Source organism: Bacillus sp. AFS018417, from assembly GCF_002560985.1.
Taxonomy (GTDB): domain Bacteria; phylum Bacillota; class Bacilli; order Bacillales; family Bacillaceae_G; genus Bacillus_A; species Bacillus_A rhizoplanae.
Window position 1 is genome coordinate 1 of the sequence record NZ_NTTM01000025.1, and the last position, 57,671, is coordinate 57,671.

At 35.9% G+C, this 57,671-nt stretch carries 48 protein-coding genes, 4 pseudogenes, 4 riboswitches and 1 other annotated feature (1 of these 57 running past the window's edge); of the genes and pseudogenes, 12 read left to right on the forward strand and 40 right to left on the reverse strand.

Translation table 11 applies throughout. The features are described 5' to 3' along the window. From CN326_RS11170 to CN326_RS11180, 3 genes are all read right to left on the reverse strand, one after another. Positions 1–905, reverse strand: a 905-nt coding sequence (locus CN326_RS11170) for an SH3 domain-containing protein (RefSeq protein ID WP_255258126.1), incomplete at its 3' end; no start/stop codon positions are given. A 605-nt stretch (positions 906–1,510) separates the two neighbouring features. After that, positions 1,511–2,941 carry a proline--tRNA ligase gene (gene proS / locus CN326_RS11175; protein WP_098309105.1) on the reverse strand — a complete coding sequence of 477 codons (1,431 nt, stop codon included), beginning with the start codon at positions 2,939–2,941 and terminating at the stop codon, positions 1,511–1,513. Positions 2,942–2,986: 45 nt separating this feature from the next. Next, positions 2,987–3,190 (reverse strand) — a binding site (T-box leader). Between the two features lie 104 nt (positions 3,191–3,294). Further along, complete coding sequence (locus tag CN326_RS11180; RefSeq protein WP_098309211.1) at positions 3,295–3,570, reverse strand: YesK-like family protein; 276 nt, start codon at positions 3,568–3,570, stop codon at positions 3,295–3,297. Positions 3,571–3,718: 148 nt separating this feature from the next. Here CN326_RS11180 and CN326_RS11185 point away from each other — a divergent pair, with 148 nt between their 5' ends. Both CN326_RS11185 and CN326_RS11190 read left to right on the forward strand, forming a co-directional pair. Then, the gene (locus tag CN326_RS11185) at positions 3,719–5,032 is read left to right on the forward strand and encodes an alkaline phosphatase family protein (RefSeq protein WP_098309106.1); all 1,314 of its coding nucleotides are present in this window, start codon (positions 3,719–3,721) and stop codon (positions 5,030–5,032) included. A 96-nt stretch (positions 5,033–5,128) separates the two neighbouring features. Next, entirely contained in the window at positions 5,129–6,415 is a 1,287-nt protein-coding gene (locus CN326_RS11190) for an MFS transporter (RefSeq protein ID WP_098309107.1), read from the forward strand. A 193-nt stretch (positions 6,416–6,608) separates the two neighbouring features. Here CN326_RS11190 and CN326_RS11195 read toward each other — a convergent pair. Beyond that, a pseudogene (locus CN326_RS11195) lies at positions 6,609–7,022 on the reverse strand (MFS transporter); the annotation flags it as partial. A gap of 895 nt (positions 7,023–7,917) precedes the next feature. On the opposite strand from CN326_RS11195, the gene CN326_RS11200 reads away from it, so the two are divergent. Beyond that, on the forward strand, positions 7,918–9,237 hold the full coding sequence (locus CN326_RS11200; protein WP_098309109.1) for an amino acid permease: 1,320 nt from the start codon (positions 7,918–7,920) through the stop codon (positions 9,235–9,237). 75 nt (positions 9,238–9,312) lie between these two features. On the opposite strand, the pseudogene CN326_RS11205 reads toward CN326_RS11200, so the two are convergent. The 13 genes and pseudogenes from CN326_RS11205 to CN326_RS11265 all read right to left on the reverse strand — a co-directional run. Next, positions 9,313–9,467 (reverse strand): annotated as a pseudogene (locus CN326_RS11205) (IS6 family transposase); the annotation flags it as partial. Positions 9,468–9,626: 159 nt separating this feature from the next. Continuing rightward, positions 9,627–9,770, reverse strand: a complete 144-nt coding sequence (locus CN326_RS11210; protein ID WP_098309110.1) for a histidine kinase — start codon at positions 9,768–9,770, stop codon at positions 9,627–9,629. A 171-nt stretch (positions 9,771–9,941) separates the two neighbouring features. Continuing rightward, a complete protein-coding gene (locus CN326_RS11215; protein ID WP_098309111.1) occupies positions 9,942–10,202 on the reverse strand; it encodes a hypothetical protein in 261 nt (86 codons plus the stop codon). 17 nt (positions 10,203–10,219) lie between these two features. Next, positions 10,220–10,531 carry a thioredoxin family protein gene (locus CN326_RS11220; RefSeq protein WP_098309112.1) on the reverse strand — a complete coding sequence of 104 codons (312 nt, stop codon included), beginning with the start codon at positions 10,529–10,531 and terminating at the stop codon, positions 10,220–10,222. 15 nt (positions 10,532–10,546) lie between these two features. Further along, a pseudogene (locus CN326_RS11225) lies at positions 10,547–10,847 on the reverse strand (DnaJ family domain-containing protein); the annotation flags it as partial. Between the two features lie 336 nt (positions 10,848–11,183). After that, on the reverse strand, positions 11,184–11,852 hold the full coding sequence (locus tag CN326_RS11230; protein WP_098309113.1) for a methionine ABC transporter permease: 669 nt from the start codon (positions 11,850–11,852) through the stop codon (positions 11,184–11,186). Continuing rightward, entirely contained in the window at positions 11,827–12,867 is a 1,041-nt protein-coding gene (locus CN326_RS11235) for a methionine ABC transporter ATP-binding protein (RefSeq protein ID WP_098309114.1), read from the reverse strand. Before CN326_RS11235 ends, CN326_RS11230 begins: the two co-directional genes overlap by 26 nt. A gap of 12 nt (positions 12,868–12,879) precedes the next feature. Further along, positions 12,880–13,692 carry a MetQ/NlpA family ABC transporter substrate-binding protein gene (locus tag CN326_RS11240; RefSeq protein WP_098309115.1) on the reverse strand — a complete coding sequence of 271 codons (813 nt, stop codon included), beginning with the start codon at positions 13,690–13,692 and terminating at the stop codon, positions 12,880–12,882. 91 nt (positions 13,693–13,783) lie between these two features. Further along, a riboswitch (SAM riboswitch) is annotated at positions 13,784–13,898 on the reverse strand. Positions 13,899–14,178: 280 nt separating this feature from the next. Further along, positions 14,179–15,723, reverse strand: coding sequence for an ABC-F family ATP-binding cassette domain-containing protein (locus CN326_RS11245; RefSeq protein ID WP_098309116.1), 1,545 nt, complete (start codon positions 15,721–15,723; stop codon positions 14,179–14,181). 392 nt (positions 15,724–16,115) lie between these two features. Further along, positions 16,116–16,865, reverse strand: a complete 750-nt coding sequence (locus tag CN326_RS11250) for an ABC transporter ATP-binding protein (RefSeq protein ID WP_098309117.1) — start codon at positions 16,863–16,865, stop codon at positions 16,116–16,118. Beyond that, the gene (locus CN326_RS11255) at positions 16,862–17,854 is read right to left on the reverse strand and encodes an ABC transporter substrate-binding protein (protein WP_098309118.1); all 993 of its coding nucleotides are present in this window, start codon (positions 17,852–17,854) and stop codon (positions 16,862–16,864) included. The genes CN326_RS11250 and CN326_RS11255 overlap by 4 nt, the downstream gene beginning before the upstream one ends. Continuing rightward, positions 17,851–18,651 (reverse strand): ABC transporter permease, encoded by an 801-nt coding sequence (locus CN326_RS11260; RefSeq protein WP_098309119.1) that lies wholly within the window; start codon positions 18,649–18,651, stop codon positions 17,851–17,853. Before CN326_RS11260 ends, CN326_RS11255 begins: the two co-directional genes overlap by 4 nt. Beyond that, positions 18,599–18,919 (reverse strand): MTH1187 family thiamine-binding protein, encoded by a 321-nt coding sequence (locus CN326_RS11265; RefSeq protein WP_098309120.1) that lies wholly within the window; start codon positions 18,917–18,919, stop codon positions 18,599–18,601. Before CN326_RS11265 ends, CN326_RS11260 begins: the two co-directional genes overlap by 53 nt. A gap of 107 nt (positions 18,920–19,026) precedes the next feature. Beyond that, positions 19,027–19,129, reverse strand: a riboswitch (TPP riboswitch). Positions 19,130–19,260: 131 nt separating this feature from the next. On the opposite strand from CN326_RS11265, the gene CN326_RS11270 reads away from it, so the two are divergent. The 3 genes from CN326_RS11270 to CN326_RS11280 all read left to right on the forward strand — a co-directional run bounded on the left by CN326_RS11270 (position 19,261) and on the right by CN326_RS11280 (position 22,477). Further along, positions 19,261–19,632, forward strand: a complete 372-nt coding sequence (locus CN326_RS11270) for a cytochrome-c oxidase (RefSeq protein WP_098309121.1) — start codon at positions 19,261–19,263, stop codon at positions 19,630–19,632. 609 nt (positions 19,633–20,241) lie between these two features. Continuing rightward, complete coding sequence (locus CN326_RS11275; RefSeq protein WP_098309122.1) at positions 20,242–20,511, forward strand: DUF1292 domain-containing protein; 270 nt, start codon at positions 20,242–20,244, stop codon at positions 20,509–20,511. 272 nt (positions 20,512–20,783) lie between these two features. Further along, positions 20,784–20,870: riboswitch (cyclic di-GMP riboswitch) on the reverse strand. Positions 20,871–21,163: 293 nt separating this feature from the next. Further along, positions 21,164–22,477, forward strand: a complete 1,314-nt coding sequence (locus CN326_RS11280; protein WP_098309123.1) for an anaerobic C4-dicarboxylate transporter family protein — start codon at positions 21,164–21,166, stop codon at positions 22,475–22,477. A 110-nt stretch (positions 22,478–22,587) separates the two neighbouring features. Here CN326_RS11280 and ilvA read toward each other — a convergent pair whose 3' ends face one another. The 4 genes from ilvA to thiM form a co-directional block, all read right to left on the reverse strand. Then, positions 22,588–23,796, reverse strand: coding sequence for a threonine ammonia-lyase (gene ilvA, locus CN326_RS11285; RefSeq protein ID WP_098309124.1), 1,209 nt, complete (start codon positions 23,794–23,796; stop codon positions 22,588–22,590). A gap of 422 nt (positions 23,797–24,218) precedes the next feature. Next, a complete protein-coding gene (locus CN326_RS11290) occupies positions 24,219–24,608 on the reverse strand; it encodes a cupredoxin domain-containing protein (RefSeq protein ID WP_098309125.1) in 390 nt (129 codons plus the stop codon). A 419-nt stretch (positions 24,609–25,027) separates the two neighbouring features. Further along, positions 25,028–25,690 (reverse strand): thiamine phosphate synthase, encoded by a 663-nt coding sequence (gene thiE / locus CN326_RS11295; RefSeq protein WP_098309126.1) that lies wholly within the window; start codon positions 25,688–25,690, stop codon positions 25,028–25,030. Between the two features lie 6 nt (positions 25,691–25,696). Beyond that, entirely contained in the window at positions 25,697–26,506 is an 810-nt protein-coding gene (gene thiM, locus CN326_RS11300) for a hydroxyethylthiazole kinase (protein ID WP_098309127.1), read from the reverse strand. Positions 26,507–26,579: 73 nt separating this feature from the next. Further along, positions 26,580–26,689, reverse strand: a riboswitch (TPP riboswitch). Between the two features lie 200 nt (positions 26,690–26,889). On the opposite strand from thiM, the gene CN326_RS11305 reads away from it, so the two are divergent. Beyond that, positions 26,890–29,079: a DNA topoisomerase III gene (locus tag CN326_RS11305; protein ID WP_098309128.1), complete on the forward strand. Its 2,190-nt coding sequence runs from the start codon at positions 26,890–26,892 to the stop codon at positions 29,077–29,079. A 141-nt stretch (positions 29,080–29,220) separates the two neighbouring features. Here the strand turns inward: CN326_RS11305 and CN326_RS11310 are convergent, their stop codons facing one another. The 10 genes from CN326_RS11310 to argR all read right to left on the reverse strand — a co-directional run bounded on the left by CN326_RS11310 (position 29,221) and on the right by argR (position 43,556). Next, a complete protein-coding gene (locus CN326_RS11310; protein ID WP_098309129.1) occupies positions 29,221–31,860 on the reverse strand; it encodes a YhgE/Pip domain-containing protein in 2,640 nt (879 codons plus the stop codon). Positions 31,861–32,228: 368 nt separating this feature from the next. Continuing rightward, on the reverse strand, positions 32,229–33,020 hold the full coding sequence (locus tag CN326_RS11315) for an endonuclease/exonuclease/phosphatase family protein (protein WP_098309130.1): 792 nt from the start codon (positions 33,018–33,020) through the stop codon (positions 32,229–32,231). Positions 33,021–33,023: 3 nt separating this feature from the next. Next, complete coding sequence (locus tag CN326_RS11320; protein ID WP_098309131.1) at positions 33,024–34,664, reverse strand: PTS transporter subunit IIBC; 1,641 nt, start codon at positions 34,662–34,664, stop codon at positions 33,024–33,026. A gap of 195 nt (positions 34,665–34,859) precedes the next feature. Then, positions 34,860–36,524: a glycoside hydrolase family 13 protein gene (locus CN326_RS11325; protein ID WP_098309132.1), complete on the reverse strand. Its 1,665-nt coding sequence runs from the start codon at positions 36,522–36,524 to the stop codon at positions 34,860–34,862. Between the two features lie 386 nt (positions 36,525–36,910). Beyond that, the gene (locus CN326_RS11330; protein ID WP_098309133.1) at positions 36,911–37,600 is read right to left on the reverse strand and encodes a Crp/Fnr family transcriptional regulator; all 690 of its coding nucleotides are present in this window, start codon (positions 37,598–37,600) and stop codon (positions 36,911–36,913) included. 270 nt (positions 37,601–37,870) lie between these two features. Then, positions 37,871–38,812: a carbamate kinase gene (arcC, locus tag CN326_RS11335; protein WP_098309134.1), complete on the reverse strand. Its 942-nt coding sequence runs from the start codon at positions 38,810–38,812 to the stop codon at positions 37,871–37,873. A gap of 34 nt (positions 38,813–38,846) precedes the next feature. Beyond that, positions 38,847–40,262 carry an arginine-ornithine antiporter gene (gene arcD / locus CN326_RS11340; protein WP_098309135.1) on the reverse strand — a complete coding sequence of 472 codons (1,416 nt, stop codon included), beginning with the start codon at positions 40,260–40,262 and terminating at the stop codon, positions 38,847–38,849. A gap of 164 nt (positions 40,263–40,426) precedes the next feature. Beyond that, a complete protein-coding gene (gene argF / locus CN326_RS11345; RefSeq protein ID WP_098309212.1) occupies positions 40,427–41,425 on the reverse strand; it encodes an ornithine carbamoyltransferase in 999 nt (332 codons plus the stop codon). A 30-nt stretch (positions 41,426–41,455) separates the two neighbouring features. Beyond that, a complete protein-coding gene (gene arcA, locus CN326_RS11350; protein WP_098309136.1) occupies positions 41,456–42,688 on the reverse strand; it encodes an arginine deiminase in 1,233 nt (410 codons plus the stop codon). Between the two features lie 418 nt (positions 42,689–43,106). Further along, entirely contained in the window at positions 43,107–43,556 is a 450-nt protein-coding gene (gene argR / locus CN326_RS11355) for an arginine repressor (RefSeq protein WP_098309137.1), read from the reverse strand. 389 nt (positions 43,557–43,945) lie between these two features. Between argR and CN326_RS25410 the strand changes: the two are divergent. The 4 genes and pseudogenes from CN326_RS25410 to CN326_RS11370 all read left to right on the forward strand — a co-directional run. Next, positions 43,946–44,011: pseudogene (locus CN326_RS25410) on the forward strand (BBE domain-containing protein); the annotation flags it as partial. Between the two features lie 256 nt (positions 44,012–44,267). Further along, on the forward strand, positions 44,268–44,990 hold the full coding sequence (locus tag CN326_RS11360) for an amino acid ABC transporter ATP-binding protein (RefSeq protein WP_098309138.1): 723 nt from the start codon (positions 44,268–44,270) through the stop codon (positions 44,988–44,990). A gap of 17 nt (positions 44,991–45,007) precedes the next feature. Then, complete coding sequence (locus tag CN326_RS11365; protein ID WP_098309139.1) at positions 45,008–45,793, forward strand: ABC transporter substrate-binding protein; 786 nt, start codon at positions 45,008–45,010, stop codon at positions 45,791–45,793. A 95-nt stretch (positions 45,794–45,888) separates the two neighbouring features. Beyond that, positions 45,889–46,575: an amino acid ABC transporter permease gene (locus CN326_RS11370; protein WP_098309140.1), complete on the forward strand. Its 687-nt coding sequence runs from the start codon at positions 45,889–45,891 to the stop codon at positions 46,573–46,575. 77 nt (positions 46,576–46,652) lie between these two features. Here CN326_RS11370 and desB read toward each other — a convergent pair whose 3' ends face one another. Continuing rightward, complete coding sequence (gene desB / locus CN326_RS11375) at positions 46,653–47,741, reverse strand: Delta(10) desaturase DesB (protein WP_098309141.1); 1,089 nt, start codon at positions 47,739–47,741, stop codon at positions 46,653–46,655. Between the two features lie 534 nt (positions 47,742–48,275). Here desB and CN326_RS11380 point away from each other — a divergent pair. Further along, positions 48,276–49,802 (forward strand): FAD-dependent oxidoreductase, encoded by a 1,527-nt coding sequence (locus tag CN326_RS11380; RefSeq protein ID WP_098309142.1) that lies wholly within the window; start codon positions 48,276–48,278, stop codon positions 49,800–49,802. Between the two features lie 41 nt (positions 49,803–49,843). On the opposite strand, the gene CN326_RS11385 is transcribed toward CN326_RS11380, so the two are convergent. The 8 genes from CN326_RS11385 to mtnA all read right to left on the reverse strand — a co-directional run. Beyond that, on the reverse strand, positions 49,844–50,620 hold the full coding sequence (locus CN326_RS11385) for a nucleotidyltransferase domain-containing protein (protein WP_098309143.1): 777 nt from the start codon (positions 50,618–50,620) through the stop codon (positions 49,844–49,846). Between the two features lie 266 nt (positions 50,621–50,886). Then, positions 50,887–51,999: a PRK06851 family protein gene (locus CN326_RS11390; RefSeq protein WP_098309144.1), complete on the reverse strand. Its 1,113-nt coding sequence runs from the start codon at positions 51,997–51,999 to the stop codon at positions 50,887–50,889. A gap of 477 nt (positions 52,000–52,476) precedes the next feature. After that, positions 52,477–52,839 carry a hypothetical protein gene (locus tag CN326_RS11395; protein WP_369680114.1) on the reverse strand — a complete coding sequence of 121 codons (363 nt, stop codon included), beginning with the start codon at positions 52,837–52,839 and terminating at the stop codon, positions 52,477–52,479. Positions 52,840–53,139: 300 nt separating this feature from the next. Further along, positions 53,140–54,375, reverse strand: a complete 1,236-nt coding sequence (locus CN326_RS11400) for an ATP-binding protein (RefSeq protein WP_098309146.1) — start codon at positions 54,373–54,375, stop codon at positions 53,140–53,142. A 724-nt stretch (positions 54,376–55,099) separates the two neighbouring features. Next, positions 55,100–55,339: a helix-turn-helix domain-containing protein gene (locus tag CN326_RS11405; protein WP_098309147.1), complete on the reverse strand. Its 240-nt coding sequence runs from the start codon at positions 55,337–55,339 to the stop codon at positions 55,100–55,102. 238 nt (positions 55,340–55,577) lie between these two features. Further along, positions 55,578–56,219 carry an L-fuculose-phosphate aldolase gene (locus CN326_RS11410; protein WP_098309148.1) on the reverse strand — a complete coding sequence of 214 codons (642 nt, stop codon included), beginning with the start codon at positions 56,217–56,219 and terminating at the stop codon, positions 55,578–55,580. Between the two features lie 32 nt (positions 56,220–56,251). Further along, the gene (locus CN326_RS11415; protein ID WP_098309149.1) at positions 56,252–57,037 is read right to left on the reverse strand and encodes a DeoR/GlpR family DNA-binding transcription regulator; all 786 of its coding nucleotides are present in this window, start codon (positions 57,035–57,037) and stop codon (positions 56,252–56,254) included. Positions 57,038–57,090: 53 nt separating this feature from the next. Then, on the reverse strand, positions 57,091–57,671 hold the 3' portion of the coding sequence (mtnA, locus tag CN326_RS11420) for an S-methyl-5-thioribose-1-phosphate isomerase (protein WP_141525033.1). Its footprint extends 466 nt past the window's final position; the window shows 581 of its 1,047 coding nt (coding positions 467–1,047); the start codon falls outside the window, past its right edge — the gene reads right to left on this strand; the stop codon is at positions 57,091–57,093.

Consider the following 57,671-nt stretch of genomic DNA (forward strand, 5'->3'; position numbering starts at 1 on the left):
ATCGTTACTTTCTCGCCTTGCTTTAAGTTTCCGAGAATGGTACTGCTTGTATTTGCTGCGCTTCTTACTCGTAGGCTTGTTGCCGTTACTGTTCCTGCCTCTTGAGTACCCGTTACGATATTTTCTGGCGGTTTTTCTGCTGGCTTCTCTGCTGATTTTCCTTCTAATTTCACAAATTCTAGTGAAACATAACCTTCTTTTCCGTTGTACGCAATCTTCGCCCAGCCGTTTTCTTTTCCTAATACTGTTATCTTTTCACCTTGTTTTAAGTTTCCAAGAACGGTACTGTTTGTGTTTGCTGCACTTCTTACTCGTAGGCTTGTTGCCGTTATCATTCCTGCTTCACTTTTTCCATTATCAATTACTGGTTGTTGTGGTGTTGCCGGTTGCTTTGATACGGGATTTTCTGCTTGCTCTCCTACTTTTATAAATTCTAAAGAAACATAGCCTTCTTTACCTTTATATTCAATTTTCGCCCAACCATTTGCTTTCCCTAAAATTGTTACATTCTCTCCTTTTTGAACACTTCCAAGAAGAGTACTACCTAAAACAGGACTATTACGAACATTTAAACGAGTTGCTGTTACAACACCAGTTTCGCGTTGTCCATTATTAATACTCGGTTGTTGCTTAGATTCTATTGTAGGCTTTGTTCCTGCCATCTTTAAAAACTGCAGTGAAACATAACCTTCCTTACCATTGTAAGAAATTTTTGCCCAATCTTTTTCCACTCCTAGTACCTTCACAGTTGTTCCTTGTTTTACTTGCCCAACAATTGGACTTTGCGTTGTTGGTTGTTGACGTATATTTAAATTCGTTGCATTTACTGTCGCAGTGCTTTCTTCTTGTGCAAAAGCATGTGTGGAAATAAGAGAGGCTGCTGTTGCTATAAGTGTACCCGCCATTATTTGTTTTTCTATTCTTTTCATAATTTATTAGAATATAAGGATTGTTATATTCTCAGTTCACTCCCTTTCCATATTTTCTTATCTTATCTAACATTTTAACATAAATACTGCCATCCCCTATGTTTGAAAAATGTTAAAAATCTATGAAACCATATATAAAAGTGAAACTTTAAACGGTGGGGGTTTTCTTCATCCCCCACTGTTTATCAGCCCTCACCAATCGGGCTTTTACGGGCAATTTATCTTCCACCTATCTTCTTTAAAAAAGCGGAAGCGATTCTAGCCGCTAGAGCTGGACAATACTTTCACCAAATTTTGAGGTGGGGGTATTACTGCCTGCGAAGAGCGGGATAAATTCACACCAAAAATACACCATACAATATTGAAAAAGGCTAGCATTTTGCTAACCTTTTTCACTTTATTAAAAGTGAAACTTCCATCAGTGGGAGCTTTTTCATCCCCCACTGATGGTTAGTTGAACCAATCGGGCTTTTACGGACAGTTATCCCCCACCTATCTTCTTCGCTTGTCTCTGAATCTTGAGGTGGGAGCTTACTGCCCGCGAATAGCAGGATAGACTCACTAATCAATATACTTACTCTTTAATACGCTTTGCCCCAATACACCATACGCTTCGCATCTTTCTCACAGCACACACATTGTTTAGCTAATTCCTCTTGTTCAAATGGCATACAACGTGATGTAACACCTACTTCTTCTTTCAACTTTTCTTCACAAGCAAGGCTTCCGCACCACATCGCTTTAATAAACCCTTGTTTTTCTTCTGCTACTTGTTTCATTTCTTCAAAAGTAGTAGCTATATATGTTTTTTCTTCACGAAATACTTTTGCTTTTTCAAAAAGAGACTGCTGAATGTCATCAAGTAATGTTGTAATACGTTCTTCTAATTCGTTTATAGATACAAATTCTTTCTCTTTTGTATCACGGCGTACAAGGACAACTTGATTTTTTTCAATATCTTTCGGCCCTACTTCTAAGCGAATTGGTACTCCCTTCATCTCATATTCATTAAACTTCCAGCCTGGTGTTTTGTTGCTTGCATCCATTTTCACACGCGCAACTTTCTGAATACGAGTTTGAAGCTCAGTTGCTTTTTCTAACACGCCTTCTTTGTGCTGGGCAATTGGTACAATCATCACTTGCGTTGGCGCAATCTTTGGTGGTAACACAAGTCCATTATTATCGCTGTGCACCATAATAAGTGCACCAATCATTCTCGTTGTTACACCCCAAGATGTTTGATGTGCATACTGCCATTTTCCATTTCGATCTAAAAATTTAATATCAAACGCCTCGGTGAAGTTAGTGCCAAAGTTATGTGACGTGCCCGTCTGTAGTGCCTTACCATCATGCATTAAACTTTCAATTGTATAAGTTGCTTTAGCACCTGCAAACTTTTCTTTTTCCGTCTTCTGCCCTTTTATAACTGGAATAGCTAAATACTCTTCACAAAACGACGCATATATATCTAAAATATTAAGCGTTTCTTGCTGTGATTCTTCCGCTGTTTCATGAATTGTATGACCTTCTTGCCATAAAAATTCAGTTGTGCGTAAGAACGGACGCGTTGTTTTTTCCCAACGTACAACTGAACACCATTGGTTATATAACTTTGGTAAATCATTATACGACTGAACAATTTTCGAGAAGTACTCACAGAATAACGTTTCTGATGTTGGGCGAACACAAAGACGCTCTGCTAATTCTTCACTTCCTCCATGTGTAACCCACGCTACTTCTGGTGCAAAACCTTCCACATGATCTTTCTCTTTTTGAAGTAAACTTTCTGGAATAAACATTGGCATATACACATTTTCATGCCCTGTTTCTTTTAATTTTCCGTCCATCACTTTTTGAATATTTTCCCAGATCCCATAACCATATGGACGTAAAATCATACATCCTTTTACACTTGAATAATCAACAAGCTCAGCTTTCTTTACAATATCGGTATACCACTGTGCGAAATCTTCTTCCATTTTTGTAATGGCTTGTACTTGTTCTTTTACCATCTACTTTTCCTCCTTCAAAAAAATAAAAAAAGCCCGTGTCCCTATAATAGGGACCGAGCTTTTGCCGGCGTTACCACCCTGATTCATATACAACATGTATATGCTCTCTTGTTTGATAACGGGAATTTCCCGCTGCATATGCAGAACTCAAAGGTAGGTTCCATATTATCTTTTAAGAATCTCTCAGCCACTGGATTCTCTCTCTGCAAAAAGATTGAACATGTACTAATCCTTTTTCATCGTCATAACGATATAAATTTGTTGATTATCATAATACACACTTTGTTGTAAAGCAATATAAAATTTTCTGATTCTTGTATATTCTTTTCATTTTATTTTGTTTTATACTTGTATTATATATATTTATCTCGAAAAAATTTTACGACTTGGTGAAGTAACATCCCAGTAATTGTTCCGATTAGGATAAAGAAACATAGAAAACCATATGCCATGCCTTCCCATCCACCAATGAAAAACAATGTGAATAAAAAACAAACGAAACAAATTATAATCACAATAAGTCCAAAGGCAATGTCAAACGAACGATTCGGAAAGCTTTTCCGTAACATAAACGAAATTAAAAAAACAACAACCGTTGTGATAATACTGATTATCCAAAAGATCTCCACCTTTTCCACCCCCTTCTCCTCCTAAATATATTATATGTTATAAAGTCTGAAAATTTTAAAAATACTTTTTTAAAAGATAAGTTTTTATCACAAAGTACTAATAGTAATATATATAAATAGGATATAGAAACTTGTGGAGGTATTTTCTATGAACAAACCTGCAACAAAACATGTTATTGTTTTATCTTTTGATTGTTTATCGGCTTTAGATTTTCCTATATTACAAACACTTCCTCACTTTCGTTCTTTACTAAAACATGGTGCGTACGCTGAAAAAGTCGAGAGTATTTATCCATCTGTTACATATCCAAGTCATGCAACGATTGTGACAGGAAATTATCCTGCAAAACATGGTGTTGTAAACAATACACTACTGCAACCTGGAAAAGAATCACCCGACTGGCACTGGTACCGCCGTTCTATTAAAGGAACAACCCTTTATGATGAAGCGCGAAAGGCAAACTTAAAAACAGCAGCACTTCTATGGCCTGTCACAGGAAGAGCAAAAATTGATTACAACATGCCAGAAATTTTCCCAAATCGGCCATGGCAAAATCAAGTACTCGTCTCCCTATTCAGTGGAAGTCCATTGTATCAACTAGAATTAAATCAGCGCTTTGGTCATATTCGGAACGGTTTGTCACAACCAGAGCTAGATAATTTTGTTCTCGCTTCTGCGGTACACACAATTCAAACGAAAAAGCCAAACCTTATGTTTGTTCACTTTACCGATTTAGATACACAGCGCCATTACCATGGATTTTCTTCTGAAGAAACAGTAGCAGCTATTCATCGCCACGACAAACGTCTAGGTGCAATTGTTGAGGCGTTAAAAGAAAGCGGCATTTATGAAGAAACAACTATCATTGCACTTGGGGATCATAGCGCATTAGATGAGCATAAGGCTATTCAATTAAATGTCTTATTGCGTGAAAAAGGATTCCTTACTGTGAACAAAAAAGGAGAAGTAACAAATTGGAAAGCTTATTGCCAAAGCTGTGATGGTTCAGCATATGTATACGTAAAAGATAAAAATGATACAGACACAATTGGAAGTTTGCACCGTTTACTGCAAGAAATCATGCAAGATGACCAAAACGGAATTGAGTTTCTATTAACAGATGAAGAAGCAAAAGATCGCGGAGCTGATGGAAATTGCCTCTTTATGCTTGAGGCTCGAGAAGGGTATTACTTTTTAGAAAATCATACTGGAGACCTGATAAGAGAGATTACAAGAGAAGATGTGACCTCTAGTAAAAAATATACGTTTGGTACTCATGGCTATTCTCCATCAAAACCAAATTACGAAACAATTTTCATGGCAGCTGGTAAGGGTATTCGTCAAGGAGCAATTATTCCACGTATGCGACTTATTGATGAAGGTCCTACGATTGCAAGATTGCTTGGATTACATCTTGGTGAAACAGATGGCACTGTAATAGAAGAGTTATTGCAATTGTAAAGTTGTGTAAAAAATATGTAAACATTCAGTTAGTTTCTCTTTTTTATAAACGCCTTTTTGTACAATAACATTAGATTAGTTGAGGGAGGAACATATATGAAAAAAATGTCCAGGCAGGAAAAAAGCTGGATATTATATGACTGGGCAAACTCAGTGTATTCACTTGTTATTACAACTGCTGTATTTCCAATCTACTTTAAAGCAGCCGCTAAAGAAGCTGGACTTGCAGGTACAACATCAACTGCATATTGGGGATATGCAAATTCCTTTGCGACACTTATGGTGTCTATACTTGCTCCAATTCTTGGTACAATTGCTGATTATAAAGGATTTAAGAAACGTTTCTTCACATTCTTTTTCCTATTAGGCATTATTTTTACAAGTATGTTGGCAGTAGTACCAACTTCGCAGTGGATTCTCTTACTTGGCTGTTATATGCTCGCTTTAATTGGATTTGCAGGAGCAAATATTTTTTACGATGCGTTTTTAATAGATGTGACGACAGAGGACCGAATGAACCGTATTTCAACACGCGGCTTTGCTCTTGGCTATATCGGGAGCACAATTCCATTTATCGGCTGCATGGCCCTTATTATTCTTTCACAAAAAAGTATCATCCCATTATCAGTCGGCGTGGCAAGCCAAATTTCATTCGCAATTACAGCACTTTGGTGGGGACTCTTTACCATCCCTATGTTAAAAAATGTTGAACAACGTTATTTTATCGAACGTGATCCAAATCCTGTTGTGACAAGCTTTAAACGCCTTGCTTATACATTTAAAAATATCCGTCAATACCGAACTGTTTTTTTCTTCCTCCTTGCCTATTTCTTCTATATTGATGGAGTCGACACAATCATTACAATGTCAACAGCATATGGAACAGACCTTGGGATTAGTGCAACAAATTTATTAATTATTTTATTCGTTACGCAAATCGTCGCCTGCCCATTTGCATTGTTATATGGCAAGTTATCTGAAACATTTACCGGAAAGAAAATGCTATATGTCGGTATTATTATTTATATTATTATTTGTACGTACGCCTATTTCCTAAAAACAACGCTGGATTTCTGGATTTTAGCGATGCTCGTTGCTACTTCACAAGGCGGTATTCAAGCGTTAAGCCGCTCCTATTTTGCAAAGCTCATTCCGAAAGAATCAGCAAACGAATTCTTTGGATTTTATAACATATTTGGTAAATTCGCTGCCATTATGGGTCCTGTTCTCGTCGGTGTCACAACGCAATTAACAGGCAAAACAAACGCTGGTGTTTTAAGTATTATCATATTATTTATTATCGGTGGATTTCTGTTAACACGCGTACCAGAGGGCTCTTCTGCTTCTGTAACACCACCTTCTCCAAAATCAGAAACATTATAAAGTGAAACTTCCATCAGTGGGGATTTTTTCATCCCCCACTGATGGTTAGTTGAACCAATCGGGCTTTTATGGGCAGTTCCCCCCCACCTAGCTTCCTCGTTTTTCTCTTCATCTTGAGGTGAGGGGGGCTTACTGCCCATTAAAGCGGGGTAATAAAGAAACTCTCCCAACTTATGCTAGTGGGAGAGTTTTTTTATAATTGATTTACTTTCTGCATTTCTTGTTTTTGTGTCATCTTCATTTTGAGTATCGGCAAGACAGCAATTACGACAAGTACAGCTGCTACACTAAACACTGTAATAAGGGAAGTCGCTTCCTTCAATATCCCCCCTAAAGAAACACCTATTAACATCGTGCTCATAAATAACGGCAATATAGTTCCGTTTACCCGGCCAATCATATTGTCAGCTACAAGCTGAATCATGAAAGTTCCTATTACGATATTTACACACGCTAAACAAATTCCTGTTACAAAACGCATACATACCGTAATCCAAAATGAAGTAGAAAATCCTTCTAAAACAAATGAAACGGCTAAAATGATAATTCCAAAAACAAGCAAATGTTTCTGCTTTACTTTTGCAGCAACCACAGCTGGTACTGGGCCTTATAGCATAAGATACAATTCTGTTAGGGATATATGCATTTTATTCTCTTTTTTACACCAGAACCTAAATAACTGTTCTTTTTCCATACTAATCACACACCTTTTGTAAAGTAATAATATCAGTATGTCCAAGATTTATACAAAAAGAAGTTCCTTTTTTCTGAAAAATGAATATAAATTCAAGATTAATAATAAATATCCTAAGGAGATTTTATATTTCTTTCATTTATTCCTTTACATCTGCATGAATCATTTATTATAACAGTTTTCCCGTCTAAAATAAGATGTTTCAACAAAGGAAAGTATAATTATCTTTGTAATGGTCTTCCAATATAATCGATGTGTTAATCAAAGGAAAACTGTATTATTATTTTCTTTCTACTAACTAATACAGATTCAAACGATGGGCACAACTGCTACATGCCAAGTGTAATTTATTATCTATTCAAGATTCTGTTTATTCAATCTTTCTAAAAATAAAAAAATATTAAAACTCATAAATATGCAAGCTATAATGAGGGCGTCAGGAGATAATCTATTACCTCCAGAGAAAATATCAAACCAAGTTCTGGTGCAAAAATTCTAAACTTCTAAAATTGGACATACTGATACGCTTCCTTTTGTAATCAGAAAGGGAAATTTATTTAACATAAAAGTGGAAGCGTTACCATCCGAATCTTATGTTCTGATTTTTGGAACAAATGTAATTGTAGAAAATAAAAGCCGGAACATATTTTGAATTGGACATTCTAATAACTTAGATTCAACTGCAGTTAAAAACAATACATTATGGGGGCTTAGTTGTTAAATACAAAAGTTGTTTTGATGTGATTGGGCCAATATTCCTAAGCCTTAAAAAGAGACGTAAGAATAGGATACAAGGAGGAATTATTATATGAATGGGAATACTGCAAAAAAAATAGAATTTCAAGCTGAAAATACTGCAGTAAAAAATGAGAAATATCCAGATCCTAAAAAGTGGCATAAACAGGATACTACCTGGGCATTGAGCCTTTTTGGAACAGCAATTGGAGCAGGAGTACTCTTTTTACCTATTAATGCAGGTTCAGGTGGTTTATTATCATTACTGTTAATTACCATACTTGCATTTCCTGTTATGTACTACTCACATAGAGCGCTTGCTAAAATGATATACGCTTCTAATTCTGCTGAAGAGGGGATTACAGGTACAATAAGAGAGTATTTCGGAAATAAGGCAAGTATAATTTTTAATATAGTATATTTCGTCTCAATTTATACTATTGTGCTGATGTATTCGGTTGCACTTACAAATACTGCAAGTAGCTTTATCGTGAATCAATTGCACATGCAGGAGCCTCCAAGGGCCATTTTATCGCTTGTATTAGTACTCGGTCTTATAGCTATATTAAATTTTGGTCAAGATATCACTGTAAAGATAATGAGCATGCTAGTATATCCTTTCATAGCTTCTCTACTTTTTATCGCAATATCTTTGATTCCACAGTGGAATACGTCAATGCTTAGTTTTTCAAGTGTTTCTACTGCTTCAACAGGCACAGGATATTTTGGAACGATATTGATGATACTACCAATCATAGTATTCTCGTTCAATCATTCGCCTATGATTTCATCATTTGTTATGAAACAGAGAGCAACCTATGGAATAGAAGCTACTGATGCCAAATGTGCTCAAATACAAAAAGCTTGTTATATCATGACATTCGCTGTTGTTATGTTCTTTGTTTGGAGCAGTACATTGAGTTTGACTCCAGCTGATCTTATAAAAGCAAAAGAAGAGAACTTATCAATTCTATCATATCTTGCTAATGAGCTTAATTCGCCTGTCATCACTATTGCAGCTCCTATCATTGCTTTTATGGCTATAACAAAGTCCTTCCTTGGCCATTATATAGGAGCATATGAGGTAATGCGTGACATGATTATCAAGGTCGGTAAAAAACGCGGAAAAAATATGGGAGAAAAAACAGTTAAGACAATGATCCTTACTTTTGTTGTATTAACATGCTGGTATGTTGCTTATGCAAATCCAAGTATTCTTGGAATCATTGATGCCCTTAGTGGTCCGTTAGTTGCTGCTATCTTATGTCTATTACCAATGTATGCGATCCGCAAAGTACCAGTACTAGCTAAATACAGAGGGAAAGCGAGCAACGTATTTGTCATTATTATAGGTATACTTACTGTCCTAGCAAGTATTAGATCATTATTCTAATTCACTATTGTTGGTTCTGTTGCAAAAATAGTGGGAAATGAAAAAAGAACGAAAGATTCCTAGCGGAAATGAATTTTATGCTGTTAAACCAAAGAAATTATAGATAAGATATATCTGTTTTGGACAAACTTCTTACCTTGGGGAGTTTGTCCTTTTTTGATTATATGCATAACTTCTATTCCAGCAATCACTTTTTTAGCTGTTTGCAATGATTTTAATCCAAGCATATTGGGGTGCCGCCCCATGTCCATCAAGCTAATATTTTGAAGTATCCCCAAAACGAAAATTTTATATCACTACAACAGTTATTTATGAGAATTCAGTGCATTTTTTGCGTTTTGGGGAACAACCAATTTCTTAAGTTGATGGGTATGTAAGGTGACCCCTATTTAAGAAAACATCTTGTCAATCCAATTATGAATCGCATACAGTTTCCCTATTTTTAACGCGACCTTAAATAAAATAACGCCTACCCCTACTAAAGCAAATGCAATCATCTTCCCTTTATTTTTTACTTTCGGCTTTTTTTCCATTCTATATTCCCTCTTTATATCTTTTTATCTTTATTAATAGATATGAGTTCCCTTATTAATCAAACGTTTGTTTAATACATTTCACAAGGCTTTGCCCCAACTAATCAAACGTTTGTTTAAATTTCAAAACAGTAAGAAATGCGCCTTTTCAGACGCATTTCCATATTAACTTCAATCGCCACCACAACTTCCACCATCTCCGCCATCTCCACCATCTCCACCATCTCCACCATCTCCACCAAAAGAACTATCACAATCTCCTGAACTCTCACTAGGTCCTGCGAAAAAAAATGGTGTAGCAGTATACGTTGTACTACCCGTTGCATCAGACTTATATTGTTTTTGTGCCCGCTTTCTTTCACTAGATACAATTACTTTTACAATAATCCAAAATAGTATAATAAAAAGCACAGCGCCTACTAATATTTCCATTTTAAATCCCCCTTTCACTATTCAATCATTTGTAGAATACGATTTATATTCTCCAAAGAAATGAAACGAGATTCTCGTACTATTTCTTTTCCACCGTGAAATAGTAAAACAGTTGGTGCAGTAAACACTAAATATTGCCCTGAAATTTCCCTCATATCCTCTAATGAAACAACAATTCTTTCCACATTCGAATGATGTTCGAGTAATTGTGTTATTTTTTCGAGCATAACGTCGCATACACCGCAATCTTCAGTTTTAATAAATAGTAGTAATAATGGCTGTTGTTCAATATATGCTGTTAGTTCTTCTATATTTGAGAATTGTTTCATGCAAATCCCTCTTTCTTACATGAATTTTTGAAATATCTTTTTACGATATGTGCCAAATACTGATGTTTCTTTTAATTTACGCCTTTCTAGCATTTGCTGAAGACGAAGCGATTTTGCAGTTAATTCTTCTTATAATTGCCTTCTTTCTGCTTCATCGTGACAGCAAGCAATCAGATCTTCGATTTTTAACATATCTTTTTGTAGCTGCATTTCTTCAGGAATCATGCCAGCATTTTTTAAAATTTTATAACTTATGCGAAGCTTCTGGTATCATTGACAAATCCTTTCATTCAAGAGGCTTTCCTTTGTCATGTATCAGCATTTATATAGATATGTTAAAAACTTCATGTGCCGTGGCTTCATTATCATCATACGGAAATATATGTAATTCCGTCAATAAAACAAGCTATTTTTATATGATTCATACACGCAAAATAGATTTATAAAGTGAAACTTCCATCAAGTAGGATTTCTTCATCCCCACCTATTTTCTTCACTTTCTCTGCATCTTGAGGTTGGGATCTTACTGCCCAAAAGTAGCGAGATAAATATAAAACTGTCGTTTTTCTAATATTTGAAACTCTAATTATCTTAACTGGAACAAAGAAAACGGCGCTCTTGCACAAAAGAGGCACCGTTTTTACATTTTCTATTAATCTTTTTTTAATTTTCTAGCAATCCCATTTCCAAGAGACTGCAATCCTTGTACGAGGATAATTAAAATTAGAACGGTCGCATACATCACTTCTGGTTCATAACGCAAATGCCCAAAGCGATATGCTAAATCACCAAGCCCACCTGCTCCAACAAGTCCCGCCATTGCAGTTGCACCAATTAACCCGATCGTCGCAATCGTTAAACCTAGAACTAAAGATGGCCTTGCTTCCCTAACCATCACATACCAAATTATTTTTCGAGTCGAGATTCCCATCGCTTTATAGGCTTCTAATACTCCTCGATCAACTTCAAGTAATGCTGTTTCCATAAGACGTGCAATATAAGGTGCTGTAAATACGACAAGTGGTACAATTACTCCTTTTACTCCAATTGTTGTCCCAACAATGAATTTTGTAAAAGGTAAAATAAAAAATAGTAGAATAATAAACGGAATAGACCGAATGATATTAATCACTGTATTGAGAATCGGATATATGATTTTATTCTCTAGTTGCCCGCCGGGACGTGTTAACACAAGTGCTACACCAAGCGGAAGCGCAATGATAATTGAAATAAAAAGAGCAATGCTTGTCATTTGAAATGTTTGAATCGTTGCTTCCCATATTACTTCACTCCACTCACCCAAAAAGGACTTGCTGGTCATGTTCTTTTCCGCCCCCTTCTACAATAATTCCCTGTTCTTGTAAAAATGATAATGCCCTATGTACTTCTGTTGTTTCTCCTTTCATATGAACAACTAATTTTCCATACGCCTCATGCTTCAGCTGGGTGATGTTCCCCGATAGAATATTGGGATACACATTAAAGCGCTTTGTCGCAACAGCAAGTGCTGGTTCACCAGATGAATTTCCAATAAACGATAACGTAACGATTTCACCATTCTTTTGTAATTCAACCTGTAATACGTTAGGAATTTTTGAAGCAAATGAACTGTTTACAAACTTTTTAGTTGTGTCATGCTGCGGATTCGTAAATATATCTCTTACCTTACCGCTTTCTACAATACTACCGTTTTCCATTACCGCTACGCGATCACAAATGCGCTGAATAACATTCATTTCATGCGTAATCAGTAAAATCGTAATCCCAATCTTCTCATTAATTTCTAAAAGCAAATCTAAAATAGATTCTGTTGTTTCCGGATCTAATGCACTTGTTGCTTCATCACTTAGTAATACTTCTGGTTCATGAGATAAAGCGCGGGCAATCGCAACCCGTTGTTTTTGTCCCCCTGAAAGCTCATTCGGATACGCATCTTTTTTTTCAAACAATCCAACAATGCGCAAATATTTTTCTGTCCTATGTTGAATCTCAGCTTTTGTAATTCCTGTAAGTCGAAGTGAAAGTGCTATATTTTCATATACAGTTGCTGTTTTTAATAAATTAAATCCTTGAAAAATCATGCCAATTTTTTGCCTTGCCTGTGCAAGCTCATTTGAAGGTAAAGATGTTAAATCTTTTCCATTTATAAGAACATGACCAGTCGTCGGCCTTTCTAATAAATTGACGCAGCGGATTAACGTACTTTTCCCGGCACCGCTATACCCAATAACTCCAAATATTTCTCCTTTTTTCACAGTAAGCGATGTATCTTTAAGTGCTTCTACTTTCCCTTTTTCTGTTTCAAATATTTTAGATACATTCTGTAATTCGATCATACACTTCATCCCCTACCACGATGGCAATACAGCTCCATCAAATTTTTTCTCAATAAATTCTTTCACTTCTGGTGATTGGTAAGCTTTCTTAAACTGCTTTACGACTGCATCATCTTTATTATCTGAGCGAACAACGACCCAGTTTACATATGGCGAATCTTTTCCTTCACGGAAAATAGAATCTTTTGCTGGATGTAGTTTTGCACCCATTGCAAAGTTTGTATTAATGGCAGCTGCTTGTACTTCACTTAACTGTGTTGGCAGCTGGGATGCTTCTAGTTCAACAATTTTTAAGTTTTTAGGATTCTCTACTACATCTTTCGCGGTTGCCTTCTCTTTTGCTTTTGGATCAACTTTTAATACGCCCGCTTTCTCAAATAATTTCAACGCGCGTAATTCATTTGTTGGATCATTCGGTACCGCAATTGCATCCCCTTCTTTTAAATCCTTCACATCTTTCACTTTCTTTGAATAAATCCCCATTGGAAACGTTACTGTTGAAAATACTTCTGTTAACTTCATTTTGCGTTCTTCTTTAAATACATCTAAATATGATTTCGTTTGAAAGCTATTCAGATCAATGTCTTTTTCATCTAACGATACATTGGGCATTACATAATCATTGAACACTTTAATCTCCACTTGTAAATGATCTTTTGCAGCTACTTCTTTTACTTTCTCCAAAATTTGTTCATGCGGCCCGCCGGTTACGCCAACAGTAATTTTCTTCTCATCTAATGCCTTAGCATCTTTTGTTGAATCTAGGCTGCATGCCCCTAGTAACAATACAGCTCCGCTTACAATACTTAATAATAATTTCTTCATCTCAGTTCCTCCTTAGTTTCTATCTTTTTGACAAAATAAAAACACCTCTCTAAAGTTAAGAGAGGTGTCCTATATATATAAGTAGCTTCCTCTCTTATCTTCCAAAACGATAATCGTTTTGCTGGAATTAGCACCTGAACTTACCGTTTCGTAAGTTTGGTTGCCGGGCTTCATCGGGCCAGTCCCTCCGCCTCTCTGGATAAGAGTATCAGTATAAAATTGTCAAAAACTATGTACCTTATACTAAATCTTGTAAGACATTTTGTCAACGAAATTTTCTGAATTTTTTTCATTATCAAGCAATAGAGTAAAACTTTCATCAGTGGGGGTTTTCTTCATCCCCTACTGATGGAAAGCCCGCCCAATCGGGCACATGCCAGCAGTTATCCCCCACCTATCTTCTTCACTTTTCTCTGCATCTTGAGGTGGGGGTCTTACTGCCCAAAAATAGCGGGATAAAGGAGCTATACGCTCCTTTGATATCCCTTATTTTATCTCTTTGCGCCACCCCTGCACATGCCAAACTTGCGTCACCCACTCTTCATAAAAAGCAGGTTCATGAGAAACAAGTAAAACCGTTCCTTCATATTGCATAAGGGCTTCCTTAAGTGCTTCTTTTGCTCGAACATCTAAATGGTTAGTTGGTTCATCTAAAACGAGTATATTACTTTCTGTTAACATCAATTCACATAAACGTACTTTCGTTTGTTCTCCACCACTTAATGAGCAAAGCCGCTGCCCAATATGTTCTTCTGTTAAACCGCACCTTGCTAGGGCCTGCCGAATTTCTTTTTGAGTCATATCAGGTCGCAATGACCATATTTCCTCAATTGGTGTTTGTTCTGAAGCAAATTCTTCTTGTGCAAAATAAGCTGGATTTACTCGCTCTCCTATTTTCACAATACCACTTAAAGGCTGCAAATGTCCCAATAGTGTTTTTAACATTGTTGTTTTCCCAATACCGTTATAGCCGACGATGGCAATTTTTTCACCGCGCTTTACCTGTAAATCAATTGGCGGGAATAAGGGCGCTGTGTAGCCAATTTGCATATCCTTTGCCTCTAAAATCCGGCTCACAGGATCACAGTAAACATGAAACATAAAACGTGGCTGCAGTGCAGAAGTTGGTTTTCCGATTTTGTTTATTTTTTCTAATACTTTTTCGCGGCTTTTTGCCTGTTTTGCTTTACGAATTTTATTCTTTTGAATAAAGTCCTTTAACTTTCCAATTTCTCTTTGCTGCCTATCATATACCACTTGTAATTGCTGTTTATTTTGTTCATAGTTTTTTATAAATGTTTGATAATTACCTATATAACGTTTCATTCCTTTATGTTCTAAATGATAAATTACATTGGTAATTTCATTTAAAAACCTTTCATCATGCGAAACCACAATGTAAGCATGTTCGTAATTTTTCAAATACCCCATAAGCCATTCAATATGAACGTTATCGAGATAGTTTGTTGGTTCATCAAGTAATAAAACATGCGGTTCTTCTAATAATAATTTTCCTAATAATAGTTTTGTTCGTTGGCCGCCGCTTAGTTTTTCCACCTCACGCTCCATACCAAGTGCTAAAATCCCTAATCCCGCAGCAACTTCCTCTATTTTTGCATCAATATGATAAAAATCAGAATGCTCTAGTATACTTTGTAACTCTCCGTATTGTACTAACAATTGTTCAAGGTTATCTCCTGCTGTTGCCATTTTCTCCGCTACTTGCCGCATATTATCCTCGATATCATACAAGTGGCCAAAGGCAGTTTGTAAATATTTCATAATTGTTGTTCCAGCTTGCAGATCAATATGTTGCTGTAAAAAACCAATATTTACATGAGGAAACCATTCAACCTTTCCTGCATCAGGAAGTAACTCTCCTGCTAATATACGCAGTAATGTGGATTTCCCTGCTCCGTTGCTCCCTACAAGGCCAACACGCTCACCTCGAAGTAAGCGAACACAAATATTTTGAAAGATTATTTTATCCCCGTACATATGGGTAACATTTTCAACTGATAACATACTCATTTTACTCTCTCCTTTTCGCTTCAAATACAAAGCCAAACGAGAGAACAGCATGATAAAAACAATATTCAATTAGCTGAACATAAAAATGGGTAAGGCGAACACACCTTACCCATTACAATTTATTATTGTAAGAAAGGAATAAGGTTCTTTATCTACTGTCTTCCGGTCGGCTTTTAATCAAAAATTGGGCATACTTCTCCCTTATCAAGCCAAAACCATTTGAAGAACAGTTGATAAAGTCATCTTATCCTTTCACTCCTTTTGAAATCATTATTTTCTCATAATAATAGTATAAACAAAGCTCTTATATCATATTCTTCCTTTTTCTTTTTGTTCCTGCACTCAAAAGAAAAAACTCTTAACAAATTAGATTTGTTAAGAGTTTTTTTCGTCTATTTCCTCATATAAGGAGCCAATATTTTTAATATCTCTGTTTTATCTTCTTTTAGTTCTTCAGAGGTTAACATGTCCATTGTTCTAGGTCGCGGCAAGTTCACCTTGACTTCTCCAACAATTGTTGATGGTTGCTGTGACATAATGAAGACACGATCTGATAACAAAATAGCTTCATCTAAATCATGTGTGACCATAATAATAGTTTGCTTTCCTTTTTGCCACGATTCTAGCAGCCAGCTATGAACTTCCATTTTTGTAAATGCATCTAATTTCCCAAAGGGCTCATCAAGCAGCATAATTGGTTTATCACATAAATACGTACGTAAAAAACTAACACGTTGCCGCATTCCACCAGATAAAGCATCTGGGTAATGATTTGCATATTCATCAAGTCCAAATTGCCTTAGCGCATCCATACCAGCTTCTAAACGTTTTCTTTTTGGCTGTCCTTCAATTTCTAAAGGTAATACAATATTATGAAGAGCAGAACGCCACGGAAGCAGAAGATCTTGCTGCGGCATATAGCTAACAATCTCCCGATTCATAACGGATTGATTTTCGTAAAGTACATCTCCCTCATTTGCTCCTTCAATTCCAGCAATAATGTTTAATAATGTACTTTTTCCGCAACCACTTGGTCCGACAAAGGAAACAAACTCTCCATCCTGAATTGAGACGTTCATATGCTCTAGCACTGTTTTCCCATCAAATGTTTTCGTAACGTCTTTTACTAGTAATCCGCTCATTTTTCGCTTGGAAGGAATTCGTTTGTAAAGGCCGCTTTCACATCAATTTTCTTTTTAATGACTTTATTGTCATATAAGAAATTCATATAATTGCTCCATACCTCTTCCTTCTGTACTCCCCACGCTTTCGCATCATCTTGATATTTCGTACTTAACCATTTTTGACTTTCTTGTACTAACTCTTTATTGATGTCAGGTACATTTTTAATTAAAATATCCGCTGCTTCTTTCGGTTCCTTAATTGCAAAGTTATAACCATCTGTTGTTGCTTTCATAAATTTCTTTACAAAGTCTTTATCTTGTTTTGCATGTTTTTCACTTGTAATAATAACAGGACTATAATAATCTAATGCCGGATCTAAATCTTTTAACATAATTGTATTCAATTCAATACCTTGTCTCTTTGCTTCAATTCCATCCCAGCCATAATAGATCCACTCAAAATCAGCATCGCGGCCAATAGATTTAAAGAAATCGGTTTGTCCAAGTACAACATTCTGTACTTTACTATAGTCTGCTTGATGCTTATCCATAATTGTTTTTAATGTCGCTTCTTCTGCCGGTGCACCCCAGCCGCCATATCTTTTTCCTTCAAAATCCTTTGGTGATGTTATGTTATCTTTTTTTAGAGACGCAAACGCAGATGTATTATGTTGAATAATTGCACCAATTGATACAACTGGAATGTCTTCTACACGTGCTGTTGTTACGTTTTCTTGATAGCTTACACCAAAATCAGCTTTTCCTGATGCAACCATTTGTTCAACAGAAGTATTATCACCCGGCTGAATAATTTCTACATCCAATCCTTGTTTTTTATAGTAATCTTTCGTCTTTGCTACATATAAACCAGTATGGTTTGTATTTGGAAACCAGTCCAATACCACTGTTACTTTCTTCTCTTTACTCTCTGCTTTCTTGTCTGCTGAGCAACCTGCAAATGAAAATAGTAAAGAAGCTGCTAATAATATTTTTAACCCTTTTTTCATTTTCCCTCATCCTTCCTGTAAATCCATGGTGCTGTTAGTCTTGCCATCAATTCGACAATAAAATACAACAATAACGTCATACCAACAATAACAACGGCTATCGCAAATACACGTGCTGTTAAAAAAGATTTTGTTGCCCTTGTCAGCATAACACCTAGCCCTTCACTTGCACCAAGCCATTCTCCAATAATAGCGCCCATTACGCTATATGTAACTGCAATTTTTAATCCTGAAAAAAAGTATGGCAATACTGCTGGAAATTTCACTTTTTGATATACTTGCCACTTGCTTGCTCGCATCGTTTGAAGTAATTTCAGCATCGGTTTATCTACCGTTTGAAAACCTTCTAAAATGCTAAGCGCAATTGGAAAGAAGCATACAAGAATAACAACCATTACTTTTGGCAGCATTCCATAGCCAAACCAAATAATAAATAAAGGTGCTAGCACGACAATCGGAATCGTTTGTGAAATCACCAATAGTGGATGAATTAAGACACGGAACAACGGAATGACGTCCATAATAATTGCAATGCTCGTTCCAATTACAATCGCAAAAAATAATCCGATTAAAACTTCTTCCAGCGTCTGCACCGTATTTGGGAGTAATAAATCTTTCATTTCTATAAGTTCACTTACAATCGCGGAAGGCTTCGGTAAAATCCACGGTTCAATATGAAATACTGACACAGCCCCTTCCCATATTGCAATGAGAAAAAGAAGCCAAACCATTGTAATCGTTACGTTAGATCGTTTCTGTTTTTTCATGCTCTTCACGATACTTCCACACTTTTTCATCAATCGTTACACCTGTGCTTGGACGATAATGAATTTTAATAGAAGTAATGACTTCTTCAGCTCCATCATCTATACAAGCTTGCTGCGCACGTTTGATAATATCAAGAAGTTCGTCTAATTCCCCTTCCATCGTTGTTTCCATCGCACCAACTTCATAGCGTACACCAGATTGCTGAACAACCTCAATCGCTTTATCTACAACTGAATATACATCTTTCATCTTTGCTTGTGGTACAACTGAAAATGAAATCGTAACTTGCTGTGACATACTAAATTCCTCCTTATATTAAATAAGTTTCACGAAAAAAGAAAAGGCTTTCCTGTCATGAAGCCAGGAAAGCCTTATATTCAAGTTACCATAGAATAACATATGCTACGATTCTTGATACAACTCCCTACGCTGGCATTATCCAGATCAGGTTAAGGGTCGATGCATTGTTACATCCTCTCAGCCGCACGGGCTCCCCTGTTCCAATTCGTTTTCATTGTAGCACGGATTATTTTTGTGAACAAACAAAAATAAATTTTTCCATCTAATGATACTGTCCTCAAGTTCATCTTCATATATTCTATTGTACTCACAAATTAATATGGAAAGGTGGAAATTGTATGGGCATTCGCTTTATAAAGATTTCTTCTATTTATTTTGTCATCGGCGTCTGTATGGGGATGTATATGTCAATGTCTCTTAATTTTGCATTAAGAAGTGTACACGTTCACTTGCTGCTTCTTGGCTGGGCTTCAATGATGGCAGCTGGCATTTTATATCATATCTTTCAAGAAGCTGGTCATTCTAAACTAGGAAAAATTCACTTTTGGCTGCTTAATATTGGGCTGCCAATTATGATGATTGCACTAGCTCTTGAGATTTATGGAAATCACGCAGCTATTCCGTTTGTTGCCGGCGGTAGTATTCTTGTTGTTCTCGCTATTATTATATTTTCTATTAATATTTTTACACATGTAAAAGAAAATTCATAATGAAGTTCTTTATGAATTGAACCTTCCATCATCGGAAATCTTACTGCTCTTTATACAAAATACATGAAAAAAAAGCAGAAGCGGTTAACGCTCCTGCTTTTTTCATGATATTTCAGCCTTTAAATTCTCCAATAAGCTCTCGCAGCTCATAGGCAAGCGTATTTAAACAACCTGCTAATTTCGCTACTTCTTGAACAGACATTTCCTGCTCTTTCATACTTTCTTCCACTGTCTATTCAAAACATATAATGATGAATCGAAATCTTTATTTTTTTGAGATAAGGTAGGGATAGAAGGAAGAATGTAATTACATCAATAAAGCTTAGTCTAATACATTTTTTTAATGGAACAGTGAGAGAAGTCCACAAGGGTAGTCAATAACCAAATATCCACATGCAATCCATTTCTAAAGTTGATGGGCATGTGACGAGAGCTCAAAATGTATTCATTCATATTCACAGATGATATCCTTTTAGTTGGATTTTTACGCTGAAGCAGCAAGAAATTGTTGTTCTTTGAGCATTAATTTGATATTTTATGGAAAGATATACTAGTAAGTATACGATTTGAACGTTCTATTTTTTAGAATATAACAGGAGGAGAATGAATATGTCGGAAATTGAAGTAGGCGAAATTTTTACCCTTAGCGATGAGAGTAATGAGGAGCAGGAAGTTGAAGTGCTCGGAACGATGAATGTCGAAGGAGCAGAATACATTGCTGTTGGCTTTGTAGAAGACATTCAAACGGAAACAGAGGAAGACATTGATATCTTCTTTTTAAAAGTAGAAGAAGATAGTGAATTCTCATACATTGAGAGTGACGAGGAATTTGAAAAAGTATCTGCTGCGTTTGAGAAAATTATGGACGAGCAAGAATAATATTGGTTGGACACAAGAGGGGGATGCATATCTGCCCTCTGTTTTTGTATATAGGGGTACCGCCCCATTGCCATCAAGTCAAGAAATTCATTGTTTCCCAAAACAATAAATAAACTGGATTCCCATAGGCAACTAGGAAGAGAGAAAATTTTCGTTTTGGGGATTCTTCAAAATCTTAGCTTGATAGGTATGCGGCAGGACCCCTTACAGAAAAATAGCAAAAAAAGAGACTAATGTATGAAAAAAGCATTGGTCTAAACCAATCCTATCAGTCCGGTAACTGGCTAGCTTAGTCCATTTCAACCTTAGCCCCTATAGTTTTGCGACCCTATGTTTCCATAAGTTTGCCTTTCTCGATGAACGAGTTGAACGATATGGGAGTTTTATGAGAATTACACAATTCTCTGTCCACAGATTACAACATCTAAATCAAATTATATTTATATTTTTACATACAAATATAAATGTCCCAATGATTCTTTTGTAAAATAATTGTAACAAAAAGGAGTGAATCATGTTTTTGATATGCTATATAATAAAAATGGCTATTTTCAGAGATTTATTTTATTATTCATTATTTAATTTTTGAATCATTAAACAAATTAAGTTATTTGATAATAACGATTGATTATTATCTCGGAGGTACTATACTATGTTCTGGCTACAGTTTATCATCTTATTACTCTGCATTTTCATCGGTGCGCGCCTTGGAGGTATTGGCCTTGGAGTAATGGGAGGTGTTGGTATGACAATCTTTGTCTTCTTCTTCCACTTACAACCAACCTCCCCGCCAATCGATGTTATGCTTATGATTTTAGCAGTTATTACAGCCGCTGGGGCACTACAGGCTGCTGGGGGGATGGACTATCTTGTTCATATTGCAGAAAAAGCGCTCCGCAAAAACCCGAAACGTATTACGTTCTTTGCCCCAATCGTCACTTATTTATTTACGTTTTGTGCAGGGACAGGCCACGTTGCCTATTCAGTTCTTCCTGTCATTGCTGAAGTATCGCGTGAATCAGGAATTCGACCAGAGCGTCCACTGTCAATTGCTGTTATTGCATCGCAGCAAGCGATTACAGCAAGTCCAATTTCAGCAGCAACCGTTGCACTTCTCGCTATGCTTGCTGACTATCAGATTACACTATTAGATATTTTAAAAATTAGTATTCCATCTACCTTTATCGCTTGTATGTTAGCTGCTTTCGTCGCAAGCAAAATGGGAAAAGAGCTAAACGAAGATGAAGAATACTTAAAACGATTACAAGAAGGCATGATTCCAAAACTAGAAGAAAAGAAAGAATTTATTGTCCCGAAAGGTGCAAAACTGTCTGTTATCCTCTTTTTATTTGCAACAGTTCTAGTTGTTCTTCTTGGATCTTTTGAAGCGTTACGCCCTAGTTGGATGATAGACGGAAAACTTGTACGTCTTTCTATGCCAAACACCATTGAAATGGTGATGCTAACAATCGCTGCACTTATTATTATTTTTTGTAAACCAAATGTAGAAAGCATCGTGTCTGGTAACGTCTTTAAAGCAGGAGCAACAGCAGTTGTTGCGATTTTCGGCATCGCATGGATGGGAGATACGTTCTTTAACGGTAACTTACAAATGATTCAAGGTTCTATTCAAGGTCTCGTAACGAGTGCACCGTGGTTATTCGCAATTGCACTATTCGTGCTATCAATCTTGCTATATAGCCAAGCTGCAACGGTACGTGCGTTAATACCGCTTGGATTAACACTTGGCATTTCACCAGCACTATTAATTGCGATGTTCCCAGCTGTAAACGGATATTTCTTTATTCCAAACTACGGAACAATCGTTGCAGCAATTAATTTTGACCGTACAGGTACAACGCGTATCGGTAAATATGTGTTAAATCATAGCTTTATGATCCCGGGTCTTGTTGCAACAATTACATCAATCGGAATTGGAATGTTTCTCGTTTCACTGATGTTTTAATTAAGAAAGAGCTAGCCTTTACAAGGGCTAGCTCTTTTTAATCAAACGTTTGTTTAAATATTTATCCCGCGTTAACGGGCAGTAAGACCCCCACTGATGGAAGTTTCACCCTATTCAATGATTTCGATACTATATCCTTTCTTCCGCATTCCCATTAGCACTTGCTCAATATGCTCATTATCTTTCGTCTCAAGAGAAAGGTGCAGCTGCGCATAACCTGGGAATACTTTCGTTCCAATTCTCTCTAAATGAATATGAAGAACATTCGCTTCAAAATCGGTTACAATCTGTAATACTTGTTGTAGTTGCCCTGGCTTATCTTTAATCGTCGTTGAAATATGGACAAATCGGCCTGCTTCAACCATCCCGTGTTCAATAATACGAGAAATAAAATTAACATCAACATTACCACCACTTAATACAGAGACAATCTTTTTCCCTTGCTCAGGCACTTTTCCATATAACATGGCAGCTAATGAAGTAGCACCCGATCCTTCTACAAGTAATTTATTACGCTCTAATAACATAAGCATTGCCCGAGCAATCTCCATTTCATCCACACAGAAAATATCATCTACATAACGCTGCACAAGCTGAAAAGTGAGATCCCCTGGTTTTTTCACCGCAATTCCATCGGCCATCGTTGGTGTTGATTGTACCGTCACCCTTTGTTTTTCCTGCAAGGATTGCTTCATACTAGGACACGCTAGCGCCTGTACACCATATATTTTCACCGATGGCTTTTGTTCTTTAATTGCCATCGCAACGCCCGCAATTAAACCACCACCGCCAATAGGACAAATGACCGCATCAACATCATCAAGCTGATGCAATATTTCTAACCCAACTGTTCCTTGTCCAGCAATAACATCCTCGTCATCAAATGGATGGACAAATGTCGCTCCAGTTCGTTCTTTTAAATCTAGTGCATAAGCTAAAGCTTCATCAAACACATTTCCTTGCAATTCTATATTAGCTCCGTAACGCTTTGTTGCAAGTACCTTACTGAGCGGCGCTCCTTTTGGCATAACAATTGTACAAGGAATGCCGAGCATATTACTAGAATAAGCAACACCTTGCGCATGATTACCAGCCGATGCTGCCACAACTCCTTTTTGTAATTCTTCTTTGCTAAGCGAAGTCATTTTATTATAAGAGCCACGTACTTTAAAGGAACCTGTCTTTTGGAGATTTTCTAGTTTTAAATACACTTCATTATGAGATAACTCGCTAAATGTACTGGAATAATCTAATGGTGTTGTATGTACAATGCCTTTCATTTTTTCATGAGCAGCTATAATATTTTGTAACGTAATCATGTCGTCGCCTCCGAAGCAGTATATTCACACACTTTAGTTTCAAACGGCACAATTTGTTTTATACAAAAAAAGAATATTGCCTTAAAATAGAGTTTGATCCAAAACACCTCACAAACCCGTATTTTACGGTAAATGAGAAGAATCCATTTTGAAAAAAAGATTGATTAAAATGGATTCTTCTTTAGCATATTTAAGTTTCAGTTTTATAAAAAAGTTTGATCATTTTTCACCTTAGGTCTTCCACAATAACGCCCGATTGTGGAAGATCTTAATTACTATGTCTTTTTGAACAAACCTACTTCTTTACTTTTTATAAGAACATCCGTTTGCAGAGGGAAGTTAGCAGTTATAATGATGTCTGGGTAATAATAAGTAAGTTACCGTTGCTTATAAAACAAGCAAGGCCCGATTGGCCCTGCTTGTTATTTGACTATTACTTTTCCATCCATTCCTTTCTGGAAATGGTACCGACATATCAGTTCATATGTACCGGGATCTTGAGGTTTCACGGTAATGGTTCTTTCTTTTCCCGGCTGGACTTCGGCGTCAATTCTGAGCTTTTCCACTGTAAAGGTGTGCTCTTTCTTACCTTGGTTTTTCAATATCAACGTTGTCGTCCTTCCAATCGGAATAGTGATGACATTCGGATTAAAGTAATCATCATTCAACTCGACCTCAATCACTTTCACTGACTCAATAGGCTGTGTTACGACGCCGGATTCGGCAAATACACTGAGTGAGCCCGGAGTTGTCACAACCACAATCATCGTAAGCAAAACGACCAATCCAGTTAACCACTTTTTCACAGACATTCGCAGTCCTTCCTTTCCTAAGCACTATTGTTTTCCAATTCATAAAATATTATCACTATAAATGGGGCTCCAACGTGCTTCAAATAGTAGCTCTTTTATCTGAAACAGTGACAAAGAAAAAAAATCGACTCTAATAACGATCTTCTGAAATCTATTCTTCTTCAATTAACCTGCACCATTAGTTTAAGTGTAATACTTCATATTCAAACAAAATATTTTCATCAGCTTCAACAATCTGGCCCGATTGTTGAATAAAAAAAATCCTGCATTTCATGCAGGATTTTTGATCAAACTTTTTTACAAACAGTACATCTTTTTTATAAACGGTACGACTTTCTTATAACCAGTACAACTTTATTTCAAACCGACAAAGAACCATTTCTTCATGTTAGAAATGATTCCTTTCATATATGAACTGATTATTTTTTTACTAACTCCGCTAATTTTTTCGTACTATTATAAGGAGAATCCGCTAAGCTAATTGCAGAAATAACGGACACCCCATCCGCACCCGCTTCAATGACAGAAGCAGCATTTTCAATTGTAATTCCACCAATGCCGACAATTGGAACTTCAACGCCACTTTCGCGGAAGAAACGTAATCCTTCCGTTCCTTGTACTGCTTTTGCATCTTTTTTCGTATTTGTTGGAAAAATCGGCCCTACCCCTAAATAATCGGCACCATTTTCAATCGCAAAACATGCTTCTTCTATTGTATGAGCGGATACACCAATTATTTTATCACCCATTTTTTCACGTACTGTCTTAATGCCCTCATCATCTTGTCCAACATGAACGCCATCTGCATCTAATTCTAGTGCTAATTCCACATCATCATTTACGATAAATGGAACATTATACTCTTTGCACAAAGACTGAAGCTGCTTTGCAAATGCATATCGTTCTTCTCCCGTTAATGCTCCTTCACCTTTTTCACGATATTGAAAGATTGTAATTCCACCATCAAGTGCTTCTTTCATGACTTGTAATGGATCTTTACAGCAATTGTTACTCCCCATAATAAAATATACTTGTAATAACTCGGACATATACTGTTTATCGATGCACGCCATTTCTCTCATCCTTTCTTAACGAACTTCTTCGACATTCCCATATTGTTCAACGTCTTTTGCAGTAACATTTGCTAACTGATTAAGAAATTCAATTTGGAAACTTCCTGGCCCTTGTTCAACTGTTTTGTTTGCCGCAATTTCTGCCGCTACACCGTAAAACGTTACCGCTGCGACTGCTGCTTTTACATAGTCTTTTTCGACTGCTGCAAATGCTCCAATCACAGATGTTAATAAACAGCCTGTTCCTGTTACTTTTGTTAAAATAGGATGACCATTACGAAGAATAAATGTTCTTTCTCCATCTGTTATAACGTCTTCTTTTCCAGTGATAACAGCAACCGTATCTAACTGCTCTGCTGCTTGTTTCGCAATTAAAACAACATCACCGTTTCCTTCCCCTGCATCAACACCTTTAATCTCCCACTTCTCATCAATAACATTTGCAATTTCCGCCGCATTGCCGCGGATAATTGCTAGTTTTGCTTCACTCGGGAGATATCTTGCAACTTCTGTTCGGTACGAAGTTGCACCAGCACCAACAGGATCAAACAAAATCGGTACATTATGCGCATTTGCTGATTTCCCAGCAATGAGCATCGCTTCTACTTCTTCCGGGCGAAGTGTTCCCATATTTAAAACAAGCGCTCCAGCAATACTTGCCATTTCAGCTACTTCTTCTTTCGCATATGCCATTACAGGCGATGCACCTAATGCAAGTAAGCCATTAGCTGTAAAATTTGTCACAACAACATTTGTAATATTATGAACGAGCGGATTTCTTTCTCGTACTGTTTCAATTACTTGTGCAATTTCTTCGATTTTCATATTTATCAATCTCCTTTTTTTATAATGGGAGATATAGCTAAAAAAGACACTTTGCGTATGCAAAGTGTCTTAATATGCGTTTTTACACTCTCCCTACGCTGGCATTATCCAACAGGTTCAAATGGTCAACGACAGATTAGCCGTACTCTCAGTTTGCATCCGCAAACTCCCATGTGTTTTCTTATTCATCTAATTCAGAGTCTACTCTTATTCTATCAAAATCACAAGTTACATTTTGTTATAAAAACTCGCCTCCCCTCTTAACCAATCAAAGATGTAGAGTATGTAATTAATAACAATGGATGCGAATCTTCGGAATAACTGAATCCAAAAGAGATGTATGCTATAGTTAACTTACGGAAATTCGAAAGGATGTTTTAAATATGGCAAAAAGTGTTGTAATTGCTGAAAAACCTTCTGTTGCACGTGATATTGCGCGTGTATTGAAGTGTGATAAAAAAGGAAATGGTTATATTGAAGGCAATAAATATATCGTTACTTGGGCTTTAGGGCATCTCGTTACATTAGCAGATCCAGAAAGCTATGATGTGAAATATAAAAAATGGAATCTAGAAGATCTTCCAATGCTACCTGAACGCTTAAAATTAACAGTGATTAAGCAGACCGGCAAACAGTTTAATGCTGTTAAAAGTCAACTGACTAGAAATGATGTAAATGAAATCATCGTGGCTACAGATGCAGGAAGAGAAGGAGAATTAGTCGCTCGCTGGATTATTGATAAAGTTAAAATGAATAAACCTATTAAACGTCTATGGATTTCATCTGTTACCGATAAAGCAATTAAAGATGGCTTTGCAAATTTGAAGCCTGGTAAAGCATATGACAATTTATACGCTTCAGCTGTCGCACGTTCTGAAGCCGACTGGTATATCGGTCTTAACGCAACACGCGCATTAACGACACGATTCAATGCGCAACTAAATTGCGGTCGTGTCCAAACACCTACTGTGGCAATCATTGCAGGGCGTGAAGACGAAATCAAAAACTTCAAAGCGCAAACGTACTACGGTATCGAAGCCCAAACAGCAGACAAGTTAAAACTGACTTGGCAAGATGCGAAAGGCAATAGCCGTAGCTTCGATAAAGAAAAAATCGATGCAATTGTGAAAAAACTAGGCAAACAAAATGCCACTGTCGTGGAAATTGAGAAAAAGCCTAAAAAATCGTTTTCTCCTGGTCTTTATGATTTAACAGAACTACAACGTGATGCAAATAAAATCTTTGGTTATTCTGCAAAAGAAACGTTAAATATTATGCAAAAATTATATGAGCAGCACAAAGTATTAACGTACCCTCGTACAGATTCACGCTATATCTCATCCGACATTGTAGGAACACTTCCAGAACGTTTGAAAGCGTGTGGAGTAGGAGAATATCGTTCTTTAGCTAATAAGGTCTTAAATAAACCAATAAAAGCTTCTAAATCGTTTGTTGATGATAGTAAAGTAAGTGATCACCATGCGATCATTCCAACAGAAAGTTATGTAAACTTCTCCGCCTTCTCAGATAAAGAACGCAAAATTTATGATTTAGTTGTAAAACGTTTCTTAGCAGTTTTATTCCCAGCTTTCGAATACGAACAACTAACGTTACGCGCAAAAATTAGTGATGAAAACTTCGTCGCACGCGGCAAAACAATTCTCAATTCTGGTTGGAAAGAAGTATACGAACATCGCTTTGAAGATGACGAGACAGTAGATGATTTAAAAGAACAAATCTTACCTCGCATTGAAAAAGGCGATACATTAAACGTAAAACTAATTGCACAAACATCAGGTCAAACAAAGCCACCTGCACGTTTTAATGAAGCAACATTACTTTCAGCAATGGAAAATCCCACAAAGTACATGGGCACGCAAAATAAACAACTTGCAGACACGTTAAAATCAACTGGTGGACTAGGTACTGTTGCTACACGCGCGGATATTATTGATAAATTATTCAATTCGTTCTTAATCGAAAAGCGCGGCAAAGACATTCACATTACATCAAAAGGCCGTCAGTTACTTGATTTAGTGCCAGAAGAATTAAAATCCCCTGCACTAACTGCTGAATGGGAGCAAAAACTTGAGGCAATTGCGAAGGGTAAATTGAAAAAAGATGTATTCATTTCAGAAATGAAAAACTACACAAAAGAAATTGTTTCCGAAATTAAATCGAGCGATAAAAAATATAAGCACGATAACATTTCAACAAAAACGTGCCCAGACTGTGGTAAACCGATGCTAGAAGTAAACGGCAAAAAAGGTAAAATGCTTGTGTGTCAAGATCGTGAATGCGGCCATCGAAAAAATGTATCTCGCACTACAAACGCACGCTGCCCTCAGTGTAAGAAAAAACTAGAACTTCGAGGTGAAGGAGAAGGTCAAATCTTCGCATGTAAATGCGGCTATCGTGAAAAGCTTTCTTCATTCCAAGAACGTCGTAAGAAAGAATCTCATGGAAAAATGGATAAACGCTCTGTACAAAAATACTTAAAACAACAACAAAAACAAGAAGAACCTTTAAATAATGCGTTCGCAGAAGCATTAAAAGGGTTGAAATTTGATTAAACCCATACTTAAGGGGCTATTCATAAAGATTAAATATCTTTATGAATAGCCCCTTTATCAAACTTTACATGGTACCTTGTCTATATGTAGCTTTGTAATAAACAAAAGGTTCCCACCATAACTGGCAGGAACCTTTTTCTATTAGTGAATTAACTTACTTCCTTTTGCATTTTCTACAAACTTACTGCTCGACTTATTAATTGGCTTTTTCAAGAACAGCGCCATAACAAGCATAACAACGACCCATATACACAATGCGAGAAGATCTTTCCATACAATATCCCACAGCATACCGCCAACTGTCTCGCGAATCAGGCTAATCGCATACGTAAACGGTAAAAACGGATAAAGAGCTTGGAAGAATTTCGGCGTCATCTGAATTGGGAATGTTCCACCTGAACCGGCAACTTGTAGTACGAGTAAAATGACCGCAAATGACTTCCCGACGTTTCCAAATACAGAAACGAGCGAGTAAACAATACAGACGAATACCCCACTAATCAACATACTAAATAGAACAAACCAGAATTTATCTACTACATAAGTACCGAGCAAGAACATATCGCCCATTGCTACGATAAACGCCTGTGCAAGGCCAACCGTTAAGAACGTTAAAAAACGACCAAAGTAAATGTGATAACTTCTATACTCCGCATCTTCCTCATGTACTTCTACCGTTAACAATGAAACCATAAGTAATGCCCCTACCCATAACGCTAACACTGTATAAAACGGCGACATCGCTGAACCGTAGTTCGGTATTGGGTATAATTTGTTCTCTTTTAAGTTTACTGGGTTTGCGAAGAAATCACTTTGTTTTTCTACGTCATGTTTTAACAAGCGAATGATGTCATTTAAATCTTCTTGTGATTTAAAATCGCGAATTTTATTAGCAATGTCTGTAATTTTCTTCTGTGCATCAGGAAGTTCAGCTTTTATCTTTTCAACTTCATCTTTGCCAAGAGTTAAACCTTTCGATGCATCTTCTAATACTTTTTTCACATCAGGAAGACTTTTATTTGCTTCACTTAAGATTTTTGATGTATCTTTTGACATTTGTTTCGTACGTTCAATAGCATCGTTGAAACTTGGAACAATTTCGGAATCATACTTTCCTAAAATGTCACCTAATGCCGCTGAAGCACTTTTAGATGCAGCATTTATACCATCAACTACATCCTTTGCAGGTTTCTGACCTTTATTCATTGCATCTAATGCTAAATTTGCCCCGTTGATTCCTTTTTGGAAATCGCCTTTTACTTTGTTCAATTGATTAATTGTATTTGGTATATTTGTTGTTTTATTTAAATCTCCAGCAATTTTATCTACATCATTTAATACAGGAATAATCCCATCTATCAATTGGATCCCAGTTGTTAAACTTGCTTTTAAAGAATTCAATCCGTTTTTCGCTGGGTCTAAATTTACGCCTGGTTGTTTTAATTGATCCAAATCAGGCCATGCTCCTAAAATACTGTCGATAATAGCAATTCCATCTTTAGCCGCTTGATCTAGTGCATTAATCGCATCTTGTGATGGCTGTTGCCCTTGATCTATAGCCTTAATTATATTATCAATCTTCTTACTTGTATTATCTAATACCGTTTTTAAACCTTTCAGTCGGTCAATATTATCATTGAAGATTGTTGTATTAAATGTTTCATTAAGAGTTTGTAATAACGAAATGATTGAATCCACTTGTTTACTTCTAAAATCAATTTGATTTTTAATGATTTGAAGATCTTGTTTTGTCTTTTCAGGATCACTGACATTATTTTGTTTTAGAGCATCTGCTATTTGTTGTGTAGATACTAATACTTGTCGAGTAGATGCTAAAAAGCTTTTTACAGTTTTCGATGTTTCGGTTAATGTTTGTTCATTAATATTTCCTAAATCTAAATTCCCTGCTGGATTTTTCAAGAACTCTGTAATTTGTACAGCACCATCTGCAGACTGTTTTAGAAATGTTAGATTGTTTTTTATTGCTTCTGGTGCAGCTTCTAACGTTTTCGTATTCTGTGCAAAAAAGGCATCTAAATCCTTCGTCATTTCTTGTCCATCTCGAATGACATTCTCAACCGTCGGCAATGTGGCTTGTGCTGTTTTCACAAGTTTTTGTGCTGTATCAGCATCCGTTAATGCTGTATCAACTAAATTGTTAATCTCCGGGAACTGCGCTTCTAATTTAAAAACAAGTTCTGTTACTTTTTCAATACTTGGCAAATTCGTTTCTAAATCAATCCCAAGTTCATTAAAAATTTTAAAAATCTCACCGTTTGCTGTTTTTACGAAGTTTTTACCTATTTCCTGTACAACACCTGATGCACCTGATGACGTAATCTTTGGTGCAATAGCATTAACTTTTTCATTCACATAATATTGAAGCTCTGGTTTTTGCGGATTATCACTTAATACCGTTGCAATTTTTTCGGAGAAATCTTTTGGGATGGTAATACTCGCGTAATAATCACCATGCTTTACACCATCTATGGCTTGCTTCTCATCAACGAACTTCCAACCAAGGTTTTTGTCCTTTTTTAAAGAATCAACAACCTCTTTCCCTATATTAATATCTTTCCCGCGTAAATTTGTACCCTTGTCTTCATTAGATACTGCAATAGGAACATCTTTCGTATTTCCATAAGGATCCCACGAGGCTTTAATATTAAACCACGCATATAGCGATGGTAAAATGGTAAGCCCCAATATTATAACAATTGCAGCCCAATGTTTTGCCACATTCCGTATGTCTGTCGTATAAATACGCCATATTTGTCTCATATTTTTAATCACCTAATCATATGTTTTTTCTTTTTCCCAAATTCATACATACATTTTGCCATTATATCACTGTTTACACAGAATTTTAAATGAAAATAATCCATACTTTTCTAATAAAGTGAGACTTCCATCAGTGGGGGTTTTCTTCATTCCCCACTGATGTTTACAGGCAGTTTTCTTCCCAGCTCTTCTCCATCCTTTACTGCCCGCGAATAGCGGGATAAACTGTATACGTCATTATATAATGAATACATGTCGATATCTACACTAAATGACCAATTTAGTTTTATGTTCAATAATAGAGATTATGTATGAAATGTAATAAAAAAGCAACCAATCCGTATTTTACACGGCGGTTGCCTTTCTTATTACATATTAATTTGAACTTCAACACCAAAATGATCCGATATTACATTTCGGTTCACATCATTAAAAATCACTTGGGAAGAAACAACTTGCACAGGCTGATTACTTAAAATGAGATCGATGCGTAAATCTTTCTTGTTCTCATCCCAACCAGCAATCTTTCCTTGCACAGTTGTTCCTTCGTCTTTTCTTCCTGCTAATTCATACGTGTCGTATAGACCATTTTTCACGAGATAGTCATACCCCTCATTCTGTATGCGTGCATTGTTGTTGAAGTCACCCATTAAGAACGACAACTCATTATTATCTACATAACTCAATAAATGAGCTACTTGTTTCTTAAACGGCTCTTCTTCATCAAGCCACCAGCCAAGATGACAAGAATAAATTGTCACCGGCTGATTGTTATAGGAAACTGTTGCACTTACAATTTTTCGTGTTTTCCAGTATGTTGTATCTGTACTGTCTGATATGAAAAACGAATCGCTCTTTGTAATGGAATGCTTTGTCAAAATTGCCAAGCCTTCTTCATACACTTCATACCCAATATGAGCAAAGTCCCATACAACATCATATTTTGCGGCTCCTAGCTCTTCTAACTCCGCTTGTAATAAGCGTACAAAATTATCTTCTTTCATGTTACCGCATACATTTCTTGCTGTAATCGACTGACTTACCTCTTGCAGCGCAATAACGTCATAGTCATTTTCTTGAATTGTTTTTGCTAAATAATGAATCTTTGCAAGTTGCTTTTCTTCTTGCCATGAATGACAATTTAAAGTTAATAATTTCATTGGTTATGCACCTAAAATGTCTTGAATGTCTGATTTTAATACGTCAGCTTTTGGACCGTAAACAGCTTGTACCCCTTTATCTTTTACAATTAACCCAAGTGCCCCGTTTTTCTTCCACTTTGCTTCTGGTGCAACAATATCTAAATCTTTTACTGTTACACGTAAACGTGTCATACAAGCATCTACATCCGCAATGTTCCCTCTTCCGCCTAATAACTCAATAACCGCTGTTGCTAATGAACCTTCTTTTACATTTGCCGCTACTTCTTCAGCCCCATCTTCATTATCAATGTAGTTACCCGCACGTCCTGGTGTTGGTATGTTAAACTTTTTAATTAAGAAGTTGAAGATTGTAAAGTTTAAGCCAAAGAATATAACCGATACAACAACAAAGTTGATAAGATCTCCTATTAATCCTGCCTTTATAATCATTGGTGTACGAGTTAATAACTCAATAAAACCAAACGCATGAATACGTAGGTGAATTACATCTGCTAATGCGAATGCCAAACCTGTTGTAATTGCATACACAACATATAATACTGGTGCGATGAACATGAACATAAACTCAATTGGCTCTGTTACACCTGTTAAGAATACAGCTAATGCTGCAGATAAGAACATTGGTTTATATTTATGACGTTTTTCTTTGTCTACGTTGCGGTACATCGCAAATGCGATACCGATTAACGATGCTGTGGAGCCGATAACTTGTCCTACTTTAAAACGTGCTGGAACCACATTATTTAATAAATCATGATATGCTTTCGTATCACCATTAGCTAATAAGTTATTTAAGTCTGTAATCCATGCGAGCCATAATGGGTCTTGACCAGCTACTACTTGTCCTGCCTTGGTACCTGTTAATATTGTGTACGTGCCGCCAAGCTCTGTATAGTTCATTGGAATCGTTAACATATGATGCAATCCAAATGGTAATAATAAACGTTCTAGTGTTCCATATACAAATGGTGCCACAACTGGCGCGCTATCCTTTGAAGCTGCAATCCAACGCCCAAATTCATTTAATCCGCTTTGAATGAACGGCCATACTAACGATAAAATAATAGCAGTGATTGTAGAACCAACAATTACTACGAATGGTACAAAGCGTTTTCCATTAAAGAACGCTAATGCTTGTGGTAATTTATTATAGTTATAATATTTATTGTATAGAGTAGCTCCTAAAAAACCTGAAATAATACCTACGAATACTCCCATGTTAAGTGCCGGTGCACCAAGAACAGAAGTAAAATAATCTTTAACAAGTAAATTTCCCGCTAAAAAGGAAGAAACTTTCGCTTTTGAATCCGCTAACATTACAGCGTTTACACCAAAAATTGCTCCTGTAATTCGGTTTGTTAATATGAATGCTATCAAGGCTGCGAATGCACCGCCGGCACGATCCTTTGCCCAAGATCCCCCAATTGCTACAGCGAATAAAATATTTAAGTTTCCAATAATTCCCCAACCGATATCTTCCATAACTCTAGCAATCGTTTGTACTACAGCTATATCACCCGCAGACATACCGATTAGCTTACCAATGGAAATCATTAAACCAGCAGCCGGCATAACTGCAACTACTACTATCAAAGCTTTCCCAAACTTTTGCCAAAAATCAAAAGACGCAAGCTTCTTCATTTCTTTGTTCCTCCTTTTTCTAAATTACAATCCCTCATGTATAAATAATAATTGCTTATCCCCTTACGAAAACATTTTTTACGCAATCGTTTTCATAAATTAATTTTAATAAAAACGTTTTCATATTACAATAACAATTTTATAGAAAATACAAATTTTTATGAGAAAAGATGCTGTATGAGCATCTTTTCTTCATTAAGAAATATAATACACCCTTGTTTCATAAGGCTTTAAAGTTATGGTTGTAACTACATCATGTTCTTCTACTTCGTAGTTATTTAAGAGCAAACGTTTGCATTCTAGATTGAATGCAGCCTCATCATATACAGCTTCACTCTTTGATAAATTGCTAATTACAATAACTTTTTTATTATTTAACGTACGCGTATACGCATAAATTTGTGGGTCATCTTCTAAAAGTAAATCGTACGTTCCATAAGTAAACACTTCATGCTCTTTCTTCAAAACAATCATCTTTTTATAGAAATTTAAAATGGAATTTGAATCTGCTTGCTGCACCTCTACATTAATTTCTTTATAATTTGGATTCATTCCAAACCAAGGCGTGCTTGTTGTAAAACCGGCATTTTCTACACTATTCCATTGCATCGGTGTCCGTGAATTATCACGACAAGATGCCCAAATAATCTCCATAATTTCTTGGTGAGGTATACCCTCTTCAATCTTTTGACGATATAAATTCTTAATTGCTACATCATCATAATCTTCAATATGTGGGAACTGGACATTTGTCATTCCAATTTCTTGGCCTTGGTAAATAAACGGCGTACCATGCATAAAGAAATACATTGCACCTAAAGCTGTTGCACTTTCGCGCCAATACTGTTTATCATCCCCCCAAGTAGAAACAATACGAGGTTTATCATGATTTTCAATATACAGTGCATTCCATCCTTTATTTTCCAAACCTTTTTGCCACTTCGTTAAAACTTTTTTAAGCCCTGCAACATCAAGCTCTTTTTTCTTTTCTGCATCCCATAAGCTTAAATGCTCAAATTGGAATACCATATTAAACTTTCCTTGTTCTTCTCCAACCCAAAGCTCAGCATCTTCAATTTTCACACCATTTGCTTCGCCAACAGTCATAATATCATAATTTGAAAACGTTTTCGTTTTTAACTCTTCTAAAAGCGGCTGAATGCCATCAACATTCATATGTTTATCAAAAGAAGGTACATACTTTAGTCCTTTTGGATTTGGCATGTCTTTAAACCCTTCTTCTTTTTTAATATGACTAATCGCATCAACACGGAAGCCGTCAATTCCTTTATCAAGCCACCAATTGACAGTATCATATAACGCCGCACGCACCTCTTCATTTTCCCAGTTTAAATCTGGTTGCTTACGTGAAAACAGGTGTAAATAATATTGATCTGTTGCTTCATCATATTCCCAAGCAGAGCCGTTAAAAATACTTTCCCAGTTATTTGGCTCTTTCCCATTTTTTCCGTCATGCCAAATATACCAATCACGTTTCGGATTATCTTTAGAAGAACGCGATTCAATAAACCACGGATGTTCATCACTTGTATGATTAATAACTAAATCTATAATGAGCCGCATTCCACGCTTATGAACCTCGTCTAATAACTGATCAAAATCAGCCATTGTACCGAATTCATCCATAATAGCTTGATAATCACTAATGTCGTAACCATTATCGTCATTTGGCGATTTGTACATTGGGCAAATCCAAATCACATCAATACCCAGTTCTTTTAAATAATCTAATTTTGAAATAATGCCTTGCAGATCCCCAATACCATCGCCATTTGAATCCATAAAGCTGCGCGGATAAATTTGATAAGCTACCGCTTCTTTCCACCACGTTTTATTCATAATTCCTTCTCTCCTTTTGCACAAATTAATGCAAACGTTTTCGTAACACTATCATAACAAAATATAAAGAATTTGTAACGATAATTTTTTACATTCTTATTAAAACATCCGATTTTAAAAAATATTTCATCGTTAACCTATATGTATGATTAGTCTTGAACAAAGTGAAACTTTTACTAGTGATTTACGAACTCCTCTACACGAGATTCAGTTTGTTAGTACAGTAATATACAAATTTTTTATATTTGATAACATAAAAAAGCCCTTTATAAATATATAAAGAACTTTAATAATATAAAATCTGAAAAGGAAAGTTAGCATAATAATTCATTTTTTATATATTGTAATATTAATCTTGTACTTCCCTATCATCTATTACTTTGTTTTTACACAGAGATTTCTTCAAAATAAATGGGATCATGTATTGTAATTTTTTTATCTAGGACCGTGACAATACAATCATTTTTTAGTTGCTTTAACACCCCACTAACCGTTTCACGTGATGTCCCAGATATTTTAGAAATTTCAATCGTTGTAAGAGGGCATGAAATTATAATTTCTTCTCCCTCTTGTTCTCCTAAATCATTCATCAAATAACATAATGTTTGAATGACACGATCTTGCGCATTTGGAATTGTGATATTTTGGATACGTCTTTCATTTACCTTCAATATAGAAGATAACTCCTGAACAATATACATGAGCTGTTTTCGATCTGATTTCACCATGTCCTCAAAAATAGAAGTGGGGATATAGTACACATCAACATCTGTCATTGCTATAGCTGTATAATTATATGACTTATCTGTAAACATTCCACTGCAAGGAAAGATAGAGAAACGCTTTATGTAATCTTCATATAATAAATTTCCGCTTTGATTGACTCGCTCCAATTTTACAAATCCATCTAGCATAAGATATATTCTTTCTCTTGAATCACCTTCTAAAAATAAAAATTGCCCTTTTTTGTAGGTTCGCCAATAGACAAGCTCTGCTAGGCTTTTTAATTTCTTATCTGATAGATCAGCAAATAGTTCAAATTGCTTTAAGTCTTCAACTATATTTCGTCTTTGCATGAAACGTTCTCTCTCTTTCTATAAAGTGAAACTTCTATCAGTTGGGGATTCTTCATCGTCCACCTATTTTTTCGCTTCTCTTTGAATCTTGAGGTGAGGGTTCCCACGAATAGCGGGATAAATTATAAAGCAACGTAAAGAAAGCGCCTTCAAAATTATTCTATCATAATAAAACACTGAATTTTCCCTTTATGAATGAATACTTTATGAACTTCCTCTATATTTGTACATAAAAAGAANNTTCTTTTTATGTACAAATATTTATAGATCTTACTTAGAAATGATGGTACCAGCATTCTCTTCTAATGCTTCATATACTTTTTCTAATGAAGTAATAATCGTTTTTCGTTTTGGATTTGTATTAACAAAATGAATTGCTGCTTGAATTTTTGGAAGCATGCTGCCTGCTGCAAATTGGTTATCTTGTATATATTGTTCTAGTTCGTCAACTGTAACATTCTCTAATTTCTTTTGATTTGGTTTATTAAAGTTTATATATACATGATCAACAGCAGTTAAAATAACAAGAATATCAGCATCTACTAATTCAGCTAATTTTTGAGCTGCAAAATCTTTATCTATAACAGCCTCAGTTCCTTTTAATCCATCGTCCGAATCTATAACTGGAATTCCGCCTCCTCCAACAGCAATGACAATATCCCCGTCCTCCACTAACGCATTGATTACTTTATGTTCATGAATACTCACTGGTTTTGGTGATGGTACAACTCGCCGCCATCCACGCCCGGAATCTTCTTTAAATGTAGCTTTTGTTGTCTCCATTAATTTTCGTGCTTCTTCTTCCGTATAAAAGGGACCAATTGGTTTTGTTGGATTTTTGAACGCCTCATCCTTTTCATCCACCACAACACGAGTTATAACCGTTACTACATCTTTTTCTATATTGCGCTTTTTCAAAGCCTTTTCAATTGCATTTTCCATCCAATATCCAATCATCCCTTGACTCATTGCACCGCAAGTATCTAATGGCATTGCAGGTGTTTTTTCCGTTTCCGCTGCTTTTTGCTGCAATAAGATGTTACCTACTTGCGGACCATTCCCATGTGCAATGACAACATCTACATTATTTTCCATAATTTTAACTAATTGTTCTGCCGTTCTTTCCAAAGCTTCCTGTTGTGCTTGTGCAGTAGCATCCCCAGATTGTATTGCGTTTCCTCCCAATGCAACAACGATTTTTTTTCTTTTCATCTTTCAACCCTCCAATTCCTTTTCAAAAGAGTTTTTAAAGAGTAATACTACCTGTAGCCAATTGATAAATTGCAAACAGTGCTAAAGCTCCAATGACTATCGAGGAGACAAGCTCGACACGAGTAAATATTTGTTTTGGATTTGTTTGCTTTTGAACTTTGTAAAAGATAAAAATTCCTGGTGCATACAGTATCATAGTCAGCAATAAATAATCTAAACCCGCTGCATAAACTAACCAAATCGCATACATACTCGCAACTAAACCAATTACGATATTTTTTGTTCGATCGTTCTCTTCAGACTGCAAACTATACTTAAATTGATAGAATGCTGAAAAAGCATAAGGAATTAAAATTGCAGAGGAAGCGAGAGAAAATGCAAAATGATAAGCTTGATCTGAAACAACAAATGTCAACAAGAAAACTTGAATTAGACCATTTGTTAACCATAATGAATTAACAGGAGCTTTATTTTTATTTTCCTTCGCAAACCATTTTGGAAATACACCGTCTTTAGCAGCCAAATAAGGAATTTCAGATGCTAGTAACGTCCACCCTAACCAAGCACCTAATACAGAAATAATTAAACCTAAATTAATAAAAATAGCTCCCCATTTCCCAACAACACTTTCAAATACATATGCCATCGCTGGATTTTTCAAATTTGCAATATCTGCCTGCTTCATAATTCCTAAGGATAATAGTGTCAAGAGAATGTAAATAATGAGAGTCCCTATTAATCCAATAACAGTTGCTTTCCCGACATCACTTCGATTTTTTGCACGGCTCGATAAGACCACAGCTCCTTCTACTCCAATAAATACCCAAAGAGTTACAAGCATTGTACTCTTAACTTGACTTCCTACAGCCGCCCAGGAAAAAGTAGCACTTTGTCCCCAAAATCCATCTAAGAAAATATCAATATGAAAAGCAAATATCCCTACAACAATAAATACAAAGACAGGTACTAACTTTGCAATCGTTGTTACTAAATTTACAAGTGCTGCTGATTGTACACCGCGTAAAATCAACATATGAACACACCAAAGCAATATACTTGCTCCAATAATTGATGCTACATTCTGCCCACCTTCAAAAACTGGAAAAAAGTAACCTAGTGAAGCAAATAATAACGTACCGTAAGCCACATTTCCGAGCCAAGCGGATAACCAATATCCCCAGGCACTATTAAAGCCCATAAAGCTACCGAATCCAGCTTTTGCATAACTAAAAATTCCTCCATCTAAATCCGGCCTTTTAATTGTTAAGTTTTGGAACGCTAATCCAAGAGAAACCATTCCGATACCTGTTATAATCCAACCAATAATAATAGCACCTGCACCTGCACCCTTTGCCATATCACTTGCTAGGTTAAATGCTCCGCCTCCGATCATGGAACCTACAACAAGAGCGGTCAAAGTAAACAGTCCTAATTTCTTTTCTTCACCCATTACACTCACCTCTCTTTTATCAGATAGGAATAAACAACAGTAGTGAATGATTGTATATAAAGGAAGATAAATTGAAACTTCCATCAGTGGGGGATTTTTTCATCCTCCACTGATGGAAAGCTCTCATCAATAATGGGATAGAGAAGGAGGAATCTCCCCCTTCTTTATTCCATATCTCCTAAAGTAGCTGCCATAACCGCTTTAATTGTGTGCATTCTATTTTCCGCTTGATCAAATACCTTTGAATGCTTACTGCGGAATACTTCATCACTTACTTCCATTTCTTTTATGCCGTATTTTTCATATATTTCCTCTCCATACATTGTTTCCGCGTCATGAAACGCAGGTAAACAATGTAAGAAAATCATATTTTCATTCCCGGTCTTTTCAATCATTTTCATATTTACTTGATATGGTTTAAGAAGTTCAATACGTTCAGCAAATTTATCTTCTTCTCCCATAGATACCCATACATCTGTATAGATAACATCTGCACCTGCAACAGCTTCTTCCACGTTGCTCGTTACCATTACCCGATCACTATATTTTTTAGCGATATCAATGACTTCCTGTGCTGGAAATAATGATTCTGGGGTACAAATATGTACTTCCATTCCTACAATAGAGCCGCCAACTAATAAGCTATTCGCTACATTGTTACGGCCGTCTCCAACATAGACCAGCTTAATATCTTTTAATTTTCCGATATGCTCTTTTATTGTTAACAAATCCGCAAGTGTTTGTGTCGGATGCCACATGTCTGTTAAGCCATTCCATACTGGTACACCTGAATTTTTTGCTAAAGATTCCACTGTTGCATGTGCAAATCCACGAAATTCAATACCATCAAACATACGTCCTAAAACTCTCGCTGTATCTTCAACAGATTCTTTTTTCCCAAGCTGAATATCATTTTTACCTAGGTACTCAGGATTTGCACCTAAATCCGTACATGCTACCGTAAATGCACAACGTGTACGAGTTGAAGTTTTTTCAAATAAAAGGGCAACATTTTTGCCTTCTAAATAATGATGTGGGATACCATGTTTCTTTTTCTCTTTTAAGTCTGCTGCTAAATCAAGAAGATATAACAACTCTTCTTCTGTAAAATCTTTTTCTGCAAGAAGGCTTCTTCCTTTTAAGTTTGGTTTTGTCATTAACATCATTCATCCCTACTTTCTCCAGTATTTATGCTAAATATCTTTTCGAACAATTGGCATACTCATACAACGTGGACCCCCACGGCCGCGAGACAATTCCGAGCTTAATACTTCAACAACCTCTATACCATGCTCACGTAATAAAGCATTTGAGACATAGTTGCGATCATATGTAACAACTACTCCCGGTGCAATTGCTAATGTATTAGATCCATCGTTCCATTGTTCACGAGCAGAAGCAATCACATCTCCTCCTCCGCAAGGAATAAGAACCAATTCACTCAAACCTAACGCTTCTTTTAAAGCCTCAGTTAAAGATGTGCGGTATGTAATTTTGAGAGTCTCTTTATCCGATCCTTTTTCCAAAATATAAATATTCATATTCCCCTTTGGACCTTGAATGGCTGGATGGATTGTAAATTTATCATAATCAACCATTGTAAATACTGTATCTAAATGCATAAACGCACGACATTTTGGAATCTCTATTGCCAGCACTTTCTTAATTTTATTTTGACGACTAAATAAATTTTTTGCTAAGCGTTCAATGGCCTTAGCTGAAGACCTAGCAGATACTCCAATTGCAATTGTTTCCTCATTTAAAATAAGCTCATCGCCACCTTCAATCGGAAACTTATAATCACGATCTAACCAAACCGGTACATTGTGACTTGCAAAGCGCGGATGGTATTTAATAATATATTCCATAAATAAAGATTCCCGTCTCCGTGCTGGCTCTCTCATTCTATTAATTGTTAAGCCTTCACCTATTGTCGCTGCTGGATCACGTGTAAAATATAAATTTGGCATTGGATCTAAATAAAATGGATAATGCTCTTCCATTAGTTCATAAAGATGCGCCTTTTTATTCGTTTCAATTTCACTTTTACGCACGCCACCCATAATTTTTTGAATCAAATCTTCATTTGAAAAGGAAAGTAAATACTCTTTTAAAGTTTGGTGTGCAATATTTACATCTGCTTGCCCTTCTTTTAAAATACGATCAACAAATTCTTCTCGAAGCTCTTTATTAACTAATGCTTCAGCTGCTAGTTTCTCTAGATAAAGAACCTCAATCCCCCGATTTCGCAGTGTTTGTGCAAAATAGTCATGCTCTTTTTGAATAATTGGTAAATATGGAATATCGTCAAATAATAATTGCTGTAAATATTCTGGTGTTAAATTTTCAATTTCTTTACCAGGGCGTTTTAGTAAAACGGTTTCTAATTCTCCAATTTCTGAAGTAACATGTATCGGATGCTTCATTTGTTGTACCTCCTTTTAAATTCACTTGATGTCTTACAATTACATAATAAACAGAATGCATATATCGCTTTGTGAAAACGCTAACAATACTAGGTGAAATATTTCACAAATTATTTTGTAAAAAGTATAGCTAATCGTATTTTTATAAGATACTTCATCTCATAATTAAATAACTAGCTTTATATTATGTATATTAAATGTATAATAGCGTCCTATTTTATGTTAAAAGTTTTTATCTCGTATTAGCGGAAAGTAATTGTTCTACCTCAAAATTCAGCAAACATTAAATTAGGAAAATCCCGATTGATGAGAACTCATAATTAATAACAAGAACCGCTCCATTAATTAAAATTTCACTGTTTCACTTTATAAAAATAAAAAAGACTGTTCTAATTTGCATTAGAAACAGCCTTCTCATTTACATAATCAAATTCAATCTACCTTTTAGAATCTCCCTATCTGCTTTTGATCGAGAAATTACAAGACATGTATCATTCCCACATATACATCCTATTTTTTCTTTCCAGTCTAAAGAATCAAATAAAACACCGATAACATGAGCATTTCCAGGCAGAGTTTTTATAATAATCAGTTGTTCTACATAATCGATTTTTACAACAACCTCTCTTATTTTTTTCTTTAGCTGTATATCTGCTCGCTGGTTCTCTTCTGTAAAAATCTTATATATTACCAGCCCTTTTGAAGAGGCTACCTTTACTAAATTTAATTCATGAATATCTCGAGAAATAGTTGCTTGTGTAACAAATACATCACGGTGCTCTAACAACTCTACCAATTTTTCTTGTGTATCTATTTCATTCTCTCTCACCAATTGTTTAATTAGTTGTTGTCTTTTCTCTTTTTTCATGAAAGACACTCCTTCTAATATTATAGCTTTATTATATCTTGCTATAATTTTCTTCTGAAAGAGACAAAGATAAATGTTGCGGAAACGTTCATATTTTTACTTTTTATAACAATTTTTTCTATAATTTATAAAAAAGAGAGCCAATTATATTGGCTCCCATTGAAATCGCTGCTGCTAATCCAAGCCCTACTATTTTTTTCATATCAATTAATCTCCTTTTAACTTTTCTATTCAACTTTATTTCAAAAAAATATTTTTATAGTTTTCGTTTTCTTTAACTACAGCAGTAACCTGTTCTTTTTTGATGGCCTTCCGGCCTAATTTCATTCTATCAAACAAAAAGCGCAATCACTATCGAGTTACATTACAATAACATTGCACTTCTGTAAGCAAGATATGACCATCATAATGTCTTTCGTTTTCCTCAAAGCATTCCACCGCTTACAAAAAAATAAAAATGAAGAACGATACATCGCTCTTCCTTCTATATGTTGTTATCTATACTTTTTATCATAAATAGATATATCGATTTTTGAAATAAATAATTAAATTTTGAAACAAATACTTATTTCTCTCAATGAAACTGTGTAATATACGACCAGTTATAATCCCTTTAAATTTTTAACGGAAAATAAAGGAATATGACAATTTATGACTAATTACCAAGAACAAGGTATTTTTATACACCCGAATTTCATTGGAGGGGGATGCATGATACAAGTTCAAAATCTGACAAAATCTTTTGGTTCTTTAAGCGTGCTCAAAAACGTCAATTTACACGTGCAAGAAAAAGAAGTTGTCGTCTTAATTGGTGCAAGCGGTTCAGGGAAAAGTACATTACTGCGTTGCTTAAATTTCTTAGAGCTGTATGATGATGGAGAAATTTCGATACAGGGTGAACAAATCCATCCAAAACGTACAAATCTAAACAAAGTTCGAGAAGATGTCGGCATGGTTTTTCAACATTTTAATTTATTTCCTCATATGACCTCACTAGAAAACATCATTGAAGCTCCTATTCACGTCAAGAAGTTAGACAAAACAAAAGCAACAAGCATTGCCTACGAACTGCTAGGAAAAGTCGGATTGCAAGATAAGGCTAACGTAACACCCGATCTTTTATCAGGTGGCCAAAAACAACGAGTTGCTATTGCAAGAGCACTCGCAATGAATCCGAAAATTATGCTATTTGACGAACCTACCTCAGCTCTCGATCCTGAACTCGTCGGAGAAGTACTACAAGTTATGAAAGACCTCGCAAAAGAAGGTATGACGATGATTATCGTCACGCATGAAATGGGATTTGCCCGTGATGTAGCTGATCGGATCATTTTTATGGATGACGGACAAATCGTAGAGGATGCACCTCCAGAACAGTTTTTTACCGCTCCGTCAAATAAACGCGCACAGCAATTTTTACGAAACATTATATAAACATTGGAGGAGTCTTTATGAAACGACATATGCTTAAAGTAATAGCAGCGATTGCATTATGTGCTTCTTTAATATTAAGTGCCTGTAGTAAAGAAAGTAGCACTATATCCGCAGATGGAAAGCAAGAATTTCGCTATGCAATGAGTGGTTTATATAAGCCGTTTAACTATAAAGAAAACGGCAAGCTTGTCGGCTTTGACGTCGAAATTGGTGAGGCACTTGCTAAAAAAATGAATATGAAGGCTGTTCCTGTAACAAATCCTTGGGAAACACTCATACAAGGTCTGCAAGCAAAAAAATATGATGTAATTCTAGGAAGTATGGCCATTACAGAAGATCGTCTCAAAGCAGTTAATTTTACAAATCCATATTATCGCTCTGGGGCACAAATTTTCGTTACAAAAAATAACACATCAATCTCCTCTGCTGAAGATTTAAAGGGGAAAAAAGTAGGTGTCGTAAAAGCAAGTACATTCAAAACACTTGTTGCCAAGCAGACAGATCAAATTACAGAATACGATAGTGACATTACCGCTCTTATGGATTTAGAACCAGGACGAATTGATGCTGTTGTCACAGATCAAATGGTAGGTCTTCGTATGATGAAAGAAGGAAAATCAAATATAAAAGATGCTGGTAAACCATTATCTCTTGATGAAATGGCCATTGCTGTTCGCAAAGATGATAAAGAATTAATGAACAAATTAAATAAAGCATTAGATGAAATCATTCAAGATGGTACGTATGAAAAAATCAGTAAAAAGTGGTTTGGTCGTAACATTCTAAGTGAAAAAGCAGAATAGATTTTTTGTGCATAAGTAGTGCCCCGCACCTTTCATTGGGGCATTGCTATCATATTCGTAAAAATTAAAATCAACTCATAATAGAGGTGATACTAATGATCGATATTTTCATATCTACATATCCAACGTTCCTAAAAGCAATTGTTCTGACACTACAATTAACAATAACTTCCTTATTACTTGGATGCCTAATTGGATTGTTATTTGCTTTTTTTCGTATTTCAAATAGTAAACTCTTAAATGGAATTGCGCATGTATACATTGCTATTATTCGTGGTATACCGTTAGTTGTACAAATTATGATTCTCTATTTTGGAATTACATCTGTTATTGTATTATCACCTTTTTGGGCTGGCGCTATTGCCCTTGCTATTCATAACGGTGCCTATATTACCGAAATTTTCAGAGGATCCATTCAGTCTGTGGACCGCGGCCAACTCGAAGCAGCCCGCTCTTTAGGAATGACATATCCATTAGCAATGCGACGTATTATTTTGCCTCAAGCATTTCGTTTATCTATTCCGCCACTTGGCAATCAGTTCATTATCGGCTTAAAAGATTCTTCTCTCGTTGCCTATGTAGGAATGTCTGAACTATGGGGATCCGGGCTTTCTGAAGCTGCTGCAAACTTTCAGCAACTTGAAACATATATTGTCGTCAGCATCTATTACTTGGCGCTCGTTCTTTTATTTACGTACTTCGTTCATCTTCTTGAAAAACGATTAGCACGGAAAAATATAAATCACACACAACTCACTAAACAAAAAGAAATCCCTATGTAAAAAGCACGAACTCTTGATGAGTTCGTGCTTTTATCGTTACTATATAAAAATTGTTAATTCTAATAACAAACTATATTTTAGCCGTTTTTCACATTTTTTACTTCTTTTACTTCTTCTATAGTTTCCTCACGATATTCAATATTCGCAGGATCTAATCCATTCCCTAAAGAGCCGTATAGATGCGCTTTATGCGGATCAATTAACTCGCTACCTTGGTGGTACACACGCGGTGTATTCCAAAGCGTAGCTAATGCTTTCCCCATCGGCATTTCATGATAGCGCTCTGGCCACATTTCTTTAATTTTCTCTTTTACTAATGGATAGTATTTTGAGCTCATACCTGGGAACAAGTGATGTTCTGTATGATATGAGAAATTAAAATGTAATACGTCTACCCAGCGCGGCACTGTTACTGATAAACAGTTAGCAAGTGGATCATTTACAGGAACAATCGGATTCAAACGGTGATTTGTTGCGATATATCCCATTACAATAGCATTTGCAATTAATAATGGAAGAACATAAGCAAAAAACCATTTTGCAGGACCCATAATGAACAATAAACTAATCCACACTGTCCATGGTAAAAGAAGCTGAAGCCATACAGATTTTTGAGTTGATGGCTTAAATTCCTTGATAAAAAGGAAAAACATACGAGACGAATGCATTGTAAATTGAATTGTTAACGATAGAAAGCTAAAGAAAGAACGAACATGTAATGGAAGACGATATACCCATCGTAAAAATTTGCTTTTCTTAAACTTATCCATTGTTGGCCACGCATCTGGATCATGCTCCTCATGCTGTGTATGCACATGGTGAGTCAAATTGTGCCACTTTCTCCACAACTTTGGCCCAGTTGATAGTGGCAGGAACGCAATTGCGCCAAGAAAATCTCGCAGCCAAGCTTTTCTTACTACTGTACCATGTAAAATTTCATGTCCAAGAAATCCCATAGATGCAAAACATAATCCTAGAACGATTGCAATTCCAAGATTAGCCCACACGTTCAAATCTAATAAACCAATTGTCAAAAATCCCGCTATCGTAATAAGTAAATAGGCTAGTCCACCAAACAAACGAGTTGGGACTGGTTTAAATGCCTTCTTTGGCAAATGCGGTGATACACGTGCTGCATACCATCCAAACGTATGAAGATCCTTCATTCTTTTGCCCCCTTTTCATGCCGCGCTTACGCACCCTGCATACATCGATTGTCGTTTCCAGATTGATATTACTATTATTATAAAATTTTCTTTCCCAAAGAAAATTATGCTCACTCAATCTTACAATTATTATTCATTGAAAAATATTTCTCTTTTTACTCTTTATCAACCTTTCCACTAGATGAATCATATCAGTAGACTTTCTATATTGTCAATAACTTTTATGACCTAGTAATAAAAGTTGGTTATATTTTCATAATCACTTCCTATGTTACTAAAGAAAAAATGCTTATTTACCAACATTTACACTCCATACCAATTCTTCATCACTTTGTTACCAAACACTTAATTTTGTGAAGGATACTATACTTAACCCTATTTGTCCTGTGTTATGTCAAGAAAATTAAAACAAAGGATCATATACAGAATCCCTGTTAATTTATTATTTCAAAATAATTTATTTTTGACACATGAAATTTTGGTTATTGGAAAAATTAAGTAAAAGAAACTGATTAGAATAAGAGGTGCATTCATATGGAACATGAACAACTTCCAAGATTTCCAGAACCATATTGGCGGGACTCTACTAACTTCCCTACTTTCCCAAAGCTAACCGAGAACATTAAAACAGAAGTTGCCATTGTCGGAGCAGGTATCACTGGCATTACAACAGCGTACTTACTTGCAAAAGAAGGAATCAAAGTTGCATTAATTGATGCCGGAAATATTTTAAACGGAACAACTGGACATACAACTGCAAAAATTACAACCCAGCACGATCTTATTTACGATGAACTAATTAGCAATTTTGGGGAAGAGAAAGCAAGATTATATTACGAAGCAAACGATAAAGCGCGGCAATTTATAAAAGATACCGTACAACAGCACAATATCCAATGTGATTTCACAGAAGAAGATGCTTATCTCTATACGAATTCAACCGACAATCTACACAAGTTAACGAAAGAATTAGAAGCATATAAAAAGCTTAATATCCCTGGCGAATACATAGAAAGTATCCCGCTTCCAATTCCTATCAAAGCGGCACTTGTTATAAAGAATCAAGCACAGTTTCATCCGCTTCGCTATTTAGCAGCGCTTGTCGAACAATTCATTGAAGCTGGCGGCGTTATATACGAAAACACAACTGCAGTTGATGTGGAAAAAGGATCTTACCTGCAAGTCATTACAAAAGACGGACATCGAATCACCTGTAGTTACATTATTTCTTGTTCACACTTTCCGTTTTATGATGCGAACAGCTTTTTCTTCGCAAGAATGTACGCAGAGCGCTCTTATGTCCTCGGTGTAAAAACAAAACAAGAATATCCAGGAGGAATGTATATAAGTGTTGATAATCCGAAGCGTTCCCTTCGCTACACCACAATGGGTGATGAAAAATTGGTGTTAATTGGTGGTGAAAGCCACAAAACAGGACAAGGCATTAACATGATGAAACATTACGAAGCACTGCAAACATTTGGCGAAGAAACCTTTGGCATAGAAGAAATTCCATACAGATGGGCAACACAAGATTTGATTACACTTGATAAAGTTCCTTATATCGGACATATCAATGAAAATAACCCTAACATTTTCGTCGCAACAGGGTACCGTAAATGGGGCATGACAAATGGAACTGCGGCAGCCTTATTACTAAAAGCATCCATTATGAAAATCGATAGTCCATATAAAGAACTGTACGCACCATCACGCTTCCATACGAATCCAGATATAAAAACGTTCGTCACTCAAAACCTCGACGTAGCAAAACATTTAATTGAAGGAAAACTAGAATTTGCGCTTCGTAAACCCGAAGACCTCGTAAATGGAGAAGGTGCTGTCGTAAGGGTAAACGGAAAACGTGCTGGCGCTTATAAAGACGATGACGGCAAACTTCACATTGTCGATACAACTTGTACACATTTAGGCTGCGAAGTGGAATGGAATAGCGGTGATTGCACGTGGGATTGCCCTTGTCATGGTTCGCGGTTTTCGATTCAGGGAGATGTGATTGAGGGGCCGGCTGATAAGGCGTTAAAGAGAATTGAAGATATGTAGTACTGTTAATGTACAACCTTTACCAAGGAAGAGCACCAATATTATCGGTGCTCTTTCCAGCTTTGATGTAGCATATCCCGAAACAGGACATTCAACTGCTCAATATCTATAGCCGTCTTCTTTTCTAAACTCTTCACATACTCCTCGTAATACATAATCTGTCCTTCTAAAAATTCATTCAATGTCGCAATTCTTGGTCCTACATTCAGCTCGATACCTGCTTTTTTCTTCTCAAGCAATTCCTCAATTTCTTTCAAAAGGTCTGCATCCAAGGCTAATCCATTCACTAATCTTTCAAACTCAACAGGCGGCAATGTTCCTTTCTCTTCTAACCATCTGCAAGCTAGTATCGGACGTAATACATAAAAGTATTTCTTTAGCTTTACTTCTTCACCTTGCAAAAACGTGCGATAGTTTTTAGATGCCATATGTAAATAATGATAGATCGTTGCTTTTAGATCAAAATGATTGCTCATTTCCTGCAAACGCTCCGGAAGATTTGATTTCTTAACGTATACAATTGGCGAAAGAATCCACTCTAACAAAGCTGGATTCGATTTAGAAAATAACTGTAATGCTTTACGGAGTTCCCAGCCACTTATATCAAGTGCATCGCTGATTGGATACTCAATAACATCCCGCTTTTGCTCCATTGATAAGTACCAGTCCATTCGATGTACGTATACAAAACGGACATCATAGTCACTATCTTTTGATGGAAAGCCCCAAGCCCTGCTTCCGGATTCAACAGCGAAGAGAATCTTTACGTCGTTTTCTCTTTCAATTCGTTGTAGCTCTAATTGAATTTTTTCTCTCATATTTATCACTCTCATTTTTCTATCATTTCCTCGGAAATTCGACACCGAATCCAAAACACCTGCCTTTAGTATGGCATCTGCGATAACATACATATACAAATTTTCTGTGTATGTCGTGTCTTTCTTTAAGATAAAATGTCAATGAAGAGGATTCTCTATTTCTCAACTATACCTTCAATCACCACTCCTAAAAGACACTATTACATGTCATTTCCTCGTTAAGCAGGATAAGATCTCAAAAAAATAACCCCTTGGAAACCAAGGGGTTATTTTTGCTCTTGTGCTATTTTCTCTGCAATCCGTTCAAACTCAGCTTGAATTTCATCTTTAAACGAATCCACTTTGTCAAAATCCATCGCTGTAATATAAATTTTCTCTAATTTGTCACGTACAGTTTTTGCTTTCGCTAAATAGGACATCGCTTCATTCATTTTTTCTCTATAGCGCCTTGATACATCTTGAATTTCTACTGCATATTTCTCATCTGTTCCCGGTGCAATAATGAGCTCATACATATCAATGATTTCATCATTCTCACGGGTTGGAAAATATTCATGAGGTGCTGTACTATCAAAAATTGCAAAGCCAAGCTCTCTTACAATAACCATATCAAGGCTATTTGGATCAAAGCCGCAATGATATATCTCAACATCGAAGCCCTTCTCTTCAGCTGCCGCTGCTAATTTTTTTAACATCGTAGATTTCCCAGAACCAGGACGCCCTTTTATAAAATAACGCTTCGGTACATCTTCCGTTAAATTTGGAACAAAATCAACTGCTCCTTTTGGCGTTGCGGCTCCTAAAAAACGATGCTTCACATTTGCTTGTTTCGTACACGTTTTATCACTAAAAAATTGCTGTATGAGCTGTTCTGTCAGCTCATTTGCTTTTTCAAAATCAATATGGTCAATATAAAACTTCTCCCACTCATCATGAATCTCTAGCGCCGTCTTAAAACGCGCATAAGCTGACTGAAACGCATTGCCCGCTTCTGATGTATAACGCATAATCTCATCTTTATGCGCCCCAAGTTGAGTAGAATCCCAAGCTACACCTAAGTTTACATACTCTTCTACAACGCCTGGCGCTTTCGGTTCAATAACATGCGGCGCTGTTCCATCAACAATTCCAACTTGTAATGACGGAATAATCACACCATCAATCGAATTATTGTCAGACGAACAATGTAAAAATTCAATATCATACCCTTTCTTCACCCACTCACGACCAATCAGCTTCATAAGCGAAGACTTTCCTGTTCCAGGTCCACCTTTTAAAATAAACAACCGGTCTAATCCCGTTAAGTTCTCTTCAAATAAACTGTAAAATCCCCTTGCTGTATTACCGCCAGCATAATAATTTTTTATATTTCCTGTCACTGCCTTTCACTCCCTTGTAAGCAGTTTCACTACATAAGCTACAATATGCAAACAGGGAAGGATAGGTGAATACCCATCTAAACTTCCTTCAGTGGGGTGCTTACTGTCAGTTAATGCAGGATCAAAAAAGAGAAACTCGTAATAGTTCCTCTTCATCTCTCATTATTCATTTCTATATTTATTTCTCCAAGAATATAAGAGAAGGCTAAACATAACTACAGTTTGCAGCATAATAAGCACCGCATCCCAAAAATATAAATTCGACATTGATTTTTGCAAGTTAGGAATAGTTTGCTTCATCTTGAATCATAGTAATTACATCAATACAGATCGGAGGCATTTCATAAAATTCACCCGTCACTGCATCTTCAACAATGTAGCTTTTTTAATCTTTACGGATTTCTATATCATGTAATGTTACTATCGATTCATACATTAGTTTCATAGTATTCACCTTTTTTATTTACATTTTTATTCCTACCATGGCCAGTTGCACCACCAACATCCTGTCGTTTTTACTTTTTCTAACTTGCGAATTTTCATATTTACACCTCCTTCATCATCTATTATCGTAAGTGAAATATAAGTGCCAAAACAAATGCATTTGATTAGAAATTCTTTATTTTCTTTATGAAGATAATACATCACAGGTAATAACAAGAGCATAATAATATAAAACCACAGTCCCATAAAACCCATATGTTTTGTGCCACTTTTTATAACATAGACTGGGAAAATATAATTATACAGAAAATCATATAATATAAAAATCGAATAAAATAATGATATAAACCATTTCATAGCTTGTTTCTCTTCATTTTTAAAATTGGAACATATTATTAATTTTCACATATCTTACAACACTAGCCGTACGTACTCTAAGAAGAGTATGTTATTCATTTAAATATACAGCTACACAGTTATCATAACTAACATAATATTTCGTCATTTATCGACATTTTCCTCTATTTATAAATGAAATATTTTCTAACTAAAACAGATTGTCCTCTCTTTAACAATACTTTTACACCTCATTTACTCATAGTTATGTATAAAAAAACTCTTCNNGAAGAGTTTTTTTATACATATATTTATCCCGCATTAACGGGCAGTAAGACCCCCGCTGATGGAAGTTTCACTTTATTTTACCTCTACTGCTGGCAGCATAACTTTTACCTTTGTTCCGATACCAAGTTTGCTTTCAAATACAATCTCACCTTGATGTTCTTCAATAATTTTGTATGTAACCATTAATCCTAAGCCTGTTCCATTTTCTTTTGTCGTATAGAAGGCCTCACCTATTTGATCTATTTTTTCTTGATCGATTCCGCATCCTTCATCAGTAACACTCACTACAATTTGATTATCATGAACTACATTTGCTTCCACAATAATATTACCGCCATTTGGCATAGACTCTATCGCATTTTTAATAAGGTTAAGAAATACTTGTTTCATTTGTTTCTCATCACATTGTATAGACGGTAATGTTTTATCAATCATTGTCGAAATGGTAATGCCATATTGCAAAGTCGGCTGTTCTACAATATAAATCACATAAGATAAAATATCTTTTATATTATGTAATTTATATTCTCTCTTTTTCGGCTTTCCAAGAACCATTAATTCACTAACAATCGTATTCATACGCTCAATTTCTTGCACCATAATGTTATAATACGCAGCATCTTCAGGATGTTTTTCTCTCTGCAATTGTGTAAATCCTTTTAATGCTGTTAATGGATTACGGATTTCATGTGCAATCGTAGCCGCCATTTTTCCAACGACTGCTAGTTTTTCAGCTTGCTGCGCTTCTTCAAATATTTGTGTAATGGTACGTACATACGATTTGAAACGTGTTAACAAAATAAAGGATATGATTCCGAGAATCGCACATAATACGATTGGAATAATAACCGTTGATATGTGTAAGAGAATCCCTAAAAGGGCATATTTCCCAATCATACCGAGCGAGACTAACCAAAAATATCGTTTATTCACAAAAAGGGGCGAAAACAGAACGAGAAACTGCTCTACCGCATTCCCACTTGCAAATTTTTGTGAGTCCCCTAGATAAATCATTATACTATTAAGTAAATCAATAAAGGTATATCCCAAAAATATGATATACTTTACAGCATATGGATTTTTCTTTTTTATTAAGTAAATTCCAATCGGCAATAACAGAAACATGAAAATATGCACTCCAAACCCTAATCCACCTTCTGGAAAACCGATTGGCCGATCATCTATTTTCATTGCCGGATAAATAAAATAATATATGATATCATAAGAGAAGAAAATAATATAAAACAAACTTAAAAAAAGCTTTAATGCTTTAATTTCCTCTTGTATGAGCATATCAGCTTTGTCCACGCTAAAACTCCTTTATACATAGCATCAATTTTATATACTACTTGTTATTTTATAAGAAAAAAACAAATTTATGAAACTATTCTTCCTAACATAGATTGTTATTCATTAAACAAATATTGTTTTCTTAAATACTTTATTGATTCCCTCAACATAAGAGTGAAAACTCATTAATAAAATATAAGCTTCCCAATTCAGCATCTCTCAAATACATTCACACGTTACAGAAAATGTATCGAAATGCATATCCTATTAAATATACATATTTCACAACATGTAGAATTTCTTTCTTTACAAAATGTATGCTAAGTAATAATAAAAGCAAAATTAAACACCCACAAAAATAACTTGGCACTTTTCATTTCTTCTTCAAGCAATATAGGATTTGGATTCACCTTAAACTCCTTTGCATGTTTATATAATCGAGAATAAAAAATGTTTCCAATGTTTTATTATATCGATAAAAAAATATCCTACAATCCTATTTTAAAAATAAAAAGAAAGACTCTTATCTAATTTGTTGCATCCACAATTAGAAACAGTCCTCTTTCTCCCCCTTGTTTTCTTCCGCTATTTTCAAATAGCTTTTTCATTCTCTTCATACATAAGTTTACCTAAAGCAGGATAATCTTTCTGAATCCCATTTAATAAAACCTTTTTTCTTCTATGACTAAAATCATGTATTTTAGTTTTAATAATTGATTCATATTTTCTAAGTATCCTATTTCTAGTCCTCATCTTTCACATCGAAATCTTCAGGAATTGGTTCGTTTAATATTTCTTCTACTAACTTTTTATATTTCTCCATTTGTTCTAGGTGTGTATTAAATTGCTCTTTATTCAGCAAGTACTGTTCTCCATCATGGACAGCACGAATGCGTTTTTGTTGGATTAAGCTTTCAATATACGATTCTGGCATATTTAAAAATTCAGCTGCTTCTTTTATTGTTAAATACAATATGTTCATTCCTTTCTTATATAAGCGAAGTAAGTGAAATTACTCCATTTTATCCCGCTATTTGCAAGTAGTAAGATCCCACTGATGGAAGTTTCACTTTATTAATCACTTTATCTTCCATTCGTATAAACTTTACCACACTCACCACATCTTTGGGAGTTAACAATACAGATATATGTTCAAATTGTATTCTATAGAAATAAAAGATTAGGGAAACTCATCCCTAATCTTTTATTTTGAATGTTATTCATTTTTGACCGTACGTCTCAAACTTCTTCGCTAATACAGCTAATTCTTCCTCTGGCAATAGTTTCGGTTCTCCAATACATTTCGTTTGATAATAAATTTGCGCACAAAATTCTATCTCTTCTGCGACTGTAAACGCCATTTTAATATTATGTCCCCCTGCAATTAGTCCATGATTCGCAAGTAAAACAGCGCGGCGATCTATCATTCCTTCATAAGCTGCTTCTGCTAATTCTTTCGTACCGAATGTTGCATACGGTGCACAGCGCACATTTGGACCTGCAAAAGCTACTAAATAAGAAACAGCTGGAAGCTCCCAACCTAATGATGCAATTGTCTTTGCATAAGGAGAATGTGTGTGTACAAGAGCATTCAAGTCGTCTCTTTTTTGATAATAAATGAGATGCATATCAAGTTCACTAGATGGTCTTCTTGTTCCATCAATAACATCTCCATTTAAATTCAGTACAACCACATCTTCAGGCGTTGTCTCAAAATACTCTAATCCGCTTGGACTCATCGCAACTAGGCCTTGTTCACGATTAAAAATACTAATATTACCGCCTGTCCCCTTTGTTAGTCCGCTTGTGATTAATTTCTTTCCATACTCTACAATTTCTTCTCTCTCTTTTTGTAGTAACATATACATCCTCCTCAACGGGACACTTGTTATGGCTAGTTTGCTATAATAACCGGTATTCCATATTTTTCATAGCTTGTAATACATTCTTGCTGCATCGGTGTAAGTGGTACGAGTTCATCTGTAATAATTTTTGTAATGCACTGTTTATCACAGACTTCAAAGAAAGCAACCTTTCCAAGCTTCGTATGATCCACTAGAACGATGATTTCACTTGCCTTATTCAGCATCGCCTGCTTCGCTTCCCCTTCATCTATTGCCGTATCTGTTAAACCTTCATGGAAGCTTAGCCCTTTACTTGAAATAAAAACTTTATCAATATAAATTGATTGAAGATATTGCTGTAAGGATGCCCCCATGATAGACAATGATTTTCCTCGTAAAAAGCCGCCAAGCAAAATCACTACAATATGAGGCGCATCTGCCAGCTCTATTGCAATGCTCAAGTTATTTGTTACAACTGTAAGGCTTTTACGGTCTTTAATGAACTTACTTACCTCAAGTGCAGTTGTACTTGCATCAAAAGCTATTACATCACCATCTTCAATGAGCTTTGCGGCTTCTTTCGCAATAGCCATCTTTTCTCGCTTATTACTGTTTAACCGCTCTTCCATGGAAGCTTCATATACACGCTTCGTTTTCAGCTTTACACCGCCGTAGACCCGGATAACCTTACCATCCTTTTCTAGCCTCTCTAAATCCCTTCGTATCGTCATTAATGACACTTGAAAGACATCACTTAAATACGAAACATCTGCGTATTCCGTCTTCTCAAGCATCTCAATAATTTTATTTCTTCTATCTGCTGGTAAATTAGACATGATAATCGATCCTCTTTTATTTATTTTCTTATATGTCTAATATGCAAAGTTTATTATTGCTGAAATAACTTTTTTAAGTTTTCCGCAAACGGTGGACGTACAATGCCCTTCTCTGTAATGATTGCTGTAATATTCTCATGCGACGTTACATCAAATGCCGGGTTATACACCTTGCTATCTTGCGGTGCTGAATATTGTCCAAAGCGGTTAATAACTTCAGAAGCATCGCGTTCCTCAATCGGAATCTCTTTCCCTGTTGGTGTTTTCAAATCAATTGTTGGTGTCGGCGCTGCTACATAAAATGGAATGTTATAATACTTTGCTAAAATAGAAACTCCTAACGTTCCAATCTTATTCGCTACATCACCGTTTGCTGCCACGCGGTCACATCCGACAATTACTGCATCAATTTTCCCTTGTGACATTACCATCGCTGCCATATTATCGGTGATGACTGTTACATCGATGCCAGCTCGCTGCAGCTCTAACGCTGTTAGTGTAGACCCTTGTAATCTCGGACGCGTCTCATCAGAATAAATTTTTAAATCCCAACCTTTTTCCTTCGCTAAATACATCGGTGCTGTTGCAGTTCCGTATTTTGTTGTCGCCAAAGCACCTGCATTACAATGCGTTA

Coding starts and splice junctions, on each gene's coding strand:
- CN326_RS11275 (WP_098309122.1), top strand. CDS start 20,242: ATGTCGGAAATTGAAGTAGGCGAAATTTTTACCCTTAGCGATGAGAGT.
- CN326_RS11315 (WP_098309130.1), bottom strand. CDS start 33,020: ATGAAATTATTAACTTTAAATTGTCATTCATGGCAAGAAGAAAAGCAA.
- CN326_RS11190 (WP_098309107.1), top strand. CDS start 5,129: ATGAAAAAAATGTCCAGGCAGGAAAAAAGCTGGATATTATATGACTGG.
- proS (WP_098309105.1), bottom strand. CDS start 2,941: ATGGTAAAAGAACAAGTACAAGCCATTACAAAAATGGAAGAAGATTTC.
- CN326_RS11290 (WP_098309125.1), bottom strand. CDS start 24,608: ATGTCTGTGAAAAAGTGGTTAACTGGATTGGTCGTTTTGCTTACGATG.
- CN326_RS11415 (WP_098309149.1), bottom strand. CDS start 57,037: ATGTCTAATTTACCAGCAGATAGAAGAAATAAAATTATTGAGATGCTT.
- CN326_RS11380 (WP_098309142.1), top strand. CDS start 48,276: ATGGAACATGAACAACTTCCAAGATTTCCAGAACCATATTGGCGGGAC.
- CN326_RS11210 (WP_098309110.1), bottom strand. CDS start 9,770: ATGGAAAAAAAGCCGAAAGTAAAAAATAAAGGGAAGATGATTGCATTT.
- CN326_RS11185 (WP_098309106.1), top strand. CDS start 3,719: ATGAACAAACCTGCAACAAAACATGTTATTGTTTTATCTTTTGATTGT.
- CN326_RS11240 (WP_098309115.1), bottom strand. CDS start 13,692: ATGAAGAAATTATTATTAAGTATTGTAAGCGGAGCTGTATTGTTACTA.
- CN326_RS11220 (WP_098309112.1), bottom strand. CDS start 10,531: ATGAAACAATTCTCAAATATAGAAGAACTAACAGCATATATTGAACAA.
- CN326_RS11410 (WP_098309148.1), bottom strand. CDS start 56,219: ATGTTACTACAAAAAGAGAGAGAAGAAATTGTAGAGTATGGAAAGAAA.
- thiM (WP_098309127.1), bottom strand. CDS start 26,506: ATGAAAATCGAAGAAATTGCACAAGTAATTGAAACAGTACGAGAAAGA.
- CN326_RS11320 (WP_098309131.1), bottom strand. CDS start 34,664: ATGAAGAAGCTTGCGTCTTTTGATTTTTGGCAAAAGTTTGGGAAAGCT.
- CN326_RS11245 (WP_098309116.1), bottom strand. CDS start 15,723: ATGAGTATGTTATCAGTTGAAAATGTTACCCATATGTACGGGGATAAA.
- CN326_RS11255 (WP_098309118.1), bottom strand. CDS start 17,854: ATGAAAAAAGGGTTAAAAATATTATTAGCAGCTTCTTTACTATTTTCA.
- argF (WP_098309212.1), bottom strand. CDS start 41,425: ATGTTAATGACAAAACCAAACTTAAAAGGAAGAAGCCTTCTTGCAGAA.
- CN326_RS11280 (WP_098309123.1), top strand. CDS start 21,164: ATGTTCTGGCTACAGTTTATCATCTTATTACTCTGCATTTTCATCGGT.
- CN326_RS11325 (WP_098309132.1), bottom strand. CDS start 36,524: ATGAATAAAACGTGGTGGAAAGAAGCGGTAGCTTATCAAATTTATCCG.
- CN326_RS11385 (WP_098309143.1), bottom strand. CDS start 50,620: ATGAGAGAAAAAATTCAATTAGAGCTACAACGAATTGAAAGAGAAAAC.
- CN326_RS11215 (WP_098309111.1), bottom strand. CDS start 10,202: ATGGAAATATTAGTAGGCGCTGTGCTTTTTATTATACTATTTTGGATT.
- CN326_RS11235 (WP_098309114.1), bottom strand. CDS start 12,867: ATGATCGAATTACAGAATGTATCTAAAATATTTGAAACAGAAAAAGGG.
- ilvA (WP_098309124.1), bottom strand. CDS start 23,796: ATGATTACGTTACAAAATATTATAGCTGCTCATGAAAAAATGAAAGGC.
- arcC (WP_098309134.1), bottom strand. CDS start 38,812: ATGAAAAGAAAAAAAATCGTTGTTGCATTGGGAGGAAACGCAATACAA.
- CN326_RS11370 (WP_098309140.1), top strand. CDS start 45,889: ATGATCGATATTTTCATATCTACATATCCAACGTTCCTAAAAGCAATT.
- CN326_RS11250 (WP_098309117.1), bottom strand. CDS start 16,865: ATGAGCGGATTACTAGTAAAAGACGTTACGAAAACATTTGATGGGAAA.
- CN326_RS11270 (WP_098309121.1), top strand. CDS start 19,261: ATGGGCATTCGCTTTATAAAGATTTCTTCTATTTATTTTGTCATCGGC.
- CN326_RS11305 (WP_098309128.1), top strand. CDS start 26,890: ATGGCAAAAAGTGTTGTAATTGCTGAAAAACCTTCTGTTGCACGTGAT.
- CN326_RS11330 (WP_098309133.1), bottom strand. CDS start 37,600: ATGCAAAGACGAAATATAGTTGAAGACTTAAAGCAATTTGAACTATTT.
- CN326_RS11360 (WP_098309138.1), top strand. CDS start 44,268: ATGATACAAGTTCAAAATCTGACAAAATCTTTTGGTTCTTTAAGCGTG.
- argR (WP_098309137.1), bottom strand. CDS start 43,556: ATGAAAAAAGAGAAAAGACAACAACTAATTAAACAATTGGTGAGAGAG.
- arcD (WP_098309135.1), bottom strand. CDS start 40,262: ATGGGTGAAGAAAAGAAATTAGGACTGTTTACTTTGACCGCTCTTGTT.
- CN326_RS11365 (WP_098309139.1), top strand. CDS start 45,008: ATGAAACGACATATGCTTAAAGTAATAGCAGCGATTGCATTATGTGCT.
- CN326_RS11200 (WP_098309109.1), top strand. CDS start 7,918: ATGAATGGGAATACTGCAAAAAAAATAGAATTTCAAGCTGAAAATACT.
- CN326_RS11230 (WP_098309113.1), bottom strand. CDS start 11,852: ATGACCAGCAAGTCCTTTTTGGGTGAGTGGAGTGAAGTAATATGGGAA.
- arcA (WP_098309136.1), bottom strand. CDS start 42,688: ATGAAGCATCCGATACATGTTACTTCAGAAATTGGAGAATTAGAAACC.
- CN326_RS11405 (WP_098309147.1), bottom strand. CDS start 55,339: ATGAACATATTGTATTTAACAATAAAAGAAGCAGCTGAATTTTTAAAT.
- CN326_RS11260 (WP_098309119.1), bottom strand. CDS start 18,651: ATGAAAAAGTGTGGAAGTATCGTGAAGAGCATGAAAAAACAGAAACGA.
- CN326_RS11310 (WP_098309129.1), bottom strand. CDS start 31,860: ATGAGACAAATATGGCGTATTTATACGACAGACATACGGAATGTGGCA.
- thiE (WP_098309126.1), bottom strand. CDS start 25,690: ATGAGAGAAATGGCGTGCATCGATAAACAGTATATGTCCGAGTTATTA.
- desB (WP_098309141.1), bottom strand. CDS start 47,741: ATGAAGGATCTTCATACGTTTGGATGGTATGCAGCACGTGTATCACCG.
- CN326_RS11265 (WP_098309120.1), bottom strand. CDS start 18,919: ATGTCACAGCAAGTTACGATTTCATTTTCAGTTGTACCACAAGCAAAG.